Annotated in this window: 54 protein-coding genes and 1 pseudogene (2 of these 55 cut by a window edge); 44 read left to right on the forward strand and 11 right to left on the reverse strand. The window is 44.5% G+C overall.

All coding sequences use genetic code 11. The annotated features are described in order from the left end of the window. The 13 genes from JI667_RS16750 to JI667_RS23195 all read left to right on the forward strand — a co-directional run. Positions 1-849 carry the 3' portion of an O-antigen ligase family protein gene (locus JI667_RS16750; RefSeq protein ID WP_206857250.1) on the forward strand. Its footprint begins 450 nt before the window's first position, so the window shows 849 of its 1,299 coding nt (coding positions 451-1,299); the start codon falls outside the window, past its left edge; it ends in the stop codon at positions 847-849. Positions 850-891: 42 nt separating this feature from the next. Further along, the gene (locus JI667_RS16755; protein WP_206857253.1) at positions 892-2,187 is read left to right on the forward strand and encodes a lipopolysaccharide biosynthesis protein; all 1,296 of its coding nucleotides are present in this window, start codon (positions 892-894) and stop codon (positions 2,185-2,187) included. A 73-nt stretch (positions 2,188-2,260) separates the two neighbouring features. Beyond that, the gene (gene galE / locus JI667_RS16760; RefSeq protein WP_206857254.1) at positions 2,261-3,283 is read left to right on the forward strand and encodes a UDP-glucose 4-epimerase GalE; all 1,023 of its coding nucleotides are present in this window, start codon (positions 2,261-2,263) and stop codon (positions 3,281-3,283) included. A gap of 180 nt (positions 3,284-3,463) precedes the next feature. Further along, on the forward strand, positions 3,464-5,320 hold the full coding sequence (locus JI667_RS16765; protein WP_206857256.1) for an N-6 DNA methylase: 1,857 nt from the start codon (positions 3,464-3,466) through the stop codon (positions 5,318-5,320). Between the two features lie 37 nt (positions 5,321-5,357). Beyond that, the gene (locus JI667_RS16770; protein WP_078429787.1) at positions 5,358-5,555 is read left to right on the forward strand and encodes a hypothetical protein; all 198 of its coding nucleotides are present in this window, start codon (positions 5,358-5,360) and stop codon (positions 5,553-5,555) included. Between the two features lie 218 nt (positions 5,556-5,773). Then, on the forward strand, positions 5,774-5,974 hold the full coding sequence (locus JI667_RS16775; protein WP_206857257.1) for a hypothetical protein: 201 nt from the start codon (positions 5,774-5,776) through the stop codon (positions 5,972-5,974). Positions 5,975-6,314: 340 nt separating this feature from the next. Further along, positions 6,315-6,746, forward strand: coding sequence for a sigma factor-like helix-turn-helix DNA-binding protein (locus tag JI667_RS16780; RefSeq protein ID WP_244668364.1), 432 nt, complete (start codon positions 6,315-6,317; stop codon positions 6,744-6,746). A gap of 75 nt (positions 6,747-6,821) precedes the next feature. Further along, positions 6,822-6,980, forward strand: a complete 159-nt coding sequence (locus JI667_RS16785) for a hypothetical protein (protein WP_169917358.1) — start codon at positions 6,822-6,824, stop codon at positions 6,978-6,980. Next, on the forward strand, positions 6,973-7,314 hold the full coding sequence (locus JI667_RS16790; RefSeq protein ID WP_206857259.1) for an rRNA biogenesis protein rrp5: 342 nt from the start codon (positions 6,973-6,975) through the stop codon (positions 7,312-7,314). The genes JI667_RS16785 and JI667_RS16790 overlap by 8 nt, the downstream gene beginning before the upstream one ends. Positions 7,315-7,334: 20 nt before the next feature. Continuing rightward, the gene (locus JI667_RS16795; RefSeq protein ID WP_206857261.1) at positions 7,335-8,498 is read left to right on the forward strand and encodes a DUF2800 domain-containing protein; all 1,164 of its coding nucleotides are present in this window, start codon (positions 7,335-7,337) and stop codon (positions 8,496-8,498) included. Positions 8,499-8,515: 17 nt separating this feature from the next. Next, positions 8,516-9,064: a DUF2815 family protein gene (locus tag JI667_RS16800; protein WP_206857262.1), complete on the forward strand. Its 549-nt coding sequence runs from the start codon at positions 8,516-8,518 to the stop codon at positions 9,062-9,064. A gap of 5 nt (positions 9,065-9,069) precedes the next feature. Continuing rightward, positions 9,070-11,019 carry a DNA polymerase gene (locus JI667_RS16805; RefSeq protein ID WP_206857263.1) on the forward strand — a complete coding sequence of 650 codons (1,950 nt, stop codon included), beginning with the start codon at positions 9,070-9,072 and terminating at the stop codon, positions 11,017-11,019. Positions 11,020-11,205: 186 nt separating this feature from the next. Further along, positions 11,206-12,960, forward strand: coding sequence for a VapE domain-containing protein (locus tag JI667_RS23195; protein ID WP_368077916.1), 1,755 nt, complete (start codon positions 11,206-11,208; stop codon positions 12,958-12,960). Positions 12,961-13,101: 141 nt separating this feature from the next. Here JI667_RS23195 and JI667_RS16815 read toward each other — a convergent pair whose 3' ends face one another. Both JI667_RS16815 and JI667_RS16820 read right to left on the reverse strand, forming a co-directional pair. Continuing rightward, a complete protein-coding gene (locus JI667_RS16815; RefSeq protein WP_206857264.1) occupies positions 13,102-13,722 on the reverse strand; it encodes a DUF7686 domain-containing protein in 621 nt (206 codons plus the stop codon). Positions 13,723-13,880: 158 nt separating this feature from the next. Next, on the reverse strand, positions 13,881-14,606 hold the full coding sequence (locus JI667_RS16820) for a Fic family protein (RefSeq protein WP_206857265.1): 726 nt from the start codon (positions 14,604-14,606) through the stop codon (positions 13,881-13,883). A gap of 223 nt (positions 14,607-14,829) precedes the next feature. Between JI667_RS16820 and JI667_RS16825 the strand changes: the two genes are divergently transcribed. From JI667_RS16825 to JI667_RS16850, 6 genes are all read left to right on the forward strand, one after another. Then, positions 14,830-15,393, forward strand: coding sequence for a transposase (locus JI667_RS16825; RefSeq protein WP_206857266.1), 564 nt, complete (start codon positions 14,830-14,832; stop codon positions 15,391-15,393). Continuing rightward, the gene (locus JI667_RS16830; RefSeq protein WP_206857267.1) at positions 15,383-16,924 is read left to right on the forward strand and encodes a YifB family Mg chelatase-like AAA ATPase; all 1,542 of its coding nucleotides are present in this window, start codon (positions 15,383-15,385) and stop codon (positions 16,922-16,924) included. The genes JI667_RS16825 and JI667_RS16830 overlap by 11 nt, the downstream gene beginning before the upstream one ends. A 36-nt stretch (positions 16,925-16,960) precedes the next feature. Further along, entirely contained in the window at positions 16,961-17,221 is a 261-nt protein-coding gene (locus JI667_RS23200; protein WP_368077917.1) for a DUF4160 domain-containing protein, read from the forward strand. Positions 17,222-17,232: 11 nt separating this feature from the next. After that, positions 17,233-17,532 (forward strand): DUF2442 domain-containing protein, encoded by a 300-nt coding sequence (locus JI667_RS16840; protein WP_206857270.1) that lies wholly within the window; start codon positions 17,233-17,235, stop codon positions 17,530-17,532. 158 nt (positions 17,533-17,690) lie between these two features. Beyond that, positions 17,691-17,855, forward strand: coding sequence for a hypothetical protein (locus JI667_RS16845; protein WP_206857272.1), 165 nt, complete (start codon positions 17,691-17,693; stop codon positions 17,853-17,855). Positions 17,856-18,051: 196 nt separating this feature from the next. Beyond that, positions 18,052-18,336 carry a hypothetical protein gene (locus JI667_RS16850; RefSeq protein WP_206857274.1) on the forward strand — a complete coding sequence of 95 codons (285 nt, stop codon included), beginning with the start codon at positions 18,052-18,054 and terminating at the stop codon, positions 18,334-18,336. A 309-nt stretch (positions 18,337-18,645) separates the two neighbouring features. On the opposite strand, the gene JI667_RS16855 is transcribed toward JI667_RS16850, so the two are convergent. Both JI667_RS16855 and JI667_RS16860 read right to left on the reverse strand, forming a co-directional pair. Beyond that, positions 18,646-19,371, reverse strand: coding sequence for a toxin regulator (locus JI667_RS16855; RefSeq protein WP_206857276.1), 726 nt, complete (start codon positions 19,369-19,371; stop codon positions 18,646-18,648). 308 nt (positions 19,372-19,679) lie between these two features. Beyond that, positions 19,680-21,779 (reverse strand): GDYXXLXY domain-containing protein, encoded by a 2,100-nt coding sequence (locus JI667_RS16860; RefSeq protein ID WP_206857279.1) that lies wholly within the window; start codon positions 21,777-21,779, stop codon positions 19,680-19,682. 173 nt (positions 21,780-21,952) lie between these two features. On the opposite strand from JI667_RS16860, the gene JI667_RS16865 reads away from it, so the two are divergent. The 4 genes from JI667_RS16865 to JI667_RS16880 all read left to right on the forward strand — a co-directional run bounded on the left by JI667_RS16865 (position 21,953) and on the right by JI667_RS16880 (position 25,681). Continuing rightward, positions 21,953-22,903, forward strand: a complete 951-nt coding sequence (locus tag JI667_RS16865; RefSeq protein WP_206857281.1) for a hydroxyacid dehydrogenase — start codon at positions 21,953-21,955, stop codon at positions 22,901-22,903. Between the two features lie 126 nt (positions 22,904-23,029). Further along, a complete protein-coding gene (locus tag JI667_RS16870; protein WP_206857283.1) occupies positions 23,030-23,368 on the forward strand; it encodes a UxaA family hydrolase in 339 nt (112 codons plus the stop codon). 2 nt (positions 23,369-23,370) lie between these two features. Beyond that, the gene (locus tag JI667_RS16875; protein WP_206857286.1) at positions 23,371-24,528 is read left to right on the forward strand and encodes a UxaA family hydrolase; all 1,158 of its coding nucleotides are present in this window, start codon (positions 23,371-23,373) and stop codon (positions 24,526-24,528) included. A gap of 76 nt (positions 24,529-24,604) precedes the next feature. Next, a complete protein-coding gene (locus tag JI667_RS16880) occupies positions 24,605-25,681 on the forward strand; it encodes an Ldh family oxidoreductase (protein WP_206857287.1) in 1,077 nt (358 codons plus the stop codon). Between the two features lie 47 nt (positions 25,682-25,728). Here the strand turns inward: JI667_RS16880 and JI667_RS16885 are convergent, their stop codons facing one another. Continuing rightward, on the reverse strand, positions 25,729-26,424 hold the full coding sequence (locus JI667_RS16885; protein ID WP_206857288.1) for a FadR/GntR family transcriptional regulator: 696 nt from the start codon (positions 26,422-26,424) through the stop codon (positions 25,729-25,731). 139 nt (positions 26,425-26,563) lie between these two features. Further along, on the reverse strand, positions 26,564-27,637 hold the full coding sequence (locus tag JI667_RS16890) for a YeiH family protein (protein WP_206857290.1): 1,074 nt from the start codon (positions 27,635-27,637) through the stop codon (positions 26,564-26,566). A gap of 311 nt (positions 27,638-27,948) precedes the next feature. Here JI667_RS16890 and JI667_RS16895 point away from each other — a divergent pair, with 311 nt between their 5' ends. The 16 genes from JI667_RS16895 to JI667_RS16970 all read left to right on the forward strand — a co-directional run bounded on the left by JI667_RS16895 (position 27,949) and on the right by JI667_RS16970 (position 47,797). Continuing rightward, positions 27,949-28,947: a DctP family TRAP transporter solute-binding subunit gene (locus JI667_RS16895; protein ID WP_206857293.1), complete on the forward strand. Its 999-nt coding sequence runs from the start codon at positions 27,949-27,951 to the stop codon at positions 28,945-28,947. A gap of 15 nt (positions 28,948-28,962) precedes the next feature. Next, entirely contained in the window at positions 28,963-29,544 is a 582-nt protein-coding gene (locus JI667_RS16900) for a TRAP transporter small permease (protein ID WP_206857295.1), read from the forward strand. A gap of 21 nt (positions 29,545-29,565) precedes the next feature. Further along, positions 29,566-30,846 (forward strand): TRAP transporter large permease, encoded by a 1,281-nt coding sequence (locus JI667_RS16905; protein WP_206857297.1) that lies wholly within the window; start codon positions 29,566-29,568, stop codon positions 30,844-30,846. Between the two features lie 337 nt (positions 30,847-31,183). After that, on the forward strand, positions 31,184-32,131 hold the full coding sequence (gene manA / locus JI667_RS16910) for a mannose-6-phosphate isomerase, class I (RefSeq protein ID WP_206857302.1): 948 nt from the start codon (positions 31,184-31,186) through the stop codon (positions 32,129-32,131). Between the two features lie 165 nt (positions 32,132-32,296). After that, positions 32,297-33,037, forward strand: a complete 741-nt coding sequence (locus JI667_RS16915; protein WP_206857303.1) for an alpha/beta hydrolase-fold protein — start codon at positions 32,297-32,299, stop codon at positions 33,035-33,037. A 24-nt stretch (positions 33,038-33,061) separates the two neighbouring features. Continuing rightward, complete coding sequence (locus JI667_RS16920) at positions 33,062-34,378, forward strand: ABC transporter substrate-binding protein (protein ID WP_244668365.1); 1,317 nt, start codon at positions 33,062-33,064, stop codon at positions 34,376-34,378. Positions 34,379-34,442: 64 nt separating this feature from the next. Next, complete coding sequence (locus JI667_RS16925) at positions 34,443-35,189, forward strand: N-acetylmannosamine-6-phosphate 2-epimerase (protein ID WP_206857308.1); 747 nt, start codon at positions 34,443-34,445, stop codon at positions 35,187-35,189. Further along, the gene (locus JI667_RS16930; RefSeq protein ID WP_206857309.1) at positions 35,143-35,997 is read left to right on the forward strand and encodes a MurR/RpiR family transcriptional regulator; all 855 of its coding nucleotides are present in this window, start codon (positions 35,143-35,145) and stop codon (positions 35,995-35,997) included. Before JI667_RS16925 ends, JI667_RS16930 begins: the two co-directional genes overlap by 47 nt. 20 nt (positions 35,998-36,017) lie before the next feature. Beyond that, positions 36,018-36,926, forward strand: a complete 909-nt coding sequence (locus JI667_RS16935; RefSeq protein WP_206857310.1) for an ROK family protein — start codon at positions 36,018-36,020, stop codon at positions 36,924-36,926. After that, a complete protein-coding gene (locus JI667_RS16940) occupies positions 36,923-37,798 on the forward strand; it encodes a carbohydrate ABC transporter permease (RefSeq protein WP_206857311.1) in 876 nt (291 codons plus the stop codon). Before JI667_RS16935 ends, JI667_RS16940 begins: the two co-directional genes overlap by 4 nt. Before the next feature lie 6 nt (positions 37,799-37,804). Then, positions 37,805-38,698 carry a carbohydrate ABC transporter permease gene (locus tag JI667_RS16945; protein WP_206857313.1) on the forward strand — a complete coding sequence of 298 codons (894 nt, stop codon included), beginning with the start codon at positions 37,805-37,807 and terminating at the stop codon, positions 38,696-38,698. Then, complete coding sequence (locus JI667_RS16950; RefSeq protein WP_206857314.1) at positions 38,698-41,247, forward strand: alpha-mannosidase; 2,550 nt, start codon at positions 38,698-38,700, stop codon at positions 41,245-41,247. Before JI667_RS16945 ends, JI667_RS16950 begins: the two co-directional genes overlap by 1 nt. After that, positions 41,240-42,760, forward strand: a complete 1,521-nt coding sequence (locus JI667_RS16955) for a DUF4127 family protein (protein WP_206857315.1) — start codon at positions 41,240-41,242, stop codon at positions 42,758-42,760. The genes JI667_RS16950 and JI667_RS16955 overlap by 8 nt, the downstream gene beginning before the upstream one ends. Continuing rightward, complete coding sequence (locus JI667_RS16960; protein ID WP_206857316.1) at positions 42,757-43,641, forward strand: ROK family protein; 885 nt, start codon at positions 42,757-42,759, stop codon at positions 43,639-43,641. The genes JI667_RS16955 and JI667_RS16960 overlap by 4 nt, the downstream gene beginning before the upstream one ends. 24 nt (positions 43,642-43,665) lie before the next feature. Continuing rightward, positions 43,666-45,225 carry an FAD-dependent oxidoreductase gene (locus JI667_RS16965; RefSeq protein WP_206857317.1) on the forward strand — a complete coding sequence of 520 codons (1,560 nt, stop codon included), beginning with the start codon at positions 43,666-43,668 and terminating at the stop codon, positions 45,223-45,225. A 211-nt stretch (positions 45,226-45,436) separates the two neighbouring features. Beyond that, positions 45,437-47,797: a glycoside hydrolase family 10 protein gene (locus JI667_RS16970; RefSeq protein WP_206857322.1), complete on the forward strand. Its 2,361-nt coding sequence runs from the start codon at positions 45,437-45,439 to the stop codon at positions 47,795-47,797. Between the two features lie 1,105 nt (positions 47,798-48,902). Here the strand turns inward: JI667_RS16970 and JI667_RS16975 are convergent. Both JI667_RS16975 and JI667_RS16980 read right to left on the reverse strand, forming a co-directional pair. Beyond that, positions 48,903-49,322, reverse strand: coding sequence for a tetratricopeptide repeat protein (locus JI667_RS16975; protein WP_280515509.1), 420 nt, complete (start codon positions 49,320-49,322; stop codon positions 48,903-48,905). Positions 49,323-49,768: 446 nt separating this feature from the next. Further along, positions 49,769-50,515, reverse strand: coding sequence for an SDR family NAD(P)-dependent oxidoreductase (locus JI667_RS16980; protein WP_206857324.1), 747 nt, complete (start codon positions 50,513-50,515; stop codon positions 49,769-49,771). A 111-nt stretch (positions 50,516-50,626) separates the two neighbouring features. Between JI667_RS16980 and JI667_RS16985 the strand changes: the two genes are divergently transcribed. Then, entirely contained in the window at positions 50,627-51,547 is a 921-nt protein-coding gene (locus tag JI667_RS16985) for a LysR family transcriptional regulator (protein WP_206857325.1), read from the forward strand. A gap of 245 nt (positions 51,548-51,792) precedes the next feature. After that, positions 51,793-52,488, forward strand: coding sequence for a hypothetical protein (locus JI667_RS16990; protein ID WP_206857326.1), 696 nt, complete (start codon positions 51,793-51,795; stop codon positions 52,486-52,488). Positions 52,489-52,735: 247 nt separating this feature from the next. On the opposite strand, the gene JI667_RS16995 is transcribed toward JI667_RS16990, so the two are convergent. Beyond that, entirely contained in the window at positions 52,736-53,980 is a 1,245-nt protein-coding gene (locus tag JI667_RS16995; RefSeq protein ID WP_206857330.1) for a LysM peptidoglycan-binding domain-containing protein, read from the reverse strand. 652 nt (positions 53,981-54,632) lie between these two features. Here JI667_RS16995 and JI667_RS22990 point away from each other — a divergent pair. Continuing rightward, positions 54,633-54,761 (forward strand): hypothetical protein, encoded by a 129-nt coding sequence (locus JI667_RS22990; RefSeq protein WP_280515505.1) that lies wholly within the window; start codon positions 54,633-54,635, stop codon positions 54,759-54,761. On the opposite strand, the gene JI667_RS22995 is transcribed toward JI667_RS22990, so the two are convergent. Further along, complete coding sequence (locus JI667_RS22995) at positions 54,750-54,881, reverse strand: hypothetical protein (protein ID WP_280515506.1); 132 nt, start codon at positions 54,879-54,881, stop codon at positions 54,750-54,752. The two genes, JI667_RS22990 and JI667_RS22995, sit on opposite strands and share 12 nt — an antisense overlap. Positions 54,882-54,954: 73 nt before the next feature. Continuing rightward, positions 54,955-55,203: a hypothetical protein gene (locus tag JI667_RS17000; RefSeq protein ID WP_206857331.1), complete on the reverse strand. Its 249-nt coding sequence runs from the start codon at positions 55,201-55,203 to the stop codon at positions 54,955-54,957. Positions 55,204-55,234: 31 nt separating this feature from the next. On the opposite strand from JI667_RS17000, the pseudogene JI667_RS24050 reads away from it, so the two are divergent. Beyond that, positions 55,235-56,674 (forward strand): annotated as a pseudogene (locus JI667_RS24050) (hypothetical protein); the annotation flags it as partial. Between the two features lie 319 nt (positions 56,675-56,993). Beyond that, on the forward strand, positions 56,994-57,671 hold the 5' end (the start) of the coding sequence (locus JI667_RS17020) for a pullulanase (protein ID WP_206857335.1). The gene runs 4,902 nt beyond the window's last position; the window shows 678 of its 5,580 coding nt (coding positions 1-678); it begins with the start codon at positions 56,994-56,996; its stop codon lies beyond the right edge, outside the window.

Below are 57,671 nucleotides of genomic sequence, written 5' to 3' on the forward strand. Positions count from 1 at the left end.
TTGCACGAAGGTAGCCTAACACAAAATAATAAATTTCTAGTATTAAAATCATTTACCTATATGGCACTTTATAGTGCTATTGCAATAAGTATTCAATTTGTCTTATCTCGATTTGGTATAAATATATTAAAAAATGAAATGTTTGGTAGTAATAACGTCAGATATGCTTATGCCTACATGTTTGAAGATATGAGTAGTGCCTCAATATTTCTAGTAGCTGGAGCAATGGTATGCCTTGTATATGGTAAAAGGATATTTAGATTTCCTTATTTAATTATGATAACTATTCTCATAGGAACTGCTTTATCATCTACCAGAACAGGGATAGTAGCATTTGGTTTTGTTGCAGTCTTATATATTATGATTAGTAGAAGTAGTAAGCATAAGATTTTGAAAATAATTTTCCTTTCCGGTGCTGCATATCTAGTGTTTAATTTGTATAGCATTATTCGACCAATGGATTCTTTATCAACAATTGTAACCTATGATAATGGGCGTTTTGATTTAATTACTAATTCAATTATGTTGTTTATGAGATACCCTATTTTTGGGACTGGATTTGATAGCACGGCATTTATAGAACTTACAAGCTCTCCTGTTGTTGGTCACACATATATTCTTACAGTTTTGACCATGACCGGGATAGTGTATACATTTGTTTTTACATTATTTCTTACTTTAGGGTTAAGTATAGCAAAAAAGAAACAAAATAATGAAGAGATTTGGATACTTATTCTAGCATTTGTAGGTTCATGTTTTATACCAAATCTAATGGGAGCAAGATTTCTTGTTATATTGTATGCAATTATATTTCTATCTTCCGATAATCGAAGGGTTCAATCAATTTAGTGTCATTGTACTCTCAGAAAAATCTTTAATGTTGAGGTAAATATGGTAAAAAAATTATTTTCTGTATATAGCAGTAATTTTTTTCTTGGAATATTAGGTATTATTACTGTTCCAATTTTATTAAAGAATATTGGTGTAGAAGGTTATGGTTACTATGGTATATATCTAACGTTATTATCATATTTTACTCTTTTTGAATTGGGTATTATTAAGCATTTTACTAAATTAATATCCCAGAAGAAAACTGAAGTAAATGAAATAATCAGTTGTTTTTATTACTTTACGGTTTCAATAATTTTGCTATTTATCCCAATTACTATACTGATTACCATTCTCTTGTTTGGAATTGGCTGGAAAACAGCGGTGCTTATAGGTGTAAGTGTATCCTTAGAATATATATTTTATTTACCCACAAAAATATATTCATCTTATTCAACAGCCAACAAAAACTTTGAACGAATAAGCTTGTTCAATTCTATATCGGGCCTAATTCGATATATTTTAATAATCTTGGGTGCAATAATAACACAAAATGTTTATATTGTTATTATCTTGCTAGCGATTAGAAGACTATTTGATATTAAGTTATCAAAAAAAGTAATGAGAGAAAAAATTCAAGTTTTTAATATTAAGAGTATTAATAAAACAAATCTTTTTAAGGTTTTTGGTTATTATAGAGAATCTATATATCTTTCAGGAACTCAAGTATTGCAAATAAACCTAAATGGTATGATTTCGTTTATTATCTCTAAATTCTATGGAGTTGAGGGATTGGGGATTTATAGAAGTACTTATGATGTATTGTCAAAAATATGGTTTTTTTCGAATGGTTTAGGACTAGTTATTTTTCCATACTTTGCAGGGCAATCAGTGGGATTAAATAAATACAAAAATTATACCTATATAAGTTGGGTTTTCTATACCTGTGTATATATTGCTTTTATAGTTTTGTTTCCATTTTTAAATAAATTTCTATTAAATGATACGTTAGAAAATAATGAAGATATATTTCTCTTTTTGTTTACCTTAATCTCTGTTCTTTTAGTAGCTCAAGGAAATTTAAGTTTTGAATTTTTACAGGCAAAAGGTAACTATAAATATCTAATGAAGGTATCATTTATAACAAATTTATCTTTTCTTACTTTAGCACTTATAGTTAATAACTATATACCGCATACCTATTCAGTGATAATATGCTGGATGTTAAGTTTAATTATACAGACAACAAGTTTTGAAAGGAATTCATTACAAGGAAATAAGCTTATTCTTTTCTTTTCATTATTATTAATAATAATTTGGATATTTATAGGTACAATACGCTTGGATCTACTTTTATAAGTGTTAGGTAACAGGCGTCACTCTTTATTATTAATTGTAGTAAACAATTAATTGAAAGGATGTACAACTTCTTATGAACATACTAGTAACCGGTGGTGCTGGATATATAGGATCGCATACCTGCGTCGCTCTATTAGAAGCAGGGCATTCAGTCATTATTGCTGATAATCTTTCTAATAGTAAGAGTGAGACTGTTATGAAGATCAGGGATATAGCTGATAAAGAAGTAACTTTTTACGAGATTGATGTAACAGATACAGAAGCTGTTGATATCATTTTTAGAAATTATAAGATTGACGGGGTTATTCATTTTGCTGGTCTTAAAGCGGTTGGCGAATCCGTAGAAAAACCACTAGAATATTATTACAATAACCTCGTAAGTACAATGGTTTTAACAAAAGCTTGTCGGAAATATGGTGTGAATAGGTTTGTCTTCAGTTCTTCAGCAACAGTGTATGGAGATAATAAAGTACCATTTGTAGAGACAATGGATCTTTTACCAACCACAAATCCTTACGGGGAAACAAAAGCCATGAGTGAGAGGATTCTAACTGAAATAGCTAAAGCCAATCCTGAATTTTCAGTTGCTCTCCTCAGGTATTTTAATCCTGTTGGTGCCCATGAGAGCGGCTTAATAGGCGAAGCGCCGAATGGTATTCCAAACAATCTTATGCCATATGTTACTCAAGTTGCTAAAGGTAGATTAGAGAAACTCCGAGTTTTTGGGAACGACTATCCAACAATAGATGGTACGGGAGTAAGAGATTATATACATGTGTTGGACCTGGCAGAAGGCCATGTTGCAGCGTTAGATAATCTTAAAGGAGGTGCCCATGTTTATAATTTGGGAACCGGTCAAGGTACCAGTGTATTAGAGTTGGTGAAAGCTTTTGAAGAAGCTAATGGTATTGAAGTTCCTTATGAAATTGTAGATCGTAGACCCGGAGATATTGCTTCATGCTATGCTGATGCTTCAAAAGCAAATAGAGAACTAGGCTGGACAGCCAAACGTGATATTATTGCCATGTGCAGAGATGCTTGGCAATTTGAAAAGAATTATAAAGTGTTAATAGAAGAAACTCAAATTTCCCACTAGGCTTTGAGCCTGGTGGGTTTATTTTTTTGTTAAGAAAAGAACATACGTTCCGTCATGGTGCGACGTTTTATGAGTGGTGGTTAATGAGGTATATAAATACCTGAAAAATGTGTTGACGGAAAAATATAACAAGTGCTATTATTATTTTAAGGTATTTACATACCTGAATAGGAGGGTGTTATGCATAACTTGAATGCTAGATATGAATCTATAATTAATTCTTGTTTTGAAGAACTACGTGGAACTTTTAGTCAGGAGCAGTCATTTTATATCATACTAGGAGTCGCCACAATTTCATGGATAAATATGAATGAAAGATATAATTCATCAAATTTAAGATATAGCAGGTTTCTAAATGAATACAGTTCATTTATGTTTTTGCGGGATGAACTGAAATCGTTTGAACACCAATTTGAAGAATTTGATGGGATTTTAACTGGTTTGATGGACAAGGTATTTATTTACAAAGATAAATCTGAAAATAAAAAGCTTAAAAATATCTTTCATATCATTGAAGATGTTAAAGAAGAGGAAATCAGTAAGTTCATTAACAAGCTAACGTCAATCGGAACTAAAATGAGTGGATTTACAGAAACACCAGAGAGTATAAAAGAAATTATCCTAGGAATAGCTGATTTCGAAAGAATAAAAAGTTTTGCTGATTATTGTTCAGGTATGTCTGGAGTAGCAGTATATATATTTGAACAAAAGGAATCAGAATATCATAGAATAGACAGTGATTTGCATTATTACGGGGAAGAAATAAACACATCTAATTACTTAATTTCAAAATTGCTCATGATCGTTAATGGAATTGAAAATTATGAAATTAACAATAAAGATGTACTTAGTAGCGATGATGATAAAAACCGAGATTTGAAATTTGATTTTATTGTTTCAGACTTTCCGCAAGTTATGAACTATGATATCGACTTTAAAAGTAATGATTCAAGGTTTAAATATGGTGTGCCGTCCCGCAGCAGTGCAGATTGGGCATTTTGCCAAAATGTGATACACCATTTAAATGATAATGGTAAAGGTGTTGTTATTGGAACAAAAGGGACCTTGGTTAGAAGTAATGAAGGTCATATAAGAAGAGGCGTGTTGGAAGATGATCTAATAGAAAGTATTATCACTTTGCCCGACAATCTTTATGAAAAATCAAGTATTGGAACTGAGTTGATTATATTTAATAAAAATAAGGATGAAAATCGCAAAAAAAAAATTTTGCTCATCAACGCCAGTGAATACGGATATAGACTAAATAAAAATCAACATGCCATTAGCTTAGATGGAATTAACAAGGTACTAGAATATTATCATCTTGGAATTGAAGAGGGCCATTTTAGTATTTTTGTGGACTTGGAAAAAATAAAAGAATATAACTACACATTAAATCCGAGAGAATACTTAGACTTCGACGCTTTAAAAAACACATTTGAACGTTCTATTTCATTAAAAGAAGTAGCTGAGATTGTGAGAGGGGTTCAGGTGTCTAAAGGGGATTTCGAAAGATTATCAGAACATCCTACACATTATTTTCTAAATGTTAAGGATATTGATGATGGGAGAATTTATTATGATGATGCTTCAAGGCTTACTTATAAGAGAGACGATTGGCTAGGTAAATATGATATAAGACCTAATGATATCATCCTTACTTCTAAAGGATCAACAGTTAAAGTTGCGATTGTGGAAGATGATTGTGCTCAAACATTTATTAGTGGAAATTTAACAAGAATACGTGTCGACACTAGTAAATATGATCCTTATGTATTATATGAGTTCTTGCAAAGTGAGGTTGGGATTAAAATGATAGAGGGTCTACAAACGGGAACGACCATAAAACTATTAAATACATCTCAATTAGAAAGACTAGAAATACCAATGTTCGATATCGAATACATGAATGATATTGGCAATGATATAAAAAGAAATAAGATGGAATATGAGAGAACCATTAGCGAAGCAACCATGAGGTTTGAGGACAATAGAGAGGAACTAATGGGGCGATTAGGGTGGTCCATTTCGAAGTAACAATCTAAAATACGGATGAAATCGAAAGGAGAAAAATATGAAAGAAAAATCGATTCTTACAAGAGTAAATTGTCCAGCATGCAGCAACAAACTAATAGATAAAGGAATAGGTGCAAAAGGTCCAGTGCAGCCAAAGTGCTTTAAATGTAGAAGGGTATGGGAAGTAGATTTAGGCACAAATAAAATTAAGTTTATAAGTGGAAAACCTTTTATACCGAGACAAGAAGGAGCCTGAGTAGCTACCTTAAGGGCCGGATAACTGTTAGAAATGATCTAATGGTTATCCGGCTCTTTTTTTGTTTCTGTAAAAAATAGTTCGAAAGCAATTTTAGTATTGGCAAAGTTTTTTCACTTTTTAACACTATACAGAACATATGTTCTTATATAAAATGTAAATATGTAGTAGCAAATTAATAGATGTATTTTTGAACATCACAGTTGGGAGGAAATTAAATGAATATTAAATCTAATATTAGACGAGTTGAATGCCCTGTCTGCAGTAATAGACTTTTAGATAAGGTTGAAGGAGCGAAAGGTCAAGTTCAATCCAAATGCCAAAGATGTAAAAGGGTATGGGAAGTAGATTTAGATAAAAATGAATTTAAGTTATTAAGTGGAAAAGCTATACCGAGACGATATGGAGCCGGTGAATAATAAAGTCACCGAGCTACCTTAAGGGCCGGATACTATCGATTGTGATGATAGTATCCGGCCTTTTTTTATTTGCTATAAAAGTTCATACCACGATTATACCGAGCGAGGAATCAAAGGAATTACCCAGGCCGGATAGTCGCTTCTTGTTTCTTAGAAGTGATTAACCGGTTTTTGTGTTCCTTGGATTTTAAATATTCTGTACCGAGCAACGGAGTCGTGGTGAACTACCTAATGGCCGGACAATGGTTAATCCTGAGAATTATTCAGGAAAGCTATTGTCCGGTTATTTTTTGTCTCTTTTTTCCTGACGGCTCCTTGCCGGTCAAGGAGGAAAAAGAGAATGAGTAAGTTCATCTATATCGGCAAAGAGAAAGTGAAAGTAAGTGAAGAGATTTACAAAGAGTATTACAGAATGGATCGACGTGAACGTTACATGGAAAAGGATATTAAGGTAGGACGTATAGTTGTTAATCCAGAGGCGGAAAAGGTTGAATATATCCAAAGCAAAGAGGATTCAATCAATCGTTTGATGGATCAAGGTACAGATTTTAATGATGTCCAAATGATCGAGGATATTCTTTGTGATAAAGCAACTCTATTAATCTTGCAGGAAGCTATTGCGGAGCTAGATCGTGAGGAACAAAAGTTGATTGAGGATCTTTACTATAAAAATTTAACTACAAGAGCAATTGGAAAAGAAATAGGCGTCTCACACATGGCAGTAGTGAAACGTCATAAAAAGATTTTAGACAAACTGAAAAAGTTTTTTTGAAAATTTGGTTTCCAAACCACCTTTCCCGTTGGCTAATAAGTGAAGGGCATTATCTATGGCGAGGAGGTGAATGTGATGACAACTCAAGTAAAGCAACAAGGTGTTAATAAAGATATGCAGGAAGAGATGGTTGGTGTTCTTACGGCTATCAGTATTGTTTCTAAAAGGCTAGCTAATCGACTGAGCCAGCTTGATGAACAAAATGAGAAGAAAGGAGAAAAAGCAAATGAGTAAAACGAAACTTGCACTTGATGTAGTGACGGACTTACGAAATCTAGCAGGAAGTATTGAAACATTAGTATTTGCATTAGAAAGCAATCAAACAAACTCTGCGGCTCCAGTGGAGGAAAAAGAAACGAAGGAAAAAAAGGAATCAAAGAAACCAGCACACCCTCAGAAAGCTAAATTACCAACTTTGGAGGATGTCAGGGCAAAACTTGCAGCACTTTCTCAAGATGGAAAGCAGGTACAAGTGAAAGAGTTGATTACAAGTTTTGGAGCAAAAAAACTGAGTGATATTCCAGTGGAAAAGTATCCTGAACTAATAGAAGAAGCTGAAAAGCTTTAAAAGGAGGTTGCTACTATTCTATGAATCATTCAGAAAGAGCTCATGCTAGTTTAAGTGCTTCCGGTGCCAGTCGTTGGTTAGCTTGTCCACCAAGTGTTCGGTTGTCAGAGCAATACGAAGAAACAACAAGCATTTTTGCCAAAGAGGGCACATTCATGCATGAGCTGTCAGAACTTTATTTGTCTTATGAATTAAAAAAGATGACAAAAGCTCAGTTGAATAAAAAGCTGAAGCAGATGAAACAAAATGAATTTTATAACACAGAAATTGAACAAGCTGTAAAAAACTATGTAGATGTTGTCACTGAAAAGATGAACGAGGCTAGGGCCTCTAGCAAGGATCCACTCATCCTTATTGAGGAAAGGGTAGATTTTAGTCCCTATGTTCCAGATGGATTCGGAACCGGGGACGTAATACTGATTTATGATGATAGATTAGAAGTTATTGACCTTAAGGGTGGAAAGGGTGTCAAAGTTTCGGCGGTGGAAAATCCACAGATGCGACTATACGCTTTGGGTGCAATAAACAACTTTGGTGTACTCTATGATACTCAGAAAATACTAATGACCATTGTGCAACCAAGATTAGACAATATCTCCACTGACGAAATGCATGTGGATGAACTATTGGAATGGGCAGAAAAAATTGTTAAGCCCAAGGCGGAGTTAGCATTTAAGGGTGAAGGTGACTTCATGGCCGGCGAGCATTGCCGTTTTTGTAAGGTTAAGGCGACTTGCAGAGCTAGGGCAGAAGAAAACCTGAAACTTGCTTGCATGGATTTTCAGAAACCTCCGTTACTGACAGATGATGAAGTAGTGGAAGTGTTAACTTCTTTTGATCAGTTGTTGAGCTGGGCAAAAGATGTACAAGAATATGCATTTGCTATGGCGATGAATGAAAACAAGCAATGGCCAGGGATGAAACTGGTCGAGGGTAGAGGTAGCCGTAAGTATAGTGATGAAAATGCAGTAGTTGAGGCACTTACTGCTGCAGGATATGACAGTGATGTGGTTTATAAGAAATCACTCAATACGATTACTACTCTAGAAAAAGAGTTAGGTAAAAAAGCATTTCAGGAGTTGCTAGGGTCGCTTATTACAAAAGCACCGGGCAAGGTCAAGCTCGTACCAGATGAGGACAAGCGACCAGAAATAAAAGCTTCACCTGAAGCAGATTTTCAATAATGAGGAGGAAATAAGTAATGGTAAAAATCACAATTGGAACAAAGGAAAACCCAGTACGGTTCAGTTATGCGAATGTACATCAAGCGGTCAGTGTTAATGGAAGTGACCTGAAGTATTCAGTAAGCATCATTATCCCGAAGTCGGATAAGAAAACCATCAAAAAGGTAAAAGATGCGATTCAAAAAGCAACTCAAGAAAACAAGGACAAGTTTGGTGGCAAGGTGCCTTCGAATTTGAAGACGCCCCTGCGGGACGGGGATGTGGATCGTGAAGATGATGAGGCATATGCGGATTCCTATTTCATTAATGCCAACAGCAAGATTAAACCAGGAATTGTCGATGCGGATTTAGATCCAATCATGGACCAAAGTGAATTTTATTCCGGTTGCTATGGACGAGTTAGTTTGACTTTTTATGGGTTTAATGTAAATGGAAATCGCGGGATTGCAGCGGGTCTTCAAAATATTATGAAGACGGATGATGGGGACCCGCTTGGTGGCCGTAGCAGTGCTGAAGCAGATTTCGGTGATGACAGTGACGATGAAGAAGATGACATCCTAGGTTGATGTCTATGAAGCTATTATCTATTGATATAGAAACTTACAGTAAGGTAGACCTCATTAAATCTGGGGTCTATGCCTACTGTGAATCAGATGATTTTAAAATTCTACTCTTTGCTTATGCCGTTGATGATGAAGAGGTACAGATCGTTGATTTAGCCTCTGGCGAAGAGATACCAGATGACATTTTAAAAGCAATGACGGATCCAGCTGTGATAAAGACAGCTTACAATGCCAATTTTGAACGAACGTGTTTAGCCAAGCACTTTCATAAACCAATGCCGCCAGAACAATGGCGATGTTCATCGGTTCATGCTCTAATGCTTGGCTTGCCTGGTTACCTTGATGGGGTGGCGAAATGCCTTAGGTTTAAGGATCAGAAAATGAAGGAAGGGAAAGCCTTGATCCGCTATTTTTCAGTTCCTTGTAAACCTACCAAAGTGAATGAGGGAAGGACCCGCAATCTTCCAGAACATGACCTGGATAAATGGGCTACTTTTAAAGATTACTGCAAACAGGACGTAGAGGTCGAGAGGCAAATCCGAAAGAAGCTAGAGGCCTTTCCCATCACGAAAGTCGAACAGAAACTTTGGGAATTGGATCAGAAGATCAATGATGAAGGTGTTCTTATTGATAATAACTTAGTCACAAATGCCATTCAGGCAGATAAGAAATTTCAGGATCAGCTCTTTAAAGAAGCTGTGCGTTTAACAGGACTTGAGAATCCGAATAGTCCAGCGCAGTTAAAAGGTTGGTTGTTAAAGCAGGGGTTAGAAGTTGATAGTCTTGCAAAGAAAAATGTCGAAGCACTGATGAGTGAAGTGGAAAAACCAAAAGTAAAGCGCCTGTTGGAATTAAGACAAGCAATGTCCAAAACATCAGTGAAAAAGTATGAAGCAATGAAGCGCTCCATCTGTTCTGACCAAAGGATTAGAGGGTTGCTCCAATTCTATGGGGCTAATCGGACAGGCCGCTGGGCTGGTAGACTTGTTCAAATTCATAACCTACCAAGGAACAGTCTAAAAGATTTGAAGATTGCAAGAGATCTATTGATAACAGGTAACTATGATACTTTAGAACTTCTTTTTGAGAGTGTATCGGACGTATTATCACAATTAATCCGAACGGCCTTTATTCCATCAAAGGGCCACCGTTTTGTTGTTGCGGACTTTTCAGCAATTGAAGCAAGAGTGATTGCTTGGCTTGCTGGAGAGCGTTGGCGAATGGATGTGTTTCAATCACATGGGAAAATCTATGAAGCCTCTGCTGCACAGATGTTTAAAGTTCCCATTGAAACAATAGATAAAGGTAGCCCACTGAGGCAAAAAGGTAAGATTGCTGAATTGGCTCTTGGATATGGTGGCTCTAAAGGGGCTTTGATGCAGATGGGGGCTTTAGAAATGGGCCTGACTGAAGATGAACTTCCGGACTTGGTTTCTGCTTGGCGAGAGGCTAACCCAAATATCGTGAAACTTTGGTGGGGTATAGAAGCTTCTGCAGTTAAAGCTGTGAAGGAAAGAGCAGTCGTAAAGATGCAGTATGGTCTAACTTTTCATTACACCAAAGGGATTTTATTTATTACGCTGCCATCTGGTCGGTCCCTTGCTTATGTACGGCCCAGAATCGGGGTGGACGAGCGTTTTGGAAAAGAACAGCTTACTTATGAAGGAACGGAACAAGGATCCAAACAGTGGGGAAGGATTCCTACTTATGGTGGAAAGCTTTCGGAGAATATTATTCAGGCAATTGCTAGAGATTGTTTAGCTGTATCGATGCTTCGGTTGGATGAAGCGGGATACCGCATTAATTTCCATGTCCATGATGAAGTCATTCTTGATGTTCCTATCGCAACTGGGTCAATGGAAGAAGTCGAAAACACAATGGGTCAATCGATTGATTGGGCACCTGGTCTTCCTCTTGGGGCGGATAGCTTTGAAACCTTCTATTACAAGAAAGATTAATATTCGGACAGGAGCGATGGCGATTGGCTGACATGGATACAGTGAAATTTCTAATGCACTTAAAACGGTACAAAGATGTACTACCAAAACAAATGATGAAAACATTGAAAGGTCAGGCTCTTTCCTATGATTTGGAAGGAGCCAAAAAAGGCCTGGGTACTGTGTTACGAAGGAGGGCTGGTAGATGTGAAAGAGCTCAGTGAAAGAAGGAGCCATAGTTTAAAACATGATGCAAATCTTACGATTGCTACCGGAAGAAATCGAAAAGAACTGAACTGGAAAAATCGTGAAATGCTCTGGTCTGAGGTGGTTCAGAAATTAAGCAATACTGTTAGAACACACGAAGCATATGAGGAATATAAAAAGCTTTCCAAATCAAAGCAGGATGAGATTAAAGATGTGGGTGGATTTGTCGGTGGCACCCTAAAAGGTGGCAGAAGAAAGCATGACAGTGTGGTTTGGCGGCAGCTTGTTGCTCTTGATGCTGACTTTGTGAAAGGGGACTTGTGGGCATCTGTTGAGACCATGTTTGGCTACGGGTGCGCTATGTACTCTACTCATAAACACCATCCAAAGAATCCAAGATTGCGACTTGTCATTCCTTTATCCAGACCAGTTACCGCCGATGAATACGTACCGATTGCTAGAAGGATAGCTGCTGACCTCGGCATTGATTTTTTTGATGATACCACCTATCAAGTACATCGGCTGATGTATTGGCCATCGACATCATCTGATGGAGAGTTTGTCTTTAAATTGTTGGACGAGCCATGGATTGATCCAGATGTTGTTTTGGCTAGATATCCAGATTGGAGAGATTCTTCTTACTGGCCGGAAAGCTCAAGAACTGTTCACGAGCGAAAGAAACTCGCTGATAAGCAAGGAGATCCTAAATCTAAGGAAGGTGTGGTCGGTGCTTTTTGCCGGACTTACACTGTCACCGATGTGATTGATAAATATTTAAGTGATATTTACGTTCCTTGCGAGGATCCAAACCGATATACGTATTCAGCTGGTTCCACAGCTGGTGGACTGGTGATTTACGAAGATGGTGACTTTGCCTACTCTCATCATTCTACTGACCCTATTGGTGGAAGGCTTTGTAACGCATTTGATTTAGTTCGTATGCATTTATTTGGTGACCTGGACGAAGCGGTGAAAGAAGGAACGCCAATCAATCGATTGCCTTCGTATAAGGCCATGGTAGAAGAATCGTTAAAGGATAAGCAGGTCAAACTAACCCTTGGTAAAGAACAGTTGAGCCTTGCTGCAGATGATTTTGAAGATGAAGAAATGGAGTGGCTATCAGAACTAACGAGGGACCAGAAAGGAAATATCGTCTCCAGTGCTCCAAATGTCATCCTTATTCTTGAGCATGATCCAGCTCTAAGGAATCGAATTGCAATGAACGACTTTGTGCATCGGGTAGTCATAAAAGATGATTTGCCATGGCGGGGTGTTGACCGTGGAGAGTATTGGTCTGATACGGATGATGCCAGTTTGCGGAATTACCTTTATTCTATTTACGGCATAAAAGGAGGGGGTGTTATTGCGGATGCTTGGAGTGAAGTGGCAGTGAAATATGCCTTTCATCCGATTAAAGATTATTTAAATGATCTTGTTTGGGATGGTCAGGAGCGGATTGAAACCTTACTGGTAGATTATCTTGGTGCTGATAATAATGAGTGCGTCCGAACATTTACTCGGAAAATTATGCTTGCAGCAGTGACAAGGATTTATAGACCGGGTGCCAAGTTTGATTACTGTGTTGTCCTTGTTGGCCCTCAAGGTGTGGGGAAGAGTTACATTATTAAGCTTATGGGCAAGGAATGGCACTCGGATTCCTTGATTACTGTGAAGGGCAAAGAAGCCTATGAACAGCTTCAGGAATTTTGGGGTCAGACCCCCGCTCAGCTAAAGTGCACAGCGTTAGTGTGTTAAAGTGTAGTGTTTGTTGGCAGAGGGTTTATGTGGTTGGGGGGAGAATCTTTTTCCCTTATTGTTTTGGATTGCCAAGGTTTTTACCTGGTTACGCCATCGTGTTAACTAATTGAACAGTAAGGTTCTTTTATTCAGAATCTATTAATCTTGCATGTTCACTTTATTATCATTTGGAATCCTAATGTTGGGGTCAGACCCCCACCCAGCTCCGGTCATGTCCAACCACTTTATTTTCATTTGGAATCCTTCAAAGGATGTGACCATTTGCCCAAGTTGTTCCAATGTATAGGGTTTTCCGTCAAGGATGATCAATGGGGTGTTTCCATTTGACATTTCATCGTATTCGACTCTGCCTATTACTTGATCGGTTGCAATGACTTCTTGTTGATGCCCGTTTGGAAAGCGATGCAGCTTCAGACTTGGTGAATGGACTCTCTGGATGACTTTATCCATCAGTAGGTTAAATAACTCTTTTTGATCACAGTTCAACTCCCCGTGAACAGCGAATTGATATCCATGGATGGTGTTTTCATGGGCTTTAAGAAAAATCCCCAAAGGATCCAGTCGTCTATGCACATTGAAGGTACGTTTGTTTCCTTCATAATCTTCTACTGTAAAGGACTGGACCATTGCATCAAGGTTAACTCCCAGTTCCAATTCCATCATGTGATTGTAGCAGGTTACACAAAACTTCTTTACATCTTGTTCAGAGGTCAATCTTATTCTGGTATCCCTTTGATTACAAACATCACAAACTTCCATGTTTATGTACACCCGCCTTTTCTGAATAACGTGGTTCTTCCTTTAGATCGTGACATTTATATCTGCAATGGGAGTAAGCGCTGTTCATTAAGTCACCGTCCGTACAGATGATCTTATATAACGCCTTTTCGATTATGAGAAAAGGCGTTTGCCGTTTTTTATAAAACGCTTAGATATAGATTTAGCGAATCTTCAACTTCTAAAGCGGTTAGGCGAATGAAGTCGTCAAAGTTTTGAGTCGTGTGGGATTTATCGAGTGCTTCATAGTAAGCAAGTCGATTCTGTATTTTGAAAATGATGGGAGCATATCCAGCTTTCATTAGTTCAAGGTTGAGTAAGAGGCGGGACGTACGTCCGTTGCCGTCTATGAAAGGATGAATACCAACGAAGATTGCATGCAGCTTGGCAGCCCTTTCAACGGGATGAAGGTCTTGTGCCATGTGAGTAAACCATTTCATCATTTCTTCCATTTCCTCTTGAATACGAAAGTGAGGAGGCGGTGTATGCTCTGCCCCTGCAATGAAAACTTGCTGATCTCGATAAATGCCGGCATAGTCATCATGAATCCCTTTCAGTACCAGGCGATGAAGGTTTTTAATCTGCCATTCAGAAAAAGGTTCGTCCTTTTGTACGATGTCTTCCACATAAAGGATGGCATCCCTATGATTGATGACTTCTAAATGTTCCCTCATGGTTTTACCACCGACAGTAATTCCTTCAAGAACCACCTTTGTTTCGTTCATTGTCAGCGTATTGCCCTCAATCGCATTAGAATGGTAGGTCCATTCCAATAACATCTTTTCCCTCAAGCTTTTCAACGTGTGCTTTGGTAATGGCCTTTTTTGATCCAGTTGCTTTTTCTTTTCTTCTATGACCGTAAACATGGTGTCTTCCTCCTCCTTTCATATCCATTTATTTAATATAATTTCTCTATCTTCATTATAGTGGAGAAAGAATAAGAAGCAAAGGGAGAGTTAGGAATGACGGTAACGATTAAAAGGTCTAGAGTTTGAGGTAAGCCCACTTAAAATGTTTGACAAGTCCTTTTCATAGGTATAAAATTAACTTTATTAGGAACATATGTTCTGTTTTGGAGGGAGGAAAGAAATGTCGAGAAAACTCCGAATCTGGTATCCTGGTGCCATGTATCATATCACGGCAAGGGGGAATAAGCGTGGTGCTTTGTTTTATGATGACTGCGATTATTTTACCTACTTGCAAATCCTTGAGGATGTCCGCTTTATGTATCCCTTCGTATTACACTCCTACTGCCTCATGACCAATCACATTCATCTGCAGATTGAAACCATCGACCATCATATTCAATACATTATGAAAACACTCCACTCCCGATATGCTGTCTATCTGAATCGCCGGATGAAAACGGTGGGACATCAGTTTCAAGGCAGATACGGGGATGAGCTGATTGAATCCAGTGAGTACTTTTTGGAAGTCAGTCGCTATATCCATCGAAACCCGTTGGAGGCAAAGATGGTCATCCGCTGTGAAGACTACCCCTGGAGCAGTTATTCTTCTTATATTACACCTTCGCCTAACCCTCACGTTGATCCTACTAAAACATATTCTTTTTTTCTCGAACCTGTTCATATCAGTTACCAATCCTATGTTGAAAATAAACTTGAAAAGCGGGGGAGTCTCTATGACAAGTAAAGTGACAAGCATTGGTTTGAAAGGCTTGGAAGGCTATAAAGTTAGCGTAGAAGTGAGAACCATGCAGGGGTCGGAATCATTCGTCATTGTGGGCTTACCTGATGCCTCGGTGAAAGAGTCGAAAGAAAGAGTGACGGCTGCACTGCATGGGTTGGGATATTCCCTAGTCAATCAGAAAGTCATCATTAACCTGTCCCCGGCCGAATTGAAAAAGACTGGTCCACTTTATGATTTATCTATGGCTCTTGGAGTTCTATTGAATATGAAGGAGATTACTGTTCGGAGCCTGGAGAACACCGCTTTTCTTGGTGCTTTATCCTTGGATGGTGGTGTCAGGGCTGTCGAAGGGATGCTCCCGGCAGTGCTTGCTACGAAGAAAGTGGGAGTGGAAAAGGTTTATATGCCATTTGACGAAGAACTTCCTTTACTCGAAATAGACGGTCTTCAAATTGTGTATGTCTCCTCCTTGGATGAAGTCCTTCAGCACCTTTCCGGCCAGAACATCCTCCCATTTTTTCCACAACCTCGTAAAGAGGAACAAGATCACACCGACTATATTGATTTCCACCAGATTATCGGGCATTCCTATGCTAAACGGGCACTTGAAGTGGCGGCAGCAGGAGAACATCATCTGTTCATGACAGGTCCTCCAGGGTGCGGAAAGAGTATGTTGGCGGAAAGCTTTCCCTCCATACTTCCCCCGCTTACAAAGGACGCTCAACTGGAAGTAATGAGTTTGTATCAGCTGAGTACGAGTATGAGCCGGTATTCTTCTCAACCGCCCTTCAGGCATCCCCACCACTCGTCGTCAGGAGTTTCCATTATCGGAGGAGGGCAACACCCAAAGCCGGGTGAAATATCCCTGGCCCATCGTGGCGTCCTCTTTTTGGATGAAATCGCCGAATTCACAAAGAAGACGCTGGATATGTTGCGACAACCTCTGGAAAGAGGAGACATCACCATCTCAAGAGCTCATTCTACCCTTACCTACCCAGCCACCTTCATCCTGATAGGGGCCATGAACCCTTGTCCCTGCGGATACCTTGGTTCCCTCACTCATTATTGCACCTGTACACCGAAGCAGATCATCGCTTATCAAAATCGATTATCCGGTCCCATTCGTGATCGGTTTGATATTTTTCTAAGCCTTACTCCCGTCCAATTGAAAGATCGTGTGCATGCTGAAAAGGAAGGTTCTCTATCTGTCCAACGACGCGTGAAAGAGGCTAGAGAAAGGCAATACGACCGCTATAGTGAAGAGGTATGTAATGGAAGAGTGGATTATCAAAGGTTACTGAAGAACAGTCCAGACCTTGAGGAACACCTTCCTTTCATACACAAACTGTCATCCAAGCAGCACTGGAGCAACCGGATGCAAGTGAAGGTTCTTCGCCTTGCAAGAACGATCGCTGATTTGGACGATTCAGTAAAGGTAATCGAACAGCATATGTGGGAAGCGGTCAAGCTGCATAGAAGACCGCAAAGTGAGAAACACCATGGTGCGCGAGTGATTGGTGAATCTTTAACTTAATGACATAAAGAAAGAAGGTGGAACAATCGTATGCCAATGATCAGCAAATTTGGGGGGATTACCATACATTTGTATTACAACGATCATGATCCTCCTCACTTTCATGTAATTTATGCTGGATTTATGACAAGAATAGAAATAATGACAGGTGAATATGTAAGAGGAGACGACGCTTTACCCGCAAGCAAAGAGAAGATTGTTATGAAATGGCTTCAGCTTAATAAAGGTGATATGATGAAGGCGTGGAATGACTGCAGGCGTAATGAAGCACCTTGCAGGATACCACCCCTAAATTAGGAGGTGTTTCAATGATTCTTGTAGATAACGTAGCTACAATTCCTGAAATGGACGGGTGGTTACTGATTGATTTCACAGATGGATCGAAGAGGTTCGTAGACATTAAACCTCATATGAAGGGTATTCTTGAAAAACTGAAAGACCCTGAATTTTTCAGTAAGGTGTATGTGGATGATGAGTTGAAAACCATCACTTGGCCAGGAGAGCTCGATTTGGATCCAGATCAGTTACACAGAGAAGGAATCGACCTAAACGAAATTAAGAAAATTATTGAAGTAGCGAAGAATACAAATTTATTGGAACGAGCTTGATGACAAAGCGAGGGTAGAGTACCCTGGCTTTTTTTGTTTTCATTTTTAAAAATAATTTCCTCACCAGGGTGTCCTATTTCAGGGTGTATGTGTGGATACTGCTTCGTGCGGGACAGGATGGGACGTATATTCACGGGAATAGCAGGATGTTACATGACATGAGTGAGTCGCTTTGGTATTACAATGGGAAGAAGCTGGACTGGTATTCGAGGGAGTGGATCAGGGATTGTCTTGTTAGGTTGGAGGGGTATGGATTGATTCGGAATATTGAGGATGGGGTTGTGGTGACGTATCGGGGTGGGGAAGGGCCGCCGGGGAGTTAAACAAACGTTTGGTTGAGGGGTGAAAATGCAGAGACTAGAGTGGATAAGGGGTTAAACGTATGTTTAGTAAGAGAGGGGAAGGTTCTCGTGTGGACTTTAAAATGCTTAGGGATAGGAGATGAACCTTCTAAGAACCCCTGTTAAATTTAGGAATAAAAAGTACTTTAGCACCATATTTTTAAATGAGGTGATGAAGATGGAGATGCAAAAAGAACTGAATGAAGTTCATTCAGGTGGAAATGGCATGGCGGTGTCTGCGCTTGTTCTTGGGATTGTAGGTCTCGTCCTTGGACTCGTGCCGTTTCTCGGGTGGTTCCTGTTGCCGGCGTGGGTTCTCGCCATCGTGTTTGGCGCAGTGGGTTTAAAAAAGAATCAGTCGAAAGGTATGAGTTACGCTGGACTTATTCTAGGTATTGTCACATTCCTTTATAAATTTGGTTTCTGGATCCTTGTCGCTGCTGGATCCACTGCAGGGATGTAAAGGGTATCCCAGGGACGATTCTCTTGCTTCCAATCAGACAGTTCCTATTCGCTGATTTATTGGAAAGCGTCCTCCAGCTTTATCCGAAAAGGACACTAGTGAAGGATTATTTCACTAGTGTCCTTCCCTTGCTTCCGTTTAATATTTTCCCTGAAAGCTTTGCGGCAGGAAGTTTAAGAACCGTTCCTATGCTTCATAAATGAGCAAGAGCACCCCGAAATGGGGGTGCTCTTGCTCATTTTGTTCATTTTCTATTCCACCACCGTAAACTGTTCAGCAGCAGCCTAATCGAGAAGTACGCCATTATCTCTACTGCTCAACCTTTTCCACCAACATACTGGGAATGGAAATGTTCCCACCCATGGTTGATTCGTATGTTAAGAGACCGGCGGATAATCCCATAACGGTAATGTTGTCATCTTCCAAGACCCTCTGCTTCACGACGCTTGATTCATATTGGGCAAAGATGATGGTGTCGTAGTCATCGTTTACGGCGATTCTGAGTTGTGTTGAGCCGTCACCTTCCATCACTTGCACGACTTTCCCATTGAATTTGATTTTCTCTCCGATGAAATCATCGGGTGTTCTGGCAAGTTGGTCGTATGTGATGCCCGTGTCATAGCCTTTCTTTTCTTTTTCTTCCGCTAACCGCTTTTCTTCGGCTTCTTTCTTGGCTTGAGCTTCAGCATCTGCTTTCTCTTCCGCTTCTTTCCTGGCTTTTTCAGCCTCCTCTTTAGCCTTTACTTCCGCTTCTCTTTGCTTGCGCTCAGCTTCAGATAAAGCAAAGTACGGTTCTGCTTCCTCCACTTTTGTTGAAAGTTCCTCATTCTTTGCCGAAAGTTCCTTATTACTTGTCTCAAGATCTTTCACTGAAGCCTTGCTGGCCTCCAGCTGGCCGGTCAGGTCAACCTTTTCCTCATTTAATATGTCGATTTCTTCCTGTGATGGACCGATTGCCGACCCGATAACAAGAGCCGTCAAAGCCACTACTATGTATTTCCAGCTTACCTTTACAAACGATTTCAATTTCTCCATGTGTATCTTCCTCTCCGTTTGATGGATATAAATAACCATATGCTGGAGGGGTGCTTAAAAGAATGAAAAACCATGGGGACAGGTCCCATGATTTCTTTTTTATCAGTCAAAAAACGAAAGGCTCGCTCTTTAAAAGGTACCCAGATGATCATCAGTTGGATATCTCACAGCTTCATGGAAAGGAATGACAAAAGATGTGCATAAAGAAATGGAAGCCAAGGGGACAGGTCACCCCCTTGTCTATTTAAAAGGTTAGTAGAGCGAGAACAACCCATACTCTACCCTGGGAAGGGGAAGTCCCCCTGCTTCTACCGCAACCTCACCAACATCCCATTCCCCTTATCACTCACCCTCACCACCGCAGCCTTCACTTTCCCCTCAATATCCATCCCGGTTCCTTCCGGGATGAAGAAATGTTCAATTCCATAGGTGATCTGCACGTGATTGTCCCAGTAGCTGGTTACCTTTCCGTTCAGGAGGACATCCCCGGTTTTCGTTTCATATGGCGTATTCCATTTCCCGTTAAAGCGATATACACCTGCATATTCATGGATGCCCTGTTCATTTTCACGTAACACGACTGTGACGGGACCGGTGTCATCGATGGACGTGTCTTCAAGCTGGGAAATCCCGTAGTTCAACTCCACATAGTCACCCTGCAGAAGAGATCTCGGATCAACGGGTTGAAGCTCCAGTATGATTGTTTCGCCGTTTTGTAACAGGGTTTCGTTGGAGTAGACTTGATACCCGATCCATCCACCTTGAAGGAGTATGATTAGGAGGATCCCAAGCTTTTTTCCTGCAAGAATGGAGTGTGCGGACTGTCCAGATCCGGTCTTCCTGTCCAGGTGAACAGCCACCACCAGGAATATGACGCCTAATACGGCCAAGAGCAGGGATTTATGGACAAGCTTCCAGGCCAGTTCGTAATACAGCTGGACGAGTAGCAAGAACCAGAAGATCAGTGACGAGACCCAATAGAAGGTGCGGTCCTGTTTTTTGAAATAGTAGACGCATCCAGTTGTGATCAGGAAAAACAGAGAGTTATAGATGACATGAAGCATGGTCGAAAGATCGATAGCCGTTAGCCAGAAGAACGTAAGGAACCCAATAAGGTATGCTCCATATTGGAGGACATGCTTTTGATAAGTAATAAGGTACACGGTCGTGTTCAAAAGGACCATCACCAAAAGAAGAGGATGTAAGCTAAGTCCTATCGTCCCTCCAAGAAAGATCCCCACGTTCAACTGAAACAGAAGGTAGAACACAAGCTTCAGAGCGGCCCGTTTCTCGAAATAAAACACAAAGGCCAGAACGATAAACACCACAAACGAAAAGTCATCGACGCTACTGGCGATCATCCCGATAACGATGCCGGTCATCATAAGGGAATATTTGACGGGGGATGGCCAGTTCGTTAGCGTGCTTGGAATGACAAGCAGGCCCGTGGCGAATAGGAATAACCCGACCATCGAAACATCCACCATGAGAAGGGAAAGCAGACCGAAAACAGCTGCCACGATGAAAACAGAGGCGATGGTCGTGACGCTTGCGACGAAGATGGTCTTCGTCCAATGCCGGGATGAGGTATGCTTCCTTAAATAGTTCACTAGGAAAACGCTCCCCGTTAACAAAAGAACTGCGGCAAACAGGAGACCGATAAAGAAAAGGCTGGATACATACCGGGCCATCAGCTCAAACATTTTGCTGATGATAAAGCCTGTTCCAAACATCGAAAGAAGAATGAAGATGGATGTGTCTTGATGAAAGTATCTGTAGACGCCGATGGCCAGAATGACAACATAAAATAGGGTGAAGAAAGGGGCATATTCGTTATTGAATGCTGTGACCATGAAGAGGAGATTGGCTGCAATCAGTGTCAGGTACAGGAGCGTTTTGGATGCGATGTACCCTTTTTGTATGAGTAGGAAAAAGAGAGTGTTCACGATTGCTACCGCGAACGCGATCCACGTATAGGCGAGTGTCCAGTGCCCAAAGGGAGTCGAAGGGAACAGATAAAAATAAATCGTCAGATGGAGGAGCATATGGGTTAACGCGTAAAACCCGCTGTATCTTGTGTACAAGCTAAAGAAGAATGCCGGGATGGACCAGACAAGAAATAATAGATAACTGTCCGCATGGGAATTGTACAGCTGTCCGAGTAACGCAACGGACAAGCCGAAGGAAATCACCCCGCTGACCAAGAGCCAGTTAGATAAGAAATGGGCACCCTTTACCACACGGTCCACCACAAAAGCAGCCCCATAAAACAACACAATCAACAATCCCGCCAAAGCCACCTTCTCAAGCCGGGAAAACACCTGCCAGTTAGAAGCAAAAAAATAAAGTGCACTTGCAAGCAGAAACACAACCCCGAATAAATACGACAGTGAGACCACTTTCTTCATACGGTTCACCCCTTTTTAGTTCTTATTTTACTATATGAGGGGGGAGAGGAATATAGGAACTCTACTCCCCCGTCAAAAAATATTGACCCATATAATGGAACATGGTTAAATGAAAGGGAGGTATTGGTTGGGTCACTCAGCCAAAAGAGGAACTATAAAAGGGGGAAGGTTATATGAAAGCATTGATTACAGAACTGATTTGGAAAGAGGGCATCAATGAGCTTGAAGATCAAGGGTTCGAAGTGGATTATGATGAAACCCTTTGGGCAAACAAGGATAAGCTGCTGGCTGTAATCCCTCAATATGACGCGGTTATCGTACGTAATCAGACCAAGGTTAATCGGGAGCTGCTGGACGCCGGAATAAGACTAAAGGCTGTTGGGAGGCTTGGTGTAGGGTTGGATAATATAGACCTTTCATACGCAAAGGAAAAAAAGGTACAAGTCGTGTTTGCCCGGCATGCCAACGCCACTTCAGTTGCGGAGTATGTGATGACGGCTATCCTGAGTGCGTCAAGACCTCTTCATTTTGCTCATGAGGATGTCCGGAGTGGGTCCTGGAATCGAAAGAGGTATACGGGTGAAGAGATTTCTCAAAAAACCATCGGGTTGGTAGGTCTTGGGGAGATCTCGCATCGAGTGGCAAGGCGTGCTGGCGCTTTTGGCATGAACGTCATCGGCTACGATCCCTTTGTAGCAGACTATGACCATATCGTATCGGAGACAGGCGTCGGGCTAAAGGAATCCCTTGATGATGTCTTGAAAGAAGCGGATTTCGTATCCCTTCATGTCCCCCTCACCAAATCGACTCATCATCTGATTTCAACATCCCAACTGCACTTGATGAAGTCTTCTTCTACTATCATCAACACTTCACGGGGCGGCATCATCGACGAACAAGCCTTGGCAGACGCCCTTCAGCATGGGGAAATCTCAGGGGCTTATCTTGACGTATTGGAAGTCGAGCCGATCCAGGAAACCCACCCCCTTCTTCTTTGTGAAAACATCACGATCACTCCACATATTGCAGGTCTGACGGAAGAATCCCAGGTACGCACATCCTTCTTAGTGGCAAAAGAAATAGGGAAAGTATTAAAGGGAGAGCATTCTCTTTGTACCGTGTGAATTTTGTCGAAAATAAATTCTGAAAATTATAACTATAACATTGACTGGAGCTGAATGTGGTGGTTTAATAAAAGTAGTTACATTAAGTGGTTGGGTCACTCAACCAATTAAAGGGAGGCAGTATTCATGAGTCAAAATGGTCAAGTTGGAGCAATTACGGAAGAGAAGGAAGGATCAGCTGTCAGCACACATAAATTTCTCATCCATCATAACGGGGATCATGTAGGGGTGGCGACGACTCCGATCCAGGCAGGAGAGAAAGTGGTTGGAATCTGTATGGATGACAATTCACAGGTGGAAGTGACATCGAATGGGGATATACCACTAGGTCATAAGATCTCACTGGTTTCATTGGAAAAGGATGAGCCGGTCATGAAATACGGGGTTCAAATCGGACTAACAACAGAAAAATGGGAAGTGGGCGACTACGTTCATACTCATAATATTAAAACGGCGAGGTGGTAAGGATGACACATTCACTTTATGGTTATCGCAGAGAAAATGGAAAAGTAGGAATTCGCAATCACGTCATTATTTTGCCTGTGGATGATATTTCAAATGCAGCCTGTGAAGCAGTCTCAAGGCAGGTACAGGGAACATTGGCCCTTCCCCATGCGTATGGAAGGCTTCAATATGGACCGGATTTGGATCTGCATTTCAGAACGATGATCGGAACGGGTTCCAATCCTAATGTGGCGGCGGTTGTCGTCATTGGAATAGAGGAGAACTGGTCGAAGAAAATCGCCGATGGCATTGCAGAAACCGGAAAGCCTGTATCATATTTTTCTATTGAAGGAAATGGTGATTTGGAAACGATCCGCGCCGCTTCCTGGAAGGCAAAAGAATATGTACAATGGGCATCGGAACTTCAGAAAGAGCCGGTGGAGCTGAAAGATTTAACCGTCAGCATCAAATGTGGAGAATCCGATACGACAACAGGTCTTGGGTCGTGTCCGACCGTAGCCCAGGCCGTAGATCGCCTTGTCGATGCCGGTGCGACCGTGTTCTTCGGTGAAACGTCAGAGTTAACAGGTGGGGAGCACCTGATTCGTGACCGCATGGCGACTCCGGAGCTTCATGAGAAATTCATGGCCGTGTATAACGATTATGTAGGGGAAATTGATTCCAAAGGAGTCGATCTGCTTGGGTCCCAGCCGACTCAGGGGAATATCGCCGGAGGGCTGTCGACGATTGAGGAAAAAGCACTTGGAAACATCGCTAAGACGGGAACGAAGGACGTGATCGGTGTGTTGGATCCTGCCGAGGCACCTCAGAACGGGAACGGTCTTTATTTCATGGATACCTCTTCGGCAGCGGCTGAATGTATTACATTGATGGCGGCGGGCGGAGCCGTGCTTCACTTGTTCCCGACCGGACAAGGGAATATCATCGGCAACCCGATTGAACCGGTTGTCAAAATTACCGCGAACCCCATTACTGCAGGCACAATGAGCGAGCATGTGGATGTGGATGTCCAGGGATTGTTGTCCCGTCAGATCTCCCTCGAAAAAGCGGGCGATCAGCTGATGGACATGATTTGCCGGACCGTGAATGGGCGACTGACGGCCGCCGAGGCACTGGGTCATAAGGAATTCGTCATGACGAAACTGTATCGCAGTGCTTGATTCTTATTCCCTGCACATTCTGTATGTGCAGGGATTCAATTTGTGAACGAGAATATGATGGGATGAGGAGTCGATTATGGGTACGTACAATGAATCAGACTTACGTCAATTTTGTTTAGATGTGTTGGAAGGGGCCGGCATGTTCAGGGAGAATGCCGAGGTCGTGACAGATTCCCTCCTGAAAGCGAACCTTGAAGGGGTGGACAGCCATGGCATCAGCAGGCTCCCCATCTATTTCAGACGATTTGAGGACGGCAGGATCAACGTGAATCCAAGTGTGGGCATGAATGAGAAAAGCCCATCCGTCCTCGTCGTGGATGGGGATAATGGACTTGGTCATGTGGTCACCTCAAAGGCCATTCACAAAGGGATAGAGATGGCGAAGGAAAGCGGGGTCACCGCCATCGCCATCCGAAACAGCAACCATTTCGGGACCGCCTCTTATTTCTGTCAGCTGGCGTGTGAAGAAAACCTTGCCTGCATCGGTTTTACCAATTCTCCACCGGGGATCGCCCCCTGGGGAGGAAGGGAGGCTTTCTTCGGGACAAATCCAATCGCATTCGGATTTCCCACAGGGGATGAAAAGCCTGTGATCATCGATTTATCGACGAGCATTGTTGCAAGAGGGAAGATCATTCTGGCAGAGAAACAGGGACAAAGCATCCCATCCGATTGGGCGATGGACGGGAACGGGGAACCGACCACCGATCCAAAGGCGGCACTCAGCGGTTCCGTTCTTCCCCTTGGAGGCGCAAAAGGATCGGCCCTTGCCCTGGCAGTCGAAATCCTGACCGCTCTCTTAACGGGGGCTGCATTCGGCCCTCATGTGAAAAGCATATATGAGGAGGATGAAAAAGAACATGCCAACGTCGGCCATTTCTTCATCCTTATGGATATTGAGAAATTCATGAATCCTCAAGTTTTCTATGCTTCCATCCAGGGCTTATTGGGGGAAATGAAGGCCGTCCCTCCATCTCCGGGTACCACGGAGATCCGGTATCCAGGTGAAAGACGGAAGAGGGAGTACGATAGACGATTGGCAAGCGGCATTGACTTGTCCAGTAGTGTGGCAGAGGAGTTACAATCTCTGGGCAGGACCTATGGGATACGATTTCCCGAAGCTGTCTCCACTAAGGCATTTATTAAAAAATAGGACCGAAAAAACCAGCTTCTGAAGGAGAAGCTGGTTTCTTCATGTGTTTAACTGGTCTCGATGTTTTCCCTGATGGAGCGTTCAACGCTTTCAATATGCTCTTTCATATACTTCTGTGCAAGGTTGATATTATTTTGCTTCATGGCATCCAGGATCTTCGTATGTTCCTGGACAGATTGCAGTGCCCTGCCCGGGATCTGGATGGACTTGGTCCTGGACTCTGATAACAAATCAATCAGGAAGTTCATGATCCGTATCAACACCACGTTGTTCGAGTTGTTGGCCAGTGTGAGATGGAACCTATGGTCAAGCTCGGCTAGCCTGGCGTAATCCGGATGACCCTGCAGGTTTTCATTGGCTTCTTCGATGATCTGTTCAAGTTCCCTGAACTGTTCTTCACTTGAATTCTCGATAGACCATTTCACGGTCCACTCCTCCAGGATCTTTCTGACCGAGAAGAAATCATCGATCTGGTCCGTCGAAACAAAGAATGCTTCTGTCATCTTTTGAATCTGATGCTCCCTGGTTGCAACAAACACACCAGTTCCATGCTTGGCTGTAATATAACCGTAAGCCTCCAGGATTTTATATGCTTCCCTCACTGTATTTCGGCTGACGGAAAGCTCCACGCCCATTTCCCGTTCTCCGGGGATTTTATCTCCGACTTTATATTCTCCGTCCTGTATCTTCTTCTTAATGCTATCTGCCACCTGCTCAGATATGCCTTTTCGATTGAATTCCATAAGGTCACCCCAATCCATTATTGAAATGGTATCAGTATTCGATAGAATCGAGGCCCTGACATCCGTTTAGGGGAAAAAGGACCTCATTCCAGTACCTTCAGTTTACCATGTTTAGTGGCTCAACCTCTATAAGAAACTTTTAATAAATAAGCTTCGTCAATAGGAATCCCAGAATTACCAATGCAATCGCACCGGTCACCCCCGTAGCCAATACCTTCGAATTGAGCTTCTTGAATTCAGAAAAGTTGACGCTTAATCCAAGTCCCGCCATGGCCATGGAGAGAAGGAATATGCTGAGGGCTATCAGCATTTGTGTCACGGCCGCTGGGAGGAATCCGATGGTATTGATGAAGCACATAAACAAGAACCCAAATATGAACCAGGGCACCGGTAGATCTTTAAAAGCGCGTTTTTCAGCTGTTTTTTTCGAGTCCGTCTTATTAAACAGAATTCCGAGTATGATAGCCACCGGTATGAGAAGTGCCACACGTCCTAGCTTGACGAGGATAGCCGTATCACTTCCCATATCACCGCCAGGCGCAGCCGCCGCTATGACGTGGGCCAGTTCATGAAGGGTCGATCCTGTCAGTACACCATAATCATGGGGGGAGAGGCCTAATAGGGGGTAAAGGAAGGTGTAAAAGATCGTCACGATGGTCCCCATGATGGCAATGAACGCCACCGAAATGGCCGTCATTTCTTTCTTCGCCCCGATCAAAGGAGCAACCGCAACAATGGCAGCAGCCCCGCATACGGCTGTACCGACGGCGATCAATGCGGAAATATGACGGTCGATCCTAAGTAATTTCCCCAATGCCATCATGAAAGCAAGGGTAAAGACAATGACGATGACGTCCACCAGGACAACCGAAAATCCTGCTGAAGCAATCTGCTCCACATTCAGTCTTAATCCCATCAGGATAATCCCTGCACGGAGCAAGATTTTGCTGCTGAAGGTGATGCCGGGATATGCATCCTGAGGGATGTCCATGACCCCTTTCCAACTCATCCCCATCAGGATGGAGATGATCATCACCCCCATAATGGAGAAGAACGGATACTCGGCAATCGTCCCGGATATGAAAGCGAGCAGGGCGGTTAACAACACGCCTTTTGCCCACCCTTTCTTTAATCGAAAAGACTTCTTTTTTTGTTGAGGTTTGATTGAAACCGATGAAACACTATACTCCTTCGTTGCTCCCGTTTGCCCCATTATGAGACCCCCTTTAAACTATTATTGGTACAGTGACCCAACCAATATAAGTTAATTAAACCACTAGATGATCATTGATTCAATGAAATTTTGTAAAATGATTGAAAAAAGTATTGATTATTTTGAAAATTAAAAATAATATAGTAGTAGTGGTTGGGTGACTGTACCTAGTGGAAGTTGAGCGTTATGACATCAAAAAAAGATCAACGGTCAACCCCCTTTACTTAACAACGAGTTCCAGATATTTCAACATAGATTTCCCATCCAACAAATTGTAAGGGCTTACATTATTGGAAACAGGAGGTTGTTGAATGAAGAAGTACTTGGCATTATTAATGGTTTTGATTCTTATCATTGTCAGTGGCTGTTCCAATACGGCGAAAGGGAATGGGAACGAAGCGGAATATGTATTAAGGCTTGGCCATTTGCAGACTGAGACACATCCCTATCATAAAGGAGCTCTGAAATTCAAAGAATTAGTGGAAAAGAATTCAGATGGACGGATACGGATCGATATCTTTCCAAGCAGCCAATTAGGGAACGGGCGTGACCAGATTGAAGGGGCACAGATCGGCTCCATTCATTTTCACATCGGGTCTGTCGCTCCGGTTACAAACTTTGCCCCTAAGTTCAATGTGCTCAACCTTCCTTATTTATTTGAAAGCAGGGAACACGCCTTTAAAGTTCTGGACGGGGATATCGGAAAGGAGATTGCATCGGATTTAGAGAATAGAGGACTTATTAATCTTGGTTATATGGAAAACGGGTGGCGCCATATGACAAATAACAAAAAGCCCATCAAGACAAGTGCCGATGCTGCCAACATGAAATTACGGGTGCAGGAGTCCCCTCCTTATATATCCTTCATCAAGGCTCTTGGATCCACACCGGTCCCGATTCCATTCGGGGAGTTATACACGGCACTGGAGCAGCATGTTGTGGATGGTCAGGAAAATCCACTTGCCCAGATTTACCTCAATAAATTCAACGAAGTTCAGAAGTACCTGTCTTTAACCGCCCACAACTATGATGCAGCGGTATTCATCATGAGCAAGACAACATTCGATACCCTCCCGGAAGACCTCCAGAAAGTCGTCACAGATTCAGCGAAAGAAGCGATCACATATGAACGTCAGTCCGCACTTGAAGATGAAAAGAAGCTTCTCGAAGATTTAAAGAAGACTGATATTCAGATCGAAGAAAACCCAGATCGGGAATCATTTAGAAAAGCGGTCGAACCCGTTTATGAAGAATTTGAAGATTCTTTGGGGAAAGACTTGTTTGACCGGATTGAGAGTCTCAGGGAATAAAAAGGGGGAGTTTTCATGTACACGTTCGTTACGACATTAAGCAGGAACATTGACCGGTTTAGCAGATGGATGATGATTGCTTTCTTCATGGTTGCCTTCATTGTGACCGTTTATCAAGTGTTTTCCCGGTTCGTCCTGCAAAGTGAATGGGTGAGAAACTCATTGCCAACGATTGATTTTAGCAGTTTTAACTTGACTTGGGGGGAGGAATTAATCCGGTATTTATTTGTCTGGATTGTCTTCCTCGGAATCGGAATCATGTACAAAACGAAAGGCCATGCCCAAGTGGAGATTCTGCACCATTATTTATCCGATCGGTACAAAATAGTGCTGAACTACATGGTAGAATCCATTAACGCCGTGATGTTCCTGTTCTTGATCCTGTTCGGAAGCAGGATCCTTGCCTTCACGACACACCAAATATCCCCGGCCATGGGAATCAATATGACCCTGATATACAGCTCGGTGCTGGTATGCTCGGTGTTTTGCCTGGTTCACTGTTTGGCCAATTTTGCAGAGATGACACAGGGGAATTCCATAAGCGATAGTGAAATAGACGTAGAGGAAGTCCGGCACGAGCAATCTAATATTGGATAAAGATAAAGAGGGGGAGATGGCATGACCGTTGCAATAGTGGCACTTGGTGTACTGTTTCTATTAATGCTCATAGGGGTCCCGATTGCGATGTCGTTAATATGGGCGTCGGTTGCGGGATTTCTGGCAAGTATCTATTATGTACCTCTCGAGGTGATTCCCCAGCGATTGATCACCTCTACAGACTCGTTTCCATTACTGGCGATTCCGTTCTTTATGCTGACGGGTGAGTTCATGATGTCGGGGAGTATGGGGAGGAGGATCGCGGCCTTTGCGTTTGCCACTGTGGGGTGGATCCGCGCAGGGCTGGCACAGGTATCGACTCTCACCAGTATGTTCTTTGCAGGGATTTCAGGTTCAGGGGCTGCCGATACTGCCGCCGTGGGGAAAATGATGATCCCCATGATGGAACAGAAGGGATATGACAAAGGATTTGCTGCAGCGACAGTGGCAAGTGCTGGGACGATCGCCGTTGTCATTCCCCCATCCATCCCGATGATCGTGTATGGGGTGACGGCCGGGGTCTCCATAGGGGACTTATTTACGGCAGGAATCGTACCCGGCATCCTGATTGGGCTTTCCATTATGATGCTGAATTATTGGATCACGAGAAGAAACGCTTATTCTGAAGAAGCGGGAAGCTTCGAATTTGCCTCATTTAGAAGAACATTATTTGAAGGGGCATTGGCATTGGTGCTGCCATTGATCATCATCGTCGGTATCCGCGGAGGGATCTTCACTCCGACAGAAGCCGGAGCGGCAGCGGCTGCCTACGCCTTCATCATCAATAAATTCATCTATAAAGATATGGATTGGAAGGACATTCCCGATTCGTTCCTGAGAGCGGGGAAAATGACGGCCATGGTCGTTTTCATCATTGCAGCAGCGAACTTGTTCGGATGGTTATTGACCGCGGAACAGATTCCCCAGCAGCTGGCTCAACTGGTCACGAGTGTCTCTGAAAATAAGTGGTTGATCCTGCTCATGTTCAACATTATTTTCTTTATCGCAGGATGTTTCCTGAATGCCTCCGCCGCCATCACGATCTTAACTCCACTACTCCTGCCGATCGCCATCGGTGTGGGAATTGATCCCATCTTCTTTGGAGTCGTCATGGTCGTCAACCTGTCGATCGGACTCATCACACCGCCTGTTGGACTGGACCTTTTCATCGTAAAGGGCATAGCGGATATATCCTACGACAAGCTGATCAGGGCCGTCACACCATTCATTATTGTAATGGTCCTAGATCTATTGATCATCACCTACTTTCCGGCGTTGTCTATGTATTTGACGACGTTGTAATGGGACGGTTCTCGCGCTTACTTTTGAGAGACTACTACGGGATTTAAGATTAGATCCCCACTTGGTTGTTGAAATGATTTAAGTATTTCTTGTGAGTAAAGAGGCCGGCCAAGCCGGTCTTTTTTACGTACTTCCAGGTGGGCAGGTGACGATTCTCTTGTTTCTTTCCTGGACACTTTAAACGTTTTTGGAAGCAGAAAAACCGTCCACCTGCTTCCAAAAACTAAAAATAATTAAAGGGTTTTCATTCATACATATGGAACATGAATCATAGTAACCAAGTGTCCCTTCTTTTTCTCATGTGGGGCGGGGCAAATCCATTTATGAGGAGGCTGCTATGAATCAACCACTATTTCTAAAACCCGTATTCCACGAACGAATATGGGGCGGCACAACGCTTAAGTCCAAGTTTGATTATGAAATTTCTTCAGAGCTCACCGGGGAGTGCTGGGCGATATCCGGGCATCCGAATGGGCAGAGCACTGTAAAGAACGGTGAACATGCCGGCAAGACGGTGGGGGAGCTGTGGGAGGAAAAGCGGGAATGGTTCGGTGATCATCCTTCGCCGGTGTTTCCGTTACTCACCAAGATCCTGGATGCCAATGATGATCTTTCGGTTCAGGTTCATCCGGGTGATGATTATGCGAAGGAAAATGAAAACGGGGAACTCGGGAAGACTGAGTGCTGGTATGTCATTGATTGCGATGAGGATGCCGAGCTGATCTTTGGTCATCGTGCCGGGACGAAGGAAGAGTTTGAGAGAATGATTGAAATGGGGCAGTGGGAAGATCTTCTCCAGCGGGTGCCGATCAAGCCGGGGGATTTCTTCTACGTCCCGAGTGGAACCATTCACGCCCTATGTAAAGGGACGTTGGTTCTTGAGACCCAGCAGAGCTCGGATACGACCTATCGGCTCTATGATTATGACCGTAGGGATCAAGAGGGGAAGACGCGTGAGCTGCATATCCGTCAATCGATTGATGTTACGTCGATCCCACATGAAAGCCCTGAAGTGAAGCGGATGATGGAGAAGCGTGACGGGGCAGAGATCACCACGTATGTGCAGGCCGATTATTTCACGGTGTATAAATGGAGCATTCATGGCCGGTCCGTGTTCCAACAGGATCAACTCTTTCAGCTTGCCAGTGTAATAGAAGGCGGGGGAACCCTCCATGTCGATGGAGTAGAGCTGCCCTTGAACAAAGGAGATCACTTTATTTTACCATCAGGAATGGAACGTTTTGAATTGGAAGGCAACATGGAGATCATTGTGTCACACGTATAAAAACAGGTACAGGGCCCTCAGAGCTGAGTGTTCAAGGCACCAGTATGGTCAATTGTGGAGCATTATTCCACCAAAAAAATAAAAAATGGAGAACATATTCACAAAAGCGCTTTCATATGCTAGGATAGAAACAAGCTGGGAAATCTAAACCATGGAAGGGGGAAAATGGTTTCATTGATTTCAAACTTAGAAGAACACCAGATCAGTAGTCGAATCCTGGGCAAGAAACAAGTCTATTATTCCTTGGAAGTTCTCGAGGGTCAGAGTCAAGCAGTAGATGTCTTGTATGTGCAGGATGGGATGGATTATGTCAGGCTGGGGAAGCTTCAAGACGCGTGGCATCATGTCCTCAAAGAAAAAGGCAGACGGGATGTTCATGTCCTTCTTATACTCGTCCCGCCATCCACTTCAGAAGAACGCTATCATACCTATCATCCACGGGGAACTCAACATCACAGCTATATTCACTTCTTTCATCAAGAGCTTGTTCCGTTCATAGAGAAGCAGATCATAGAAACAGGGAGAGACATTCGCAAGAAAGGTCTGTTGGGAGATTCCCTTGGAGCCGCCGTTTGTCTTGCGCTTGCCAGTGAAGAGCCGAAAGGATGGACGCACCTGCTCCTTCAATCCGGTGCATTCATCGATTTTCACGTCGATAAAATTCGGAAAATTGAAACAAAAGTACCTTGGAATGTGTATCAGGTAGTCGGGAGCCTTGAGGAATCGGTCACCTATCCACTGACAGGCGAGACCTTCCCGATTCTATCCGCTAATCGCACTCTCTATGAGGCGCTTCCACCCATCGCAGAAAATCATACATATTACGAAGAAGATGAAGACCATCTATGGGATTTCTGGAGAAGAGATCTTCCAAGGGCACTGCACTATTTTCTTACAAAGGGGTAACCGTCACAACCAAAAGGGGAAGGGATGAATAATATGTTTAAAAATGGAAAGTTTCTATTAACGCTTATGTTGATGTTTGCTATGCTATTTACAGCTGCCTGTAACAGCAGCAAATCAAGCTCTTCAGGGGAACAGAAAGAAGGAACGAAAGAGGATCCGGTGGAGATTGAATTCTGGACGATGCAGTTATCTCCAACGTTTGATGATTACTTAAATGGGGTCATTGCTGATTTCGAAAAGGAAAACCCGAATGTGAAAGTGAAATGGGTGGACATTCCTTGGGGTGATATGGAGACGAAGATCCTGTCAGCTGTCGCTTCCAAAACGGCTCCGGACGTGGCGAATTTGAATCCACAGTTCGCGGCGAAACTTGCAGAGCTTGATGCGTTGGTCAATATGGATGAAATGGTTCCGGAAGATGTGAAGAGTAAGTACTTCGAAAACATCTGGTCTTCCAACACATTCGACGGAAAGACGTTCGGTATTCCTTGGTACCTGTCTTCTCAGGTAACGATGTATAACTCAGATATCTTCAAGGAAGCGGGACTTGATCCGGAGAAAGCACCGGCTACGTTCGGAGAATTGCAGGAAGTGGCTAAAACCATTAAAGACAAAACGGGTAAATACGCGTTCTTCCCGGCTCTTGATGGAAGTCATCTTCTTGAAACGATGGTCATGATGGGCGTGGATTTAACGAATGAAGATATGACGAAAGCGACGTTCAACACGGCAGAAGGGGAAGAAGCATTCAATTTCTTTGTAGATCTTTACAAGAATGATCTGATTCCACGTGAAGTGTTAACGGAAGGGCATTCTAAAGCGATCGATTTGTATCAAGCGGGTGAAATCGCGATCCTGCCTTCAGGTCCACAATTCCTGACGATCGTAGAAGAAAATGCTCCTGATATTTTAAAAGCAACAAGAACGGCTCCCATCATCACAGGTGACACGAACAAGAAAAACGTAGCGGCCATGAACGTCGTGGTGCCGAAGCAATCGGAGCACCAGCAGGCAGCCGTGGACTTCTCCATCTTCTTGACGAATGCGGAGAACCAGGTTGAGTTTGATAAACAGACAGCGATCCTGCCATCGATTGAAACGGCTCTTGATGATCCGTACTTCAGTGAAGAGCCTGCGGATGCGACTCCAATCGATAAAGCCCGTATCGTATCGGCTGGTCAGTTAAAGGACAGTGAAGTGCTGATCCCGCCTATGAGCAACTTTGAAGAGTTGCGTACAGCGATGAACGAAGCCCTTCATGCCGCGATGCTTGGGGATATGACAGTGGACGAAGCATTGAATCAAGCTGAAACGAAATGGAACGAAACGCTATCTAAATAAGGGAATGACGGAAAGGGAGGCTGACTCCCTTTCTGCATTTCAATGAAAGCACGGTGAAGACAAGATGATCAGCAAGGAAATCGTTTTTGAACAATTAAAGGGAAAGCTTGTGGTGTCATGCCAGGCCCTTGAACATGAACCGCTGCACGGAGCGGATGTGATGGGGAAAATGGCGAAGGCGGCATTCATGGGCGGTGCGTCTGGGATCCGGGCAAACAGTGCCGTTGATATTGTGGCCATTAAAGAGTACGTGGAGTTACCGATCATTGGATTAGTGAAGAGGGATTACCCGGGAAGTGAAGTCTACATAACGCCTACCAGGAAGGAAGCTGATGAACTGATTGGAGCAGGGGTGGACATGATTGCCATTGACGCGACAACGAGAACCAGACCGAACGGGGAATCGCTGGAAAGCTTGATCTCGTATCTGAAGTCAAAAGGGCAGACCATCATGGCGGATGTTTCCACCTATGAAGAAGCCGTTCACGCAGTAAAGCTCGGGGTCGACTGTGTCAGTACGACCATGTCGGGATACACGCCGTATTCACCTCAGCAATGTGATCCTGATTTTACGTTATTAAAGAAATTGGTTGATACTATTAAGATTCCGGTGTTTGCCGAAGGGCGGATTTCGACTCCGGTAGAAGTGTGTCAGGCATTGGATATGGGGGCTCACACCGTCGTCGTCGGTTCGGCCATCACAAGGCCCCAGGAAATCACGAAGAGGTTTGTACAATCCATCCAGAATAAAGGAGGTAATCAAGATGCAGGCACAAACGGCCTCAAAGAGCAAATTAGGCGGGTTAATTAACAGCTATTATCCTTCCCTGACCAAATCGGAGCAAAAAGTGGCGACGGTTGTGTTGGAACAAATGGAGAAAGCCCTCTACTACTCGGTGACAGATCTTGCCGATGTAGCAGAAGTGGGGGAAACGACGGTGTTGCGCTTCTGCCGTAAGATCGGCATGAAGGGATATCAGGAATTTAAATTGGCGATGGCGAAGGATTTATCCTCTATGTCTCAAGAAGAAGAAGCGGATCCGAGTAAGCCCGCCGGCTTCATCCAATCCATTGCTTCCTATACAAAGAACGCGGTGGATGAAACCGTCAATAAGCTGGATGAAGAAACATTGGAGGAAGCGATCCGACTCCTTTCCGGTGCAAGATCGATCCATTTCTTCGGAGTCGGGACTTCAGGACTGACGGCATTGGATGCGAAGAATCGCTTCCTTCGGATCGGATACCGGTCCGATGCGGTCATCGATCCCCATATCCAATCCATGACGGCAGCCACTGTGAAAGAAGGGGATGTGGTCGTTGGATTAAGCATCTCGGGAAGCACGAAGGACACGATCGATTCCCTGACACTGGCCAAAGAAAACGGAGCAAGCGTCATTGCCATCACGTACTATGCCCGTTCACCGATTACGAAGCTTGCCGATGCGGTCCTGCTAAGCGGCGGGAAGGAATCCCCTCTTGAAGGTGGATCCATGATCGCGAAGATTTCACAGCTCTTCGTCATCGATCTGCTATGTACGGGACTTGCCCTCCACAATAAAGAGTTCTCCCTTGGCATGAAGGAGAAAACCGCAAGAGCCGTTGTAGACAAAATCTATTAAACTGGTAAGCAGGTGAAACGATGAAGGTCATTGGAATCGACGTCGGGGGTACCGGGGTCAAAGGGGCGATTGTCCATCGTGATGGCACGTTCCTCCACGGGGAAAAGGTACCCACCGATATCTCGAACGGGAGAGAGGGCATCCTCAATACCATCTTTCAAGTGATAGACATATTAATGAAGAAAGACGGCAGTATTTCAGGAATCGGGGTCGGCACGGCAGGTCGTGTGGATCCGGAGAAAGGGACCGTCGTCTATGCGACAGACAACTTGCCTTCGTGGCAGGGAACCCAGGTAAGAGAAGAAATCGAAACGCGCTACGGACTGCCGTGTGCAGTCGATAATGATGCGAATGTGGCTCTCCTTGGGGAGCTTTGGAAGTGGGAAGGAAACCCCGAAACGGCGGTCATGTTGACCCTTGGGACCGGAGTCGGGGGAGCGAACGCCCTACAAGGTGAGGTCTTACATGGCCATCACCATCAAAGTGGGGAATGGGGACATGTTGTGCTCGTTCCAAATGGAAAGCCGTGCAATTGCGGGAAGAAAGGATGCCTGGAGCAGTATCTGTCTGGTACAGCCCTTGTGCAGGACGTTTTCACCGAAACGAACCGAATGTTCCCCCATGGCTCAGAGATTTTTAAGGAATATTCAAGTGGAAATCAAAAGGTCAAGCTGGTGGTTGACCGTTATCTGGATTATTTGGCCATCGCCGCGTACAACATCTCTGTGAGCGTCGATCCGGAAGTCCTCTTCATCGGGGGAGGGATCATTGACTCCAAGGACCATTGGTGGGCCGGCTTCCAGGTTAAATTGAAGGAATATTTTGTTAATACAAGCATTTACCCTGCCGTACTGGGAAATCATGCGGGAATGCTTGGAGCTGCCAAGCTCGTATTTCAAGCGATGGAGAAAAGAGGGGAGTCCGTTTGAGAAATCATCCGTTAACACCATTTCTGTTTTTGATACCAGGTGTCATCATCCTGGGTGCGTTCATCTTTTATCCCATGCTCAATGCCATCTGGCTGAGCTTCACGAATTACACTATCGTCACTGATGCCGAATTCATTGGCCTGGAAAACTATAAAGGGCTGTTCGCTGATGCCCTGTTCTGGAAAGTGCTCGGACAGACCTTATTATATCTGGTCATCGTCGTGCCGGCACTCGTGATCCTGCCGATTTTCCTTGCGATCCTTGTGAATCAGCAGGTAAAGGGGATCGGGTTCTTCCGTTCCGCCTATTATGTTCCGGTCGTCACCTCCATGGTCGTGGTGGGGATTGCGTGGAAATGGGTGTACGCCGATAAAGGAATCCTGAATTACATATTGGAATCACTTGGATTGATCTCTGAACCTGTGAACTGGTTGACGTCGACGACGACATCCATTTTTGCCGTCATGGTCGTCACCATCTGGAAGGGACTTGGCTATTATATGGTCATTTACCTGGCGGGACTGCAGTCGATTTCAGATGATCTTTATGAAGCGGCGGATATTGACGGGGCAAGCAAATGGAAACAAATTTGGCATATTACCATTCCTTTATTAATGCCTTCCATTATGATCGTCACCATTATGTCATCGATTTCCGCCATGAAGGTATTCGAAGAAATCTACGTCATGACCGGCGGCGGACCGCTGAACAGTTCGAAAACACTCGTTTTCTACATTTATGAAGAAGCCTTCGATAAGCTGCAGATGGGCTATGCAAGTGCGGCGGGCGTCGTGTTATTCATCATCACATTGATCTTCTCTGTCATTAATATCAAGTTCATGAGCAAAAAAGAATCTGCGATAAAGGGGTGATTCTCCATGAGTTCTCCTTCTCTTGGAACCAGTAACGAACATTCAACCGAACTAACTGTCAAAAAACCGATAAACGTTAAAAAGGTAGGGAAAGTCGTCCTTCAATATGCCACGCTTCTTTTCGTCACACTCATCATGGTCGGTCCATTCCTATGGCTCCTGGCCACGTCGCTCAAATCGGGCAGCGAGAATATCTTCTCATACCCGCCTCAATTCATCCCCGAAAAGATCACATTCGGTAACTATGTGGAAGTGATGGATTTCTTCCCGTTCTGGCGTTACCTGTTCAATAGTGTGGTCGTATCCGTCGTGACGGTGATCTTGAATATCGTCTTCTGTTCACTGGCGGCCTACCCGCTCGCCCGCATGAACTTCCGCGGGAAAAACATCGTCTTCGTCCTCATTCTCAGTACGATGATGGTACCGTTTCAGCTTCTGATGATCCCGATTTACTTATTGGCACTGGACTTAGGACTGCAAAACACGTATGCTGGATTGATTTTGCCCCATGCCACCACGGCTTTCGGGATTTTCCTGATGCGGCAGGCATTCCTTACGATTCCTTACGAGCTGGACGAATCTGCACGAATGGATGGAGCCAATGCGTTTCAGATTTGGTGGAGAGTGCTTATGCCACTCGTTAAACCATCACTTGTCACACTTGCGATTTTCACGTTCATGATGGCATGGGGAGATTTCCTCTGGCCGCTCATCATCTTGAATGACACGAGCATGTATACACTGCCACTGGGCGTCAACACACTCGCCGGTTCGTTCTCGGCTAACTGGCGCTACATCGCGGCAGGATCGATTATCTCGATTCTTCCGATCATCATCCTCTTCTCCATCCTGCAGCGACACTTCATCGCAGGAGCCATGAAAGGGGCGGTGAAAGGATAATGAGCAAGAAAATGACGTGTCATATCGTCTTCCAGACCCATTGGGACAGGGAGTGGTACTTCCCGTTTGAAGTATTCCGTCACCGTCTCATCCTGGTGATGGACCGGATTGTGTCAGGTCTTGAAAAGGGAGAGTTGGAGCAATTTGTCCTGGATGGACAGATGGCTGCCCTGGAGGATTACTTTGAGGTTTGCGAAGAGCGCATGAAGGAGAAAGTCCTCCATTTCATAGAAGAAAAGAAGATCATCATCGGTCCGTGGTATGTCCTGGCCGATGAGTTTCTTGTGAGCGGGGAGTCCCTGATCCGGAATATGGAGATGGGATTGAAGATTGCGAGTCAATATGGTGAGCCCCAGAAGGTCGGGTATTTACCGGATACGTTCGGTCACGTGAGTCAGATGCCTCAGCTGTTACAGGGATTCGGCATTGATAACGCCATTTTGTGGCGGGGAATCAAGCCCGAAACGTCTGAGTTTCATTGGGAAGCGCCGAATGGGTCCAGGGTTTTCACGGCCTTCTTGCCAGAAGGGTATTACCAGCCTCTTTTGAATGAGGACAATCCGGAAGAGCAGTTGAAGTCCTATGTAGAGAAGGTCACGCCTTATGCGACAACGTCTCAGCTGTTGCTGACGAATGGCGGGGATCATCTGATGCCGAAGCATGGAAATCTGATGAAGCAGATCCATGAGCTTCAGGGGGAAGCGGAGTTTGTGTCCAGCACCTATGAAGCGTTTCTGAAGAGCGTTCAGGCTGAGATTCCGGCTGATCTGCCTGTGTTTGTCGGGGAAATGAGAAGCAATGAGCATATTTATGTCCTTCCGAATGTCCTGTCGGCAAGGAGCTATCTTAAGGTTCAAAATCAGGAGATGGAAGATGAACTGACGGGCTATACGGAACCACTGGCGACGCTTGCAGGTGAGGAGAAGTATCCTTATCGATACCTGGAGGAATCCTGGAAGCTTCTATTGTTGAATCATCCCCACGACAGTATTTGCGGCTGCAGCATCGATGAGGTTCATAAGGAAATGGAGACGAGGACGATGATGCTCCGGCAGAGGCTTGGGGCGATTCAAAAGGGGTCGCTCACTCATCTGGGGGTGCAGGATCCGATGTTTTCAGGGACGGGATTTAGAAAGCCGTTTGAGGATAATAGCGTGTTTACAGTCTTCAATCCTCATCCAAGGCCTTTTACCGGCTGGGTGTCTGGGGAGATTTGGCTGGAGGAAGAGAGATTGTTCCGTTTACAGGACGAGAACGGGAAGCTTCATACCCCTGTGATCAGGAATAAGCGGAAGGGCCGGCATTTTGATTCTCCTCTGGACGCGTTTCCGGATTTTAAAGAGGGGACGTTTTATGAGCTGGACTTTTATGTGGAGGATCTTCCTGCCACTTCACTTGCTGCTTTTGCAGTCGTGGAGGGAAGTTATGAAGAAATACGTGAGTCACAGGACAGCGTGATGGAAAACGAGTATTACTCGATTGAGCTGGACGGGGATGGAACCCTTTCGCTACTAGAAAAAGAAACGGGCAAGCGTCATGAAGGGTTGCAGCGGATCTACAGCACTTTGGACGCTGGCGATGAGTATAACTACTCCCCGCCTGTGAACGATGTGAAGACGGTGGCTGAGCTTGCGGGCACAGGAAAGGTCCGGAAAGGGTCTGGCGTTCAAGAATTATCATATGGTCTGAAGCTTGTCACACCGTCAGGGCTGAACAGTGATCGAACGGGTCCTTCAGAAGAGACGGTCATAACGACTGTAGAAATCACTCTTACTGTGAAAGAAAAAGATCGGAAAATCGATGTATCGTATGTGATCGACAATCGCTCGAAGGATCAAAGGCTCCGCGTTCAATATCCATTGGGAGCGTCCGTCGATTACACGTATAGCGACACGGCGTTCGATGTGGTGAAGCGGGAAGCGAAGAAGGATGAAGCGTTTGATGCTGCGAAGCAAAAGGAAGTACCGGTTGTCGTCGAGCCTTCCCTGTCATTAGTGCGTGCGGATAGCGGCTTTTCGTTCTATCATCGAGGATTGCAGGAGTACCAGGTTACCGGAATGGAAGAGGAAGATTCCCTGGATGTGACGTTGATCAGGAGCGTGGGCTGGCTGTCCCGTGATGATTTACGGACACGTGGAGGGGGAGCGGGGCCGAATATGGAAACGCCGGATGCTCAGTGTATCGGGACGTATACCTTCCGTACTGCTTTTGAATTCCACCCCCATAAGAGTATTAGTCACATGGCCACGGAAGCCCACTTGTTCCGCGTCCCCCCGCGGATCTATCCCGGTGAAGCGAAGGGAATCGGCAGTTTAGTAGAAATCGATAATGAAGACGTACAGTGGAGTTCACTTAGAAGAGTAGAGGATGGAGTGGAGCTGCGTGTATGGAATCCCACCGATCAAGATCAGGTGTTTAGCTTGATCTCCCGTGGTAAGAGCGTGGAGAGGGTGGACTTTCTTCATAGACCTGTGCGGGTTGACGAGGAACGATTAAAACCGAAGGAAATCGCTACTTATCTTATAAAAGGAGGAAACAAGCATGAATAGAAAGATTGCCCTCCTGCCTGTGGATGGGAGACCGGTGACAAGGGAGCTTCCCAAGCAGATCGCTTCGATTGGCAACTGGGAAGTGCTGCTTCCGCCTAAAAATCTCCTCGGCTTTTTGAAGAAACCCGGAGACATCGAGGCTTTGGAAAAGTGGATCTGGGAAGTGGCTCCTGATGTGGATGGATTTGTCCTTTCCGTCGACATGCTGGGTTATGGAGGACTGGTTCCTTCCCGTGTTTGTACCGACGGAGAGGAGACCATTAAACAGCGGATCGGAATCCTCCGCTCATTAAAAGAGAAGTATCCCGACAGAGCCCTGATGGCGTTCAGTTCCACCATGCGGATCTCCAATAACTACGTCAATGAGGAAGAGAAGGAATACTGGAGTGAGTACGGAGTCGAGCTTTGGGAGTATTCATTCCATATTCACCGGTTTGAGAAAACGGGGTGTGAGGAATCCAATCGAAACGTACAGGAACTCAGGAATAGGATCCCGTCAGAGGTTCTGGAAGACTACTTATCAACGAGACTGAAAAACTATTGTGTGAACGTTTCCCTGTTGGATATGGTGGAAGACGGTACCCTTGATGTACTCGTTTTCCCCCAGGATGATACGTCCGAGTATGGGCTGAATATCGGGGAGCAGGAAGACCTTTTAACGAAAGTATTCGAGCGGGAATTATTTCAGCGTGTATTCATTTACCCGGGAGCGGATGAAGTCGCCAATACCCTTGTGGCGAAGATGATCTATCAGCTTGAAAACGTCCCGTTCCCTACATTTTTTCCACTTTACAGCGGTGAAACCGGTGCGTTATCAACTGCCATGTATGAAGACCGTCCGATCTGCGAGTCGGTGAAGGGGCAGATCTTCGCCTTTGGAGGGTACACGGTTCATCACCCAGGGGAAGCGGATATTGTGTTCGCGGTCAATGTGCCGGGGAAACGACAGGGAGATCTGGCCCTGCAAAAATACCTGGGAGAAGTCGACACCCCCCATCGGAATATCGGGGAGTGGATCAAGCGCATCTCTCATTATCTTCGTCAGGATAAGCTGGTGGCGGTGGCGGATACGGCCTATGCCAATGGGGTTGATGAGCGTATGTTGCCACAGCTGTTGTCTGGGGTCAAGATGAGTGAGCTTGCCGGATTTGCCGGCTGGAATACAGCGGGGAATACGCTGGGGACGGTCGTGGCACAGGCAGCAATGGTTCATCTTCAGAAGCAGAAGCCTTCCCTGAAGGAAACGGAGGTAAAGGAAAGGCTGCACGCTGAAATCACCCTTCGATTATTGGATGATTATGTGTATCAGTCAGTTGTTCGTCAAGAGGTGCGTGCAGTAGTGGGTGAGTCGGCTGTCAGCCGGGAAGAGCTGTTGAACAGGGTGACGGAAATGTTCCGCAGGGAGGCTTCTGACTTCTTGGAACGATACCATCTCCATTTTTCACTGGAGGACATTTACCTGCCTTGGGACAGGACGTTCGAAATCGGGATAGGCAGGGGTGTTGAGTCATGAACTTGCGTATCGGGGTGGACTTGGGCGGAACGAATATGCGTGCTGCTCTCCTTGATGACAAAGGGAGGATCCTGAAGGAAGCCAAAGAGAAGACGGAGGCTCATGCAGGGCCGGTGAAGGTCATCGCTAACTTGATTTCACTCATTGAAAGGGTGAAAGGGAACGAGGATGTGCTCGGCATCGGGATCGGTTGTCCGGGACCACTGGATGCACGATCCGGCACGATTCTATCTCCCCCTAACTTACCTGGCTGGGACCGGATCCCTTTGGCGTCAATTGTCGAGGAGCATTTTAAATTACCCGTGAAGGTGGAGAATGACGCGAACGTGGCGGCGGTGGCTGAAGCGAAGCTTGGTGCCGGAGCCGGATATGAAAGTATCTATTATCTGACGGTAAGCACGGGAGTCGGTGGTGGATTTGTCATCAACGGGAAGGTATTTCAAGGGGCCAATGGATATGCCGGAGAGGTCGGCAATATGATTGTCGTGCCGAATGGAAAGAAGCATCCTTCATTAAATCCAGGCGCCCTTGAAAGTCTGGCAAGCGGAACGGCCATTGGGGCAGCCGGTGAATCAAATGGGATCCCGGGTGGGTCCGAAGCCGTGTTCAGCGAAGCGCGTAATGGAAATAAAGCGGCCCAGAGCATTATTGATGAAGCCGTCGTTTACCTGGCCATGGCCATCGCCAATCTCACCCATGCCATCAATCCCGACGTCTTCGTATTGGGCGGGGGCGTGATGAGTCAGGAAGAGCAGATTCTCCAACCGTTAAGGTCCGAAGTGAAAGAGTATGTGTATCCGGAATTGAAAGAGCTCGTCCGGATCGTCCCTGCCAAGCTTGGTTCCAACTCAGGGGTGATCGGGGCAGGATTCATTGTTTAGTTTTATGAGATAGGGGTGAAAGGAATGGAGACCTTACAAGCAGACATCATCATCATCGGTGGCGGGATCGGTGGATGTACGGCTGCACTCGCAGCATCCAAACGAGGGAAAAAAGTCATCCTGACCGAAGAGACCGATTGGATCGGCGGACAGCTGACGAGCCAGGCGGTCCCGCCGGATGAGCACCAGTGGATCGAGCAGTTTGGCTGCACGGGGACGTACCGTGAGTTCCGGAACCGGGTGCGGGAGTACTACCGTCGTCACTATCCTCTTAAGGAAGAGGCGAGGCGGGATGAACGGCTGAATCCGGGAAAGGGATGGGTCAGCAGGCTCTGCCATGAACCGAAAGTGGCCCTTGCCGTCCTTCAGGAAATGCTGGTTCCGTTTACGAGCAGCGGGAGGTTGTCAATTCTTACTAATTATAAAGTGACCGGTGCGGACGTGGATGGAGACGAAGTTCAATCTGTTACCGTTCAGCATAGGGACGGACCTTTCAAAGTCCTGCAGGGCCAGTGTTTTCTGGATGCCACGGAAACCGGAGAGCTTTTGCCGTTGGCAGGCGTGGAATACGTCACCGGGGCAGAAGCCAAAAGGGATACGGGCGAGCTGCATGCGCCGGAAGAAGCAAGACCCCAGGATATGCAGTCCTTCACGTATGTGTTCGCAGTGGATTATGTAGAAGGCGGAAGTTTTGTCATCGAAAAGCCTGAACAATATGAGTTCTGGAAAGACTATCGTGCTCCCTTCTTGCAGCACCAGCAGTTAAGCTGGTTCGCCCCCGATGCCCATACGGGTGGTTCGAAGGAATTTGCCATGTTCCATCATGAAGATCTGTGGGGATTGTGGGATTATCGCCGGATTGTGGACCCGAGCCTTTTTGTTGATGGCGCCTATGAAGGGGATATCTCTCTCATCAACTGGCCGCAGAACGATTATTGGAGCGGTTCGATCATCGATGTCAGTGATGAAGAGCGGGAAAAGCATATACATGAGTCGAAGCAGCTGAGTCTTTCCCTGCTGTACTGGCTGCAAACGGAAGCTCCGAGGCCGGAAGGGGGCATAGGGTACCCTGGACTGCGGTTACGGGGGGATATTCTCGGGACAGAGGATGGTATCGCGAAATATCCTTATATCCGCGAATCGAGGAGAATCAAAGCCGTATCGACGGTCGTCGAGGAAGACATCAATGCCAATACGAGGGACGGCATCAAACACGTGGACGATTCTGTAGGGATCGGCTGCTACCGGATCGATTTGCATCCGACGACGGAGACGAATGCATTTTTCTATGCGGAGAGCTATCCGTTTGAGATTCCTTTGGGGGTATTGTTGCCGGTCCGGGTGAACAATGTGCTTCCAGCGTGTAAGAATATCGGATCTACCCATATTACGAACGGCTGCTTCAGGGTGCATCCGGTGGAATGGAATATCGGGGAGTCGGCAGGATATCTTGCGGCTTTTGCCATGGAGAAAGGCGTCCTGCCACGAGAAGTGAGGGAGGATCAAGCGTTGTTGCGGGAGTTTCAGGCACTGCTTGTGGAAGAAGGGATTGAATTGAAGTGGCCTGAGGTCGGGGCGATATAGAGGAAGATCCCTGTTTATAGGGGATCTTTCCGGATGTTTTATAAGTCAAAAGGTCTGGAAATCAACCTTTGATTTGTCTAAAAATGAAGAATATATCCATCTTAACTATCTATTCTGAAGAATTATTCCTTTTATTCAGAAAATTATGATAGAATAAAATGGCCACATCATGATAGCGCATACATATAAAACGATTATATGGAGGTACTCTATGAAAAAGTGGTTAATCGGAAAGAAAATGACAATGTCGGCCATGGCCCTCGCACTGACAGTCCCGGCTTTTCAGGCTCCTGCCCTCACAGCAGAAGCAGACGAAGGGGAAGCGACGAAGGTTGTGGATGAGGACGGAATCAGCATGATCGTCAATGCAGAAAATGACCGCAACAATACGAACAAGCTTGTCGTGTTTGATCCGACGTTCAGTTATTATACCGAAACAAACGGGTCCTCGTATGAAGTGATTCTCAAGAAGGATGAGGGGAACCGTTATCATGTTGTGTCCTCGGGGCAGGGGGACAGTGCCATTCCTGAAGATGGGGTCGTCCTGTCGACGGGCCCGCAAACGACTGATGAGATCATGCGTTTCCTGAAGAGCCTGGAAAAGGGAGAGACCGTTTCAATCAATGAACCGGTTGAAAGGACCTATGCCAATACATTAGACGATATCGACCCAACCGACGAATCCAACCCTGAGGGAGCCCCGTTCCCAGGGAATCGTGGAGCCAACCAGCTATTGCTGTATACTCCTGCCTTTGGTTCAAGCACCGGAACGAACCCCTATGGATATGAAATCACCGTAACCGATGGAGTCGTCACGAAAATCGGCGGAGGGGACAGCAGCATCCCGGCCAACGGATTTGTCGTAAGCGGACACGGAACCGAAGCAGAATATCTGAAAAAAGCAGAAATTGGGATGAAAGTAGAGTATGATGCGGACGGCAAAATCGAATTGATCCGCGACGCATCCACCTATATTTTTAAAAGTGAACAAACCTTGCAGGAAGCGAAGCAAAGCATTGCTCATGCGGAGGAAAAGTATATCGATGCAGAGTTTAAGAAAGCACATACTTCTGTAAAGGAAGCGGAAGAGTTATTGAAAAAAGCAGAAGACATCCAGGGTGAAGATCCTCAAAAGGCATTGGAATATACGGAAGAAGCAACCCAGGTCGCTTACGACGCCTACTATTATTCCCTTCCTTCTGAAGTGGGTGAGCAGCGTGCCATCTGGTATCGACCGGAAGAGAAGGATTTGGATGACGTCATCACGACGCTGGACCGGATGGAAGAAGCAGGCTTCAATTCTCTTTATCTCGAAACCACTTTCTGGGGGTACACGATCTTCCCGAGTGACACGATGGAAGCCTACGGTCTGCCAAAGCAGCACCCGAACTTCGCCAACCAGGACTATGGGAAATACGGTTCAGACATCCTGAAAGCCTTTATCGAAGAAGGGAAGAAGCGGGGGATCACGATTCAATCGTGGACGGATGGCTTCATGATCGGCCACAGCAGCCTTGGCCTGCCGTCACAGTTCAAAAAGTACCCTGAATGGAGCGCGGTACAGCGGAATGATGAGCCGGGCACACCTGGAAGTGACTCCAGCAGTAACTACTATTGGCTCGACATCGCCAATCCTGATGTGCAGGACTTTATGCTGGATATTTATAAAGAACAGCAAGAGGACTATAAGATCACAGGTGTAAATATCGATTATATGCGTTACCCGCACCATCCATTTGATAAGAGCTATGGTTTCAGTGCCTCGAACCGTGAACGTTTCGAAGCGGAATTTGGCGTCGATCCAATGGATTTAGAGGAGTCCGATGCGTTATGGGAAGAGTGGGAAAACTGGCTTCGTGAACAGGAAAACACGTTTGTCGATCAGCTTCATGTGCAGAGTAAAGACATTAATCCTGCGTTCATGGTGACGGCCACTCCTGAACCGGGGGCAGAGGCCGTTTTGATCAGCGATTGGGTCGAGGACATAGATGGCGTCATCCCCCAGGCATATGGACATGATTTCAACAGCATCCAATCCACAGTAATTGCCAGTAAAAAGCTGACGCCACCGTCGATGATGTATTATACGGGAATCTACTCGTTCTACCACCATCTGGGTGAAAAGGCAGCCGTCAATGATGTGTTAGCAGCAGGTCATGGAACGTCAGGTGTGAACATGTTCGCCTTCGGTCAGGCCAGTGCCCCGTCTGTGGACGCATTGGGGAAAGGTCCGTGGCGGAATGCGGCTGTGAATCCCGGGGAAGATCCGAAAGCGGCAGTCCAAGCTACGGTCAAGCAGTTGAAGGAACAGACGGCGTCTATCTATATTCCTAAGGGAGCTGTTAACAAAGAAGAAGGAAAAGATCTTGAGAATAATCTTCGGAAATGGGAGAAAATGATGAAGCGGCCGGATCAGTCTCTCAAGAAAGACAAGGTAGAGAAAGAATTTGAGAAGACCGTTGAACTGATCAATTCCTTTGAGACACTGAATCCAGTGGTGAAGGATCGAGTAGTCGAGAAGATGGAAAAAGTGCATAAGTGGTTGAACTACTACTTCGAGAAGCAGCAATAAGGGGACGCGGGGACAGGTACCCTGGCCCACGCTAAGGAAGACGGTGGGATTAATGGTAACGGGTTCTGTTTCCGAGTACAAAAAATTGATTTGTCCGTAAATTAGCAGTCCAATTCGTAACTGAATTGGACTGCTAATTTTGGTTAATATATCAAGGTGATTAATGTGCTTATAAGAGTTTTAGGACGGATTGTTGGGGAAATGATGGTTGAACTAGCAATGAAGCATACTGCTTAGATGATTCCATTTTGGCGGCAGATTTATAAGCGGAGAAATTCCGTCTAAGGCAGCTGGAGGAGGGTTAAAACGCTGAAATAAGCGGAGTTTTTCCGCTTAACTGCTCAATATGGCACAATATTCAACGGATATTGTTCAAATAAGCGGAAAAACTCCGGCTAATATTCGTGAAATAGCCGCATTTTCCGATTTAACCGGAATTCTTCCGCTAATTTTCAAACGCCAGGGAAGCGGCTCTCCTTATTCAATATGAGGGTGCGGATCGTCCATAAAGAATGATGATAAAAAAGATCGAAATATACTGGCCCCGGGCTTTATAACGTGTTCATTTCACTGCTGAAGTGTCTATTCCTTCTATTGAACATTACTATGCGAAAAGCAGTGCGAATTCAACTGTTGTCCTTTAAAATCGAATCCGTTAGATTTATGATCCACCGTCTTTTTGGATAAGGGACCTTTCCCTTATTAAGAAGAGTACCTTCACCACCGATACTAAGACTAAGCTGGAAATTATACGGGATTACCCTACAACTGGGATATACTCTATCCTTGATTAGCATATCGTTCACTAGGGGACTCTTTATTATTAGTTCCGTATCGGGTGCTGCTCGACGTAGAGCAAATGTTACAAAGTAAAATCCAGCAGCCTTCCTTTCCAGTTGAAATGCATGCTGAAAGAGTGGAAAGAATGAAAAAGATTTTTAATTATACATGTAGTATCATCATCACTTTATGTGCGGCTATTTTTTTTTCTGTTTGAAGACTCTGATATAGCGGGTATAGCGTTGGGGGGTTGCTTCTTCACTCAGGCGGCCTTTGCCATCGGCTTTTTTATTGAAGAGGAAAAGGAATAGGCAATGGTATGTGCTTATGCCGGATCTATTCTTTTGGCGATTTCCTCAATCTTTGGTATAAGAAAGGAAACGTAAGGCTCATCTTTCCGTATTTCAAACATATGCAGGGCATGTCGAAAGTAAGGAAGTGCCTGGGCATAGTCCTTTTTCAACTCGAAGTTGTAGCCGATTTGATAATGAAGTTCACCGAGTCCCCAAAGAAGTTCTTCTTCAAAGCACCATTTAATGGCTTTGACACAGTAGTCTGTTGACTCCTCAAGTTCACCTAAACGTGTCAGGACTCTGGCTGTACTGTAAAAAATTTTGGTTTTAATCGATTTATCCTGCAGTTGTCCCGTTGTGTTCATGGCTTGTATGACTTTTTTATAGTAAAGAAGGGCCTCTTCATATTGCTGCATATTGTAAAGAATCGCTCCATTGCTTGAAAACTTCAGCTTTTTATTTCTTGGATGATTGACCGATTAGTGGTTTTATTTGGTTCGGAATCAGCTTTATATTTATTATTGCAGGGTTATTGAACGCATTTTAAATACTGAAGTCGTTTATTGCATTCGGCGGACTCAAACTTAGCGCTTACGATTATGAGTATACGAGATCGAAGAATGAAGTCAGGGTTTTTGTTATGTATCAGAACATGTCCCTGGATTTGGCAAAAAACAAGCGAAATATCCAGAGTATGATGTTTATTTTAATAAGGATAAAGTAGAAAAAGCTATTAAGCGATAATTGGATTCGAGGGAGAACTCTGTAGTTGGAGTTCTTTTTGAACATGTGTATGGAAGGCTACTAAATTAAAAATCTTCCCGATAATCTAATAGGTTACCGGGAAGATTTTTTTTGAGGAGGGGTGAGGGGAAAAGCAGGCTCCCACTCCACGTTCTTACTTAAACGAAGCATAGCCCTCATCCGCCATCACAACACTACCATTAATCGCATCCGCTTCCTCCAACGATAGAAGATAAACCGCATTGGCCAACTGCTCAGGCTGGGTCAGTTTATTCCCCATCACCTTCGCCTTCATAGAATCAATGATGCCGTGGTCTTTATAGCCTTGGATGATCGGCGTGTCCACGACACCCGGTGCGATGCCGACGACACGGATTCCGTAAGGAGCGAGTTCCAGTGCCGCTGATTTCGTCATCATGTTCACGGCTCCTTTAGTGGCGTGGTAGGCAAATGTGTTCGGTGATGCCAGTACCCCGAATACAGAAGTGGTATTGATGATGACACCTTTGATGTTCAGTTCCTTCATCTTCTTAGCAGCTGCGAAGATACCGTAAGCGACGCCGTGCTGGTTGATATCGATGATTTTATGATAAGCGTCCATGTTCATATCGAGAACTGGTGTAGGTGACCCGATTCCGGCATTGTTAAACATGATGTCGATCCGGCCGTATTCACCGACTGTTTTCTCGACTAAGCTGTTTACGTCTTCATGCTTGGAAACGTCCGTTTTAATGAAGATGGCTTCTCCGCCATTGGAGCGGATCATCTCCACCGTTTCATTACCTAACTCCTCATTGAAGTCCGCAACGACAACCCGGTCTCCTTTTTTAGCAAACTTCAGAGACGTTTCTCTTCCGATCCCGCTTGCTCCACCCGTAATCACAGCTACTCTTTTTGCCATGTGTATTTCCTCCTTGTTTTTACATCTAAATTGATTTTACCATTCACATAAATTTATTATAATTTAATAAAACTAACATTTAGTTAAGTAATACTTAAGGAGGGACGGACCTTGAATATCGAACAGTTGGAGCATGTGGCAGAGGTGGCAAGGGCAGGGGCACTGACGAAGGCGGCGGAGCATTTGCATGTGAGTGCGTCAGCCGTGAGCCAGTCCATCAGTAAGCTTGAGCAGGAGCTGGGCGTCCAGATTTTCATCCGTAATCGTCAGGGAACTGCGTTGACCGCTGATGGAAAGAATATTATGAAGAAAGTAGACAATGTCCTGGCTGCCATTGGAGATCTGAAGGAAGAAGCGAACCGGTGCACGGATACCCTTGGCGGGGAGCTGAAGATCGGCATCATCCCCGGTCCCATCAACCTTCTCATTGATGTGGTATCTGCGTATAAGAAGGATAATCCGAACGTGAAAGTAGAGATTCATGAGATAGGGCCGGTGAAGATCATCGAAGGAGTCGAGAACAACGAGCTGGACATTGGTTTGATTTTAACTTCAGAATCGTTCGATGTTCAGCATCATGAACTGGTTGCGGAGGAGCTTATGGAAGGAAAGATGGTTGCGGGTGTTCACGAACATTCCCACTTGGCATCCTTTGACGAGCTCACACCGCAGCAGCTCATCGGGGAAACGCTCGTCTTGTACAATGATGAATATATTAAGCAATTTGCACATGATACGCTATCCCCTTATGGCCCACTTGATATCCTTTTTACGACCAATAACATAGAGGCCATTAAGAGGGCGGTCCAGAGTGGGGTGGCGGTGACCCTGGGGATGGATTATTCGTTTCGGACCCGTGAACCCTATTCGAGTCAACCGATCATCCCTGTAGAGATCACGGGAACCGAAAATGAATCGCTTCACCTTTCATTGATCAGGAGGAAGGATAGTGTCCCATCAAGGAGAGTGAAGGAGTTTATGAATAGGGTTCGAGGGAGTTTTCGTAAGTATGAACGTGGTGGGGGGAGGTGAGCGTGTTATCCGCATTTCTATTTGTTTTCATTCTTTCGATCGGGATTTCCAAGATTGGCTCGTGGGGTGGGGGAGCAGGGGGACGGTTCTCTTGCTTCCACAAGCATAGCATCGTGCGGGAAGCAGAAGAACCGTCCCCTTGCTCCTTTTTCTCATCCCAACAAGGTATTTCCCCTTTTTTACTAGAATAGATACATATACTATTTTTTCATGAAATCTCTAGAAGAAGGAAAGGGGAGAAACCCATGAATGTCAGTAAACCGAAACGTCTTATCTATGCAAGTGCTCTGCTTTCAATCGTAGGATTACTAATGTTCTCCATCGTTCTATATTTTCTGGTTCAAAGCGTCAGGGAGACTTTCTATCAGAATAAATACGAGAATGATTATGAATATCGTTCATTAAAGAAGGATGGAGTGGTGGATTCGGTTCAGGTGTTTCATGGGGTGAAGTTGAATACGTTTCTCGAGGAAGATGAGGAATCGGGTAAAAAGAGCGGGAATATTCTGTTTGAGGTGAAGGATGAACCGGAAGCAACGCTCAAAGGGTTTCAGGTCGACTCCGGGCGTGAAGATATGGGTGCGTTTGATGAGGCCATTCAATATAAGGTGATGGTGGAGAAGGAAACGGGCAGGGAGTCATTCATCGTTACTCTGAAAAAGTCACCGAATTCTGAGCATGCGAAGTATAAGACCTTCAGCATCAATGAAAATGGGGTCATTAAAACAAGTGAGTTCACGCCTGCTACTAAGAACAAGCTGGAAACGCAATGGATTAAAGGACTTTCTGATGAAACACATGGGTACTATACAGATCTTCCGTATCAAAAAGGAGGATGGGTGTCTTTGATCGCCCTTGCTTTCCTCGGCATTCTTTCTATGATTGGGGCTATGTGGTTCAGGCGCAGGTCCGCTGCTGCTGAAACGGGGGAGGCTGCTTAGATCAATGAAACGAACATTTCTTACCACATGTTTTATGATCATGGTCATTTGTTACGGCCTATCTATTAGAAGATTCTTTACTGGGAAGAATTGCTTATACATTGAATTTTTTTACTGTGGCTGCGTATTCGATAGGGTTATTGATCGATGAGGAGTAGCCATTCTCATTGGGGTTTATACTGACATAAAAAACAAGACACCAGAAAAAAAGCAAGTAACCACTACTTGCTTCTTCTCTAATATCTTCTTATTGAACCTTCAACACTTCCCCCACATAAATCCGGTCACTGACTAATTTGTTCGCCTTCTTCAATTTCGAGACTGTTGTTTTATATTTTTTTGCGATGGCGGAAAGGGTGTCCCCTTTTCTTACCGTATGGGTTGTGACTTTAGCAGGGGCAGGGTTTTTATCCTTTGTTTGGGTTGCCCCGGCGATTTTCAGGACCTGTCCAACGTAGATCATATCGCCCTTAAGGTTGTTGAGATTTTTCAGGCTGCTTACGGTTGTGTGGTATTTCTTGGCGATCACGGATAGAGTATCGCCTTTTTTCACTTTATATGTCGTTGTTTTGGAAGGTGCAGCTGTATCGTTTTTCGAAGGAGCCGGTGCAGATCCTGAAACCTTCAACACTTGTCCGACATAGATGCGGTCGCTTGTCAGGTGGTTGATTTTCTTTAAATTGCTGATGGATGTCTTATATTTCTTGGCGATGGCAGAGAGGGTGTCCCCTTTCTTCACCTTATAGCTAGTGGTCTTTGGTGCAGCGGACTCATTTTTTGAAGGGGCCGTGGCGGAACCGGAGACCTTCAGCACCTGACCGACATAGATGCGGTCGCTCTTCAAATGGTTGATTTTCTTCAATTGACTGACGGACGTTTTATATTTCTTAGCGATGGCAGAAAGAGTGTCTCCGCTTTTCACTTTGTATGTGCCCGTTGCTTCTGTTTTTGCAGGAGGCGTTTCTCCCAAGAGATAGTACATGTCGTTACTGAACGTGATGTGACGTTTTCCTTTATACGTCATGGCTACTTGTTTAAACTGTTTCTCCATGTTCTCGACGTTGATTTCCATATCATTCATCGCGATGTCGTAGTCATGTTCTGACATGTCGCCATTCAAGTAGTCGATGGTATCGATTTCGGAGTTATATACTTCTATTAGACTGTTATAAATGTATTCATCCATGGCTGCGATTGCTTCATTGGAAGGGTTGACCGGAGCCTCTTTCTCCAACGCCCCATCGAAGTAGGCCAGATACTCATCGTACAGTTTCATTTGTTCTTTTTCCGATTTGGACCCATCGATCTTCGTCGTGTAGCCTTCCAGCGTACGGATGATCTTCGCATAATGAGCGGCGAATTGGTTCAGTTCAAGCTGATAGTTGATGGTTTGTGCAGCAAATACAGAATGTTGAGGCTGTAAGAGCGCACTGCTGGAAAACACCAAAGAGGTTGCCAGGATGGATGCGGTCAGCGTTTTTTTCGTGATCATGTTCATTCTCCTTCAGGAATCTATAAGTATAGGAATGATCTTCCTTATATGATTATAATAATCTGTAAAATAAAAGGAAATAGTTTTTGGTAGAACTATAAAACAATATTTTTCGACAAATCTCATGGAAAACTTTACAGTATTCTAATGTTCTTGTCGTAAATCATTTACACTCCTCCATTACAATAGAAAGACTGTTTGAATATTGGTTGGGGCTTGCCAGCAGATTGTTCCCCATCGCGTTTACAGTTCTGTTTTTTACCGTAGTGGGTTCGATCTTTATCATGCCTCAGGTGCAGTGGAAGCAAATCATAGCCGAGATATTTTCGTCCGCTCTTTATGTACAGAATTGGTACTTGGCCAGAAGTGCCGTGGATTATCTCGCTCAGAATAACCAGGCAAGCCCCCTGCAGCAATTTTGTGCGCTTTCCCTGTAGGGGCAATTATACCTCACTTGCCATTCGTCATTTTGTTCTCGTTTCTTCTGGCGAAAAAGGTACTGATAACACCTGTAAGAAAGACTTTGTTGCGTGTCCTGATCAGTCTTTTTACTCTATCAATTTCCTATTCCGTTTACAAAACTGCGGTGAATCAGACCTGAAAGTATTTTGATACGCTGGCACGTGTATGGGAGTTCAGCCAGGGTGAGATTTTGGCGCTGCTCATTCCTTATTTGACATTCAGTAAGTTCAACACATTGCGGCTGATCGCCTTCTATCGCCGGATTGTCACGGACAGCAAAGATGCGTGTGGTACCGTCGTGTTTCTTTTATTGATGTAAATATCCTTGGGGAACCGTGTCCACGTCCGGCACGTTCGTTGTCGAGAAAGCAATATCAGGCGGGTTGGACTTCAGCATCTCCAGTACCTTCTCATTCCAATCCATGCACGATTCATTCAACAGCCCGTCAAAATCCTCATCCGAGAAACGGCAGGCATCTTTATTTGTAGATATCGATTTAAAGTTTCATCTTCTAAGACAACTCTTCCAGTGCAGGGAACCAATGCCACGAGTGGGAACCGCCGACGGGGGCGATCGTATATTTGGGATGATCCGTTTCTCCACGTGAGCAGACGGTCACTTTGGTATCCTCCGTATTTGAGAAACATTCAGGATCCTCATAAAAGGAAGGCAGGTCCTCTTTCACAGCCAGTGCTGACGGAACAGGCTTCTTATCAGGATAGAAAAAGGCATCGAGGATTGTTCGGTTCCAAGGGACCAAGTTTTATCAGAAGCGGTACCCTGGGATTCATTATAATGATCCAACAGCACTTGATGTGCTTACTGTAAAGAATATTAACACAAGTGAAATAACGGTTGTCTTTGTCGGAACAGATGCAACGGCCGAAAATGGAAGTTAAGATGTATTAGATGTGCAGTTATTAAGTGATTTAACCCCTGCTCAACTTGAAGCGGCAAACTCTTACTTAGTTGAAGCAGATAATAAATTTCTTGGCACACTCATTGCCTTGAATTTAGTTTCACGCATCCCTGGTAAGAGGTATGATATATCAACAGGCATACCTCAGATCGGTGAAAAGTTTAGCACCTTGAAAAAAATCACACAGGATTTGCCAAGGGAGGTAAATACGTCATAGGTATAAAGGGAGAACCGGGTTATGGTGAAATCTATGCCGAAGCTGATGCCCACATCTTGACCAGCATCTGGACCGGCGAACCCCTTTATAGCAGTCATTCAGATAGAATCGAAATCACTCCTGGCAACCTTAACCTGTTGGCCGCATCCATGGAAGGGGAGGTTGCGGATAGGCTTGGTCATGCTCAGGAATACTTGACCCATTCAGAAGAGATTGCCCAGCATGAAGGTGACCGATATTCTTGAGGACGTTCTTGTAAATGATATTCTCGCACACTACAAAATTATCAACCATAATACTGCTAAGTTGAATAGTAACATTGCAGGGTTCAAACAACAGGTTTCAGATTTGGGAACGAACTTTGGTGAGCGGGATGCCTCCTTAAGTACCAGCATTTCATCTGGGGCTTCCGTTCAACATACGGTGACGATGCCGAAGAAAAACGTTTATATTCTGCAATCCTCTGATCATATGCTTATAGGGATGATGGTGAAGGATGTACTATTGGAAAGATCCTTTGAAAGTTTCAAAGGAGTTTCACACCGACTGCTTCTTCCGCTGTTGGGAACCTTGACCGGGATTGCGTTCGCCATTGAGAATTCACTGGAATTGATATCAGCGCAAATAAAGGGAACGGTGAACATAGTATTAAGCGGGACTTTGCATGGAAAACTCATCAGCGTTTTCTCAGGTTTCGATGACAAAATCCGCTCATACGTATCTTCCGCATTGGAACCGATCGATGAACTGGCTGGAACCATTGAAGGTCTCAGGGATGGGTTAACCAGATTGACCATTGGCTTCCCTGCTTTACTGGAGAGCTTCAAACCCTATATCGAATCTGCCATCTTTGACTTAACAGGCTATGCCAATATCCACCTTTACAATGTATCGGCCATGGCCATACATGAAGAAATGGAGCTGCTCTTTGACGCTATCGTCTTCCAGCTCAGTCATCACAAAGGAAAATCCATTCAAGCATTATGCAAAATCTCAAAAAGACTGAAAGACAACATGATTCAACTGCGTGAACAAATGGATCGTGTCACATTAGAGGGAACAGGTCCTTTACTTGTTCCTCTTTTTTTCGGTTAATTTCATCTATCTTATAGTATTAAGCCCGTAGCCACTCTTTATAAACAAAAGCTCCTTATAACAGCTCTTCCTAACCCTCGTACTTTCGAAACACTCCATTTGTCATATAGCCATCCCTCTAAAATTATTATAAAATTGAAAATACATATAATTGCAATCGTTTGCATTTTTTCGGTGGTGACGGTACGAAGCTGAGAAGTAGGGGAGGCGTTAAAGGGTCTCTCTTATGCTTGTATCATTATGCAAACGTTTCCACAATCCATCAAGAGTACTTCTATTATTATTATTTTACTAATCAATTACAAGGGGGAAAGCAAGAATGAAGAAAATGACCAAGCGTCACTTCTCGATCATGATGACATTGATGATGCTGATCAGTCTGTGGTCACCATTTGCTCCGGCGGCTTCTGCCGTTGCCGACGGAAATGAAACGGCGACAGCAGCGGATTCCGGTGACCGCACGGTTCGCTTCACGTATGACCGTGAAGACGAAACGTACGACGGCTGGAACATATGGGCATGGAATACAGGGGTAAAGAATGATCAAATCAACTTCGACTCCTATGAAAACGGAGTGGCGGTAGCGAATATTGCCGTGGGACCTGCAACGGAGCAGTTCGGATTTGTCCTTCGCAGCACCGAGGATTGGGGTACGGCGGAGAAGGAATTCGGAGACCGTTTCATTAAGGTGAACAAGAACGACACTCTCACCAAGGCATACATAACAAGCGGTGTCGAGAAAGTCCGCATCGTTCCGGATGGTTCCGCTCCGATCATCGATCAGGGGAACGCGACATTCTACTATCGTGACAAGGACCTTTTTAAAAACGATCAAATGGATACGATTGAGAAAGTCGAATTAAAGTACAATGGGGAAACGAAGGAAATGACGTATGAGCCGGAGAATGAGCGTTTTGTTCTGCCATACGATAACATTCCTAACGGGAAAAATGAGTACAGCTTTTTAGTCACAAAAGATGGCGTGACGACGGAATTG

The sequence above is a fragment of the Bacillus sp. NTK074B genome, from assembly GCF_017303375.1.
Classification (GTDB): Bacteria; Bacillota; Bacilli; order Bacillales; family Bacillaceae_B; genus Rossellomorea.

What these genes read in the sequence shown, in the direction of transcription:
- JI667_RS16755 (WP_206857253.1), top strand. Translation starts at nt 892, where the DNA reads ATGGTAAAAAAATTATTTTCTGTATATAGCAGTAATTTTTTTCTTGGA.
- galE (WP_206857254.1), top strand. Translation starts at nt 2,261, where the DNA reads ATGAACATACTAGTAACCGGTGGTGCTGGATATATAGGATCGCATACC.
- JI667_RS16765 (WP_206857256.1), top strand. Translation starts at nt 3,464, where the DNA reads ATGCATAACTTGAATGCTAGATATGAATCTATAATTAATTCTTGTTTT.
- JI667_RS16770 (WP_078429787.1), top strand. Translation starts at nt 5,358, where the DNA reads ATGAAAGAAAAATCGATTCTTACAAGAGTAAATTGTCCAGCATGCAGC.
- JI667_RS16775 (WP_206857257.1), top strand. Translation starts at nt 5,774, where the DNA reads ATGAATATTAAATCTAATATTAGACGAGTTGAATGCCCTGTCTGCAGT.
- JI667_RS16780 (WP_244668364.1), top strand. Translation starts at nt 6,315, where the DNA reads ATGAGTAAGTTCATCTATATCGGCAAAGAGAAAGTGAAAGTAAGTGAA.
- JI667_RS16785 (WP_169917358.1), top strand. Translation starts at nt 6,822, where the DNA reads ATGACAACTCAAGTAAAGCAACAAGGTGTTAATAAAGATATGCAGGAA.
- JI667_RS16790 (WP_206857259.1), top strand. Translation starts at nt 6,973, where the DNA reads ATGAGTAAAACGAAACTTGCACTTGATGTAGTGACGGACTTACGAAAT.
- JI667_RS16795 (WP_206857261.1), top strand. Translation starts at nt 7,335, where the DNA reads ATGAATCATTCAGAAAGAGCTCATGCTAGTTTAAGTGCTTCCGGTGCC.
- JI667_RS16800 (WP_206857262.1), top strand. Translation starts at nt 8,516, where the DNA reads ATGGTAAAAATCACAATTGGAACAAAGGAAAACCCAGTACGGTTCAGT.
- JI667_RS16805 (WP_206857263.1), top strand. Translation starts at nt 9,070, where the DNA reads ATGAAGCTATTATCTATTGATATAGAAACTTACAGTAAGGTAGACCTC.
- JI667_RS16815 (WP_206857264.1), bottom strand. Translation starts at nt 13,722, where the DNA reads ATGGAAGTTTGTGATGTTTGTAATCAAAGGGATACCAGAATAAGATTG.
- JI667_RS16820 (WP_206857265.1), bottom strand. Translation starts at nt 14,606, where the DNA reads ATGTTTACGGTCATAGAAGAAAAGAAAAAGCAACTGGATCAAAAAAGG.
- JI667_RS16825 (WP_206857266.1), top strand. Translation starts at nt 14,830, where the DNA reads ATGTCGAGAAAACTCCGAATCTGGTATCCTGGTGCCATGTATCATATC.
- JI667_RS16830 (WP_206857267.1), top strand. Translation starts at nt 15,383, where the DNA reads ATGACAAGTAAAGTGACAAGCATTGGTTTGAAAGGCTTGGAAGGCTAT.
- JI667_RS23200 (WP_368077917.1), top strand. Translation starts at nt 16,961, where the DNA reads ATGATCAGCAAATTTGGGGGGATTACCATACATTTGTATTACAACGAT.
- JI667_RS16840 (WP_206857270.1), top strand. Translation starts at nt 17,233, where the DNA reads ATGATTCTTGTAGATAACGTAGCTACAATTCCTGAAATGGACGGGTGG.
- JI667_RS16845 (WP_206857272.1), top strand. Translation starts at nt 17,691, where the DNA reads ATGAGTGAGTCGCTTTGGTATTACAATGGGAAGAAGCTGGACTGGTAT.
- JI667_RS16850 (WP_206857274.1), top strand. Translation starts at nt 18,052, where the DNA reads ATGGAGATGCAAAAAGAACTGAATGAAGTTCATTCAGGTGGAAATGGC.
- JI667_RS16855 (WP_206857276.1), bottom strand. Translation starts at nt 19,371, where the DNA reads ATGGAGAAATTGAAATCGTTTGTAAAGGTAAGCTGGAAATACATAGTA.
- JI667_RS16860 (WP_206857279.1), bottom strand. Translation starts at nt 21,779, where the DNA reads ATGAAGAAAGTGGTCTCACTGTCGTATTTATTCGGGGTTGTGTTTCTG.
- JI667_RS16865 (WP_206857281.1), top strand. Translation starts at nt 21,953, where the DNA reads ATGAAAGCATTGATTACAGAACTGATTTGGAAAGAGGGCATCAATGAG.
- JI667_RS16870 (WP_206857283.1), top strand. Translation starts at nt 23,030, where the DNA reads ATGAGTCAAAATGGTCAAGTTGGAGCAATTACGGAAGAGAAGGAAGGA.
- JI667_RS16875 (WP_206857286.1), top strand. Translation starts at nt 23,371, where the DNA reads ATGACACATTCACTTTATGGTTATCGCAGAGAAAATGGAAAAGTAGGA.
- JI667_RS16880 (WP_206857287.1), top strand. Translation starts at nt 24,605, where the DNA reads ATGGGTACGTACAATGAATCAGACTTACGTCAATTTTGTTTAGATGTG.
- JI667_RS16885 (WP_206857288.1), bottom strand. Translation starts at nt 26,424, where the DNA reads ATGGAATTCAATCGAAAAGGCATATCTGAGCAGGTGGCAGATAGCATT.
- JI667_RS16890 (WP_206857290.1), bottom strand. Translation starts at nt 27,637, where the DNA reads ATGGGGCAAACGGGAGCAACGAAGGAGTATAGTGTTTCATCGGTTTCA.
- JI667_RS16895 (WP_206857293.1), top strand. Translation starts at nt 27,949, where the DNA reads ATGAAGAAGTACTTGGCATTATTAATGGTTTTGATTCTTATCATTGTC.
- JI667_RS16900 (WP_206857295.1), top strand. Translation starts at nt 28,963, where the DNA reads ATGTACACGTTCGTTACGACATTAAGCAGGAACATTGACCGGTTTAGC.
- JI667_RS16905 (WP_206857297.1), top strand. Translation starts at nt 29,566, where the DNA reads ATGACCGTTGCAATAGTGGCACTTGGTGTACTGTTTCTATTAATGCTC.
- manA (WP_206857302.1), top strand. Translation starts at nt 31,184, where the DNA reads ATGAATCAACCACTATTTCTAAAACCCGTATTCCACGAACGAATATGG.
- JI667_RS16915 (WP_206857303.1), top strand. Translation starts at nt 32,297, where the DNA reads ATGGTTTCATTGATTTCAAACTTAGAAGAACACCAGATCAGTAGTCGA.
- JI667_RS16920 (WP_244668365.1), top strand. Translation starts at nt 33,062, where the DNA reads ATGAATAATATGTTTAAAAATGGAAAGTTTCTATTAACGCTTATGTTG.
- JI667_RS16925 (WP_206857308.1), top strand. Translation starts at nt 34,443, where the DNA reads ATGATCAGCAAGGAAATCGTTTTTGAACAATTAAAGGGAAAGCTTGTG.
- JI667_RS16930 (WP_206857309.1), top strand. Translation starts at nt 35,143, where the DNA reads ATGCAGGCACAAACGGCCTCAAAGAGCAAATTAGGCGGGTTAATTAAC.
- JI667_RS16935 (WP_206857310.1), top strand. Translation starts at nt 36,018, where the DNA reads ATGAAGGTCATTGGAATCGACGTCGGGGGTACCGGGGTCAAAGGGGCG.
- JI667_RS16945 (WP_206857313.1), top strand. Translation starts at nt 37,805, where the DNA reads ATGAGTTCTCCTTCTCTTGGAACCAGTAACGAACATTCAACCGAACTA.
- JI667_RS16950 (WP_206857314.1), top strand. Translation starts at nt 38,698, where the DNA reads ATGAGCAAGAAAATGACGTGTCATATCGTCTTCCAGACCCATTGGGAC.
- JI667_RS16955 (WP_206857315.1), top strand. Translation starts at nt 41,240, where the DNA reads ATGAATAGAAAGATTGCCCTCCTGCCTGTGGATGGGAGACCGGTGACA.
- JI667_RS16960 (WP_206857316.1), top strand. Translation starts at nt 42,757, where the DNA reads ATGAACTTGCGTATCGGGGTGGACTTGGGCGGAACGAATATGCGTGCT.
- JI667_RS16965 (WP_206857317.1), top strand. Translation starts at nt 43,666, where the DNA reads ATGGAGACCTTACAAGCAGACATCATCATCATCGGTGGCGGGATCGGT.
- JI667_RS16970 (WP_206857322.1), top strand. Translation starts at nt 45,437, where the DNA reads ATGAAAAAGTGGTTAATCGGAAAGAAAATGACAATGTCGGCCATGGCC.
- JI667_RS16980 (WP_206857324.1), bottom strand. Translation starts at nt 50,515, where the DNA reads ATGGCAAAAAGAGTAGCTGTGATTACGGGTGGAGCAAGCGGGATCGGA.
- JI667_RS16990 (WP_206857326.1), top strand. Translation starts at nt 51,793, where the DNA reads ATGAATGTCAGTAAACCGAAACGTCTTATCTATGCAAGTGCTCTGCTT.
- JI667_RS16995 (WP_206857330.1), bottom strand. Translation starts at nt 53,980, where the DNA reads ATGATCACGAAAAAAACGCTGACCGCATCCATCCTGGCAACCTCTTTG.